The organism is Streptomyces sp. ID05-26A (assembly GCF_033794685.1).
Lineage (GTDB): Bacteria > Actinomycetota > Actinomycetes > Mycobacteriales > Pseudonocardiaceae > Lentzea.
Window position 1 is genome coordinate 736,277 of record NZ_JARAYZ010000003.1, and the last position, 57,671, is coordinate 793,947.

41 protein-coding genes, 2 pseudogenes and 2 riboswitches (2 of these 45 running past the window's edge) are annotated in these 57,671 nt (G+C 69.2%); of the genes and pseudogenes, 19 read left to right on the plus strand and 24 right to left on the minus strand.

Features of this window, described 5'->3' with window-relative positions; genetic code table 11:
• From PV646_RS30640 to PV646_RS30660, 5 genes are all read left to right on the plus strand, one after another.
• A protein-coding gene (locus tag PV646_RS30640) for a TDT family transporter (RefSeq protein WP_500345757.1) crosses the window boundary here: on the plus strand, positions 1 to 535 show its 3' portion. 449 nt of this gene lie to the left of the window's left edge; 535 of the gene's 984 nt are visible here — the last part of the coding sequence; its start codon lies off the left edge, out of view; it ends in the stop codon at positions 533 to 535.
• 10 nt (positions 536 to 545) lie between these two features.
• On the plus strand, positions 546 to 1,688 hold the full coding sequence (locus PV646_RS30645; RefSeq protein ID WP_500345758.1) for a hypothetical protein: 1,143 nt from the start codon (positions 546 to 548) through the stop codon (positions 1,686 to 1,688).
• Positions 1,689 to 1,877: 189 nt separating this feature from the next.
• Positions 1,878 to 2,936 (plus strand): MFS transporter, encoded by a 1,059-nt coding sequence (locus PV646_RS30650; protein ID WP_500345759.1) that lies wholly within the window; start codon positions 1,878 to 1,880, stop codon positions 2,934 to 2,936.
• Complete coding sequence (locus PV646_RS30655; RefSeq protein ID WP_500345760.1) at positions 2,936 to 3,355, plus strand: Dabb family protein; 420 nt, start codon at positions 2,936 to 2,938, stop codon at positions 3,353 to 3,355. The genes PV646_RS30650 and PV646_RS30655 overlap by 1 nt, the downstream gene beginning before the upstream one ends.
• Positions 3,355 to 3,735, plus strand: a complete 381-nt coding sequence (locus tag PV646_RS30660) for an ester cyclase (RefSeq protein ID WP_500345761.1) — start codon at positions 3,355 to 3,357, stop codon at positions 3,733 to 3,735. Before PV646_RS30655 ends, PV646_RS30660 begins: the two co-directional genes overlap by 1 nt.
• On the opposite strand, the gene PV646_RS30665 is transcribed toward PV646_RS30660, so the two are convergent.
• A complete protein-coding gene (locus PV646_RS30665; RefSeq protein ID WP_500345762.1) occupies positions 3,716 to 6,331 on the minus strand; it encodes a helix-turn-helix transcriptional regulator in 2,616 nt (871 codons plus the stop codon). The two genes, PV646_RS30660 and PV646_RS30665, sit on opposite strands and share 20 nt — an antisense overlap.
• Before the next feature lie 247 nt (positions 6,332 to 6,578).
• Here PV646_RS30665 and tnpB point away from each other — a divergent pair, with 247 nt between their 5' ends.
• The 3 genes from tnpB (at position 6,579) to PV646_RS30680 (ending at position 8,648) form a co-directional block, all read left to right on the plus strand.
• Positions 6,579 to 7,934 (plus strand): IS607 family element RNA-guided endonuclease TnpB, encoded by a 1,356-nt coding sequence (gene tnpB / locus PV646_RS30670; RefSeq protein ID WP_500345763.1) that lies wholly within the window; start codon positions 6,579 to 6,581, stop codon positions 7,932 to 7,934.
• Positions 7,927 to 8,280 (plus strand): M14 family zinc carboxypeptidase, encoded by a 354-nt coding sequence (locus PV646_RS30675; RefSeq protein ID WP_500345877.1) that lies wholly within the window; start codon positions 7,927 to 7,929, stop codon positions 8,278 to 8,280. Before tnpB ends, PV646_RS30675 begins: the two co-directional genes overlap by 8 nt.
• Before the next feature lie 92 nt (positions 8,281 to 8,372).
• Positions 8,373 to 8,648: a hypothetical protein gene (locus PV646_RS30680; RefSeq protein ID WP_500345764.1), complete on the plus strand. Its 276-nt coding sequence runs from the start codon at positions 8,373 to 8,375 to the stop codon at positions 8,646 to 8,648.
• Positions 8,649 to 8,651: 3 nt separating this feature from the next.
• Here the strand turns inward: PV646_RS30680 and PV646_RS30685 are convergent, their stop codons facing one another.
• The 3 genes from PV646_RS30685 to PV646_RS30695 are packed head-to-tail and all read right to left on the minus strand — an operon-like array spanning position 8,652 to position 12,535.
• Entirely contained in the window at positions 8,652 to 8,777 is a 126-nt protein-coding gene (locus tag PV646_RS30685) for a hypothetical protein (RefSeq protein WP_500345765.1), read from the minus strand.
• 48 nt (positions 8,778 to 8,825) lie between these two features.
• The gene (locus PV646_RS30690; protein WP_500345766.1) at positions 8,826 to 10,631 is read right to left on the minus strand and encodes a ricin-type beta-trefoil lectin domain protein; all 1,806 of its coding nucleotides are present in this window, start codon (positions 10,629 to 10,631) and stop codon (positions 8,826 to 8,828) included.
• 47 nt (positions 10,632 to 10,678) lie between these two features.
• The gene (locus PV646_RS30695) at positions 10,679 to 12,535 is read right to left on the minus strand and encodes a discoidin domain-containing protein (RefSeq protein WP_500345767.1); all 1,857 of its coding nucleotides are present in this window, start codon (positions 12,533 to 12,535) and stop codon (positions 10,679 to 10,681) included.
• 99 nt (positions 12,536 to 12,634) lie between these two features.
• On the opposite strand from PV646_RS30695, the gene PV646_RS30700 reads away from it, so the two are divergent.
• Entirely contained in the window at positions 12,635 to 13,639 is a 1,005-nt protein-coding gene (locus tag PV646_RS30700; protein WP_500345768.1) for a LacI family DNA-binding transcriptional regulator, read from the plus strand.
• Here PV646_RS30700 and PV646_RS30705 read toward each other — a convergent pair.
• The 5 genes from PV646_RS30705 to PV646_RS30725 all read right to left on the minus strand — a co-directional run bounded on the left by PV646_RS30705 (position 13,636) and on the right by PV646_RS30725 (position 20,848).
• Positions 13,636 to 14,073, minus strand: coding sequence for a hypothetical protein (locus PV646_RS30705; protein ID WP_500345769.1), 438 nt, complete (start codon positions 14,071 to 14,073; stop codon positions 13,636 to 13,638). The two genes, PV646_RS30700 and PV646_RS30705, sit on opposite strands and share 4 nt — an antisense overlap.
• 39 nt (positions 14,074 to 14,112) lie before the next feature.
• A complete protein-coding gene (locus PV646_RS30710) occupies positions 14,113 to 16,416 on the minus strand; it encodes a glycoside hydrolase family 95 protein (RefSeq protein WP_500345770.1) in 2,304 nt (767 codons plus the stop codon).
• 26 nt (positions 16,417 to 16,442) lie between these two features.
• Positions 16,443 to 18,572 carry a DUF8189 domain-containing protein gene (locus PV646_RS30715; protein ID WP_500345771.1) on the minus strand — a complete coding sequence of 710 codons (2,130 nt, stop codon included), beginning with the start codon at positions 18,570 to 18,572 and terminating at the stop codon, positions 16,443 to 16,445.
• Between the two features lie 251 nt (positions 18,573 to 18,823).
• Positions 18,824 to 19,309 (minus strand): universal stress protein, encoded by a 486-nt coding sequence (locus PV646_RS30720; RefSeq protein ID WP_500345772.1) that lies wholly within the window; start codon positions 19,307 to 19,309, stop codon positions 18,824 to 18,826.
• Positions 19,310 to 19,324: 15 nt separating this feature from the next.
• Positions 19,325 to 20,848: an MDR family MFS transporter gene (locus PV646_RS30725; RefSeq protein ID WP_500345878.1), complete on the minus strand. Its 1,524-nt coding sequence runs from the start codon at positions 20,846 to 20,848 to the stop codon at positions 19,325 to 19,327.
• Positions 20,849 to 20,950: 102 nt separating this feature from the next.
• Between PV646_RS30725 and PV646_RS30730 the strand changes: the two genes are divergently transcribed.
• Complete coding sequence (locus tag PV646_RS30730; RefSeq protein ID WP_500345773.1) at positions 20,951 to 21,532, plus strand: TetR/AcrR family transcriptional regulator; 582 nt, start codon at positions 20,951 to 20,953, stop codon at positions 21,530 to 21,532.
• A 37-nt stretch (positions 21,533 to 21,569) separates the two neighbouring features.
• Here PV646_RS30730 and PV646_RS30735 read toward each other — a convergent pair whose 3' ends face one another.
• Positions 21,570 to 22,160, minus strand: coding sequence for a short chain dehydrogenase (locus PV646_RS30735; protein WP_500345774.1), 591 nt, complete (start codon positions 22,158 to 22,160; stop codon positions 21,570 to 21,572).
• A 69-nt stretch (positions 22,161 to 22,229) separates the two neighbouring features.
• On the opposite strand from PV646_RS30735, the gene PV646_RS30740 reads away from it, so the two are divergent.
• Positions 22,230 to 23,090, plus strand: coding sequence for a LysR family transcriptional regulator (locus tag PV646_RS30740; RefSeq protein WP_500345775.1), 861 nt, complete (start codon positions 22,230 to 22,232; stop codon positions 23,088 to 23,090).
• On the opposite strand, the gene PV646_RS30745 is transcribed toward PV646_RS30740, so the two are convergent.
• The 3 genes and pseudogenes from PV646_RS30745 to PV646_RS30755 all read right to left on the minus strand — a co-directional run.
• Positions 23,013 to 25,325, minus strand: a complete 2,313-nt coding sequence (locus PV646_RS30745) for an NACHT domain-containing protein (protein WP_500345776.1) — start codon at positions 25,323 to 25,325, stop codon at positions 23,013 to 23,015. The two genes, PV646_RS30740 and PV646_RS30745, sit on opposite strands and share 78 nt — an antisense overlap.
• A gap of 134 nt (positions 25,326 to 25,459) precedes the next feature.
• Positions 25,460 to 27,067 carry a PucR family transcriptional regulator gene (locus PV646_RS30750; RefSeq protein WP_500345777.1) on the minus strand — a complete coding sequence of 536 codons (1,608 nt, stop codon included), beginning with the start codon at positions 27,065 to 27,067 and terminating at the stop codon, positions 25,460 to 25,462.
• A 152-nt stretch (positions 27,068 to 27,219) separates the two neighbouring features.
• Positions 27,220 to 28,041 (minus strand): annotated as a pseudogene (locus PV646_RS30755) (aldehyde dehydrogenase family protein); the annotation flags it as partial.
• Positions 28,042 to 28,201: 160 nt separating this feature from the next.
• Positions 28,202 to 28,369: riboswitch (cobalamin riboswitch) on the minus strand.
• 127 nt (positions 28,370 to 28,496) lie between these two features.
• Positions 28,497 to 28,708: riboswitch (cobalamin riboswitch) on the plus strand.
• A gap of 146 nt (positions 28,709 to 28,854) precedes the next feature.
• On the opposite strand from PV646_RS30755, the gene PV646_RS30760 reads away from it, so the two are divergent.
• The 6 genes from PV646_RS30760 to pgfA all read left to right on the plus strand — a co-directional run bounded on the left by PV646_RS30760 (position 28,855) and on the right by pgfA (position 36,182).
• Positions 28,855 to 31,173 carry a ribonucleoside-diphosphate reductase subunit alpha gene (locus PV646_RS30760; protein WP_500345879.1) on the plus strand — a complete coding sequence of 773 codons (2,319 nt, stop codon included), beginning with the start codon at positions 28,855 to 28,857 and terminating at the stop codon, positions 31,171 to 31,173.
• A 47-nt stretch (positions 31,174 to 31,220) separates the two neighbouring features.
• Positions 31,221 to 32,198 (plus strand): ribonucleotide-diphosphate reductase subunit beta, encoded by a 978-nt coding sequence (locus PV646_RS30765; protein ID WP_500345880.1) that lies wholly within the window; start codon positions 31,221 to 31,223, stop codon positions 32,196 to 32,198.
• 252 nt (positions 32,199 to 32,450) lie between these two features.
• On the plus strand, positions 32,451 to 32,861 hold the full coding sequence (locus tag PV646_RS30770; RefSeq protein WP_500345778.1) for a hypothetical protein: 411 nt from the start codon (positions 32,451 to 32,453) through the stop codon (positions 32,859 to 32,861).
• Between the two features lie 412 nt (positions 32,862 to 33,273).
• Positions 33,274 to 34,029 carry a glycosyltransferase gene (locus PV646_RS30775; RefSeq protein ID WP_500345779.1) on the plus strand — a complete coding sequence of 252 codons (756 nt, stop codon included), beginning with the start codon at positions 33,274 to 33,276 and terminating at the stop codon, positions 34,027 to 34,029.
• Positions 34,030 to 35,196, plus strand: a complete 1,167-nt coding sequence (locus tag PV646_RS30780) for a glycosyltransferase family 4 protein (protein ID WP_500345780.1) — start codon at positions 34,030 to 34,032, stop codon at positions 35,194 to 35,196. It abuts the gene before it with no gap.
• The gene (gene pgfA, locus PV646_RS30785) at positions 35,181 to 36,182 is read left to right on the plus strand and encodes a cell envelope lipid trafficking protein PgfA (protein WP_500345781.1); all 1,002 of its coding nucleotides are present in this window, start codon (positions 35,181 to 35,183) and stop codon (positions 36,180 to 36,182) included. Before PV646_RS30780 ends, pgfA begins: the two co-directional genes overlap by 16 nt.
• On the opposite strand, the gene PV646_RS30790 is transcribed toward pgfA, so the two are convergent.
• From PV646_RS30790 to PV646_RS30800, 3 genes are read right to left on the minus strand one after another with little or no spacing between them, the layout of a single operon-like run.
• The gene (locus PV646_RS30790) at positions 36,179 to 36,907 is read right to left on the minus strand and encodes a class I SAM-dependent methyltransferase (RefSeq protein ID WP_500345782.1); all 729 of its coding nucleotides are present in this window, start codon (positions 36,905 to 36,907) and stop codon (positions 36,179 to 36,181) included. The genes pgfA and PV646_RS30790 overlap by 4 nt on opposite strands.
• Before the next feature lies 1 nt (position 36,908).
• On the minus strand, positions 36,909 to 37,076 hold the full coding sequence (locus PV646_RS30795) for a hypothetical protein (RefSeq protein WP_500345783.1): 168 nt from the start codon (positions 37,074 to 37,076) through the stop codon (positions 36,909 to 36,911).
• Entirely contained in the window at positions 37,064 to 38,752 is a 1,689-nt protein-coding gene (locus tag PV646_RS30800; protein ID WP_500345784.1) for an MmpA family trehalose lipid delivery protein, read from the minus strand. The genes PV646_RS30795 and PV646_RS30800 overlap by 13 nt, the downstream gene beginning before the upstream one ends.
• A gap of 93 nt (positions 38,753 to 38,845) precedes the next feature.
• Here PV646_RS30800 and PV646_RS30805 point away from each other — a divergent pair, with 93 nt between their 5' ends.
• On the plus strand, positions 38,846 to 40,051 hold the full coding sequence (locus PV646_RS30805) for a lipopolysaccharide biosynthesis protein (RefSeq protein ID WP_500345785.1): 1,206 nt from the start codon (positions 38,846 to 38,848) through the stop codon (positions 40,049 to 40,051).
• A gap of 897 nt (positions 40,052 to 40,948) precedes the next feature.
• Here PV646_RS30805 and PV646_RS30810 read toward each other — a convergent pair.
• From PV646_RS30810 to PV646_RS30845, 8 genes and pseudogenes are all read right to left on the minus strand, one after another.
• Positions 40,949 to 44,023: pseudogene (locus PV646_RS30810) on the minus strand (alpha-(1->3)-arabinofuranosyltransferase); the annotation flags it as partial.
• A gap of 50 nt (positions 44,024 to 44,073) precedes the next feature.
• Positions 44,074 to 44,808, minus strand: coding sequence for a class I SAM-dependent methyltransferase (locus PV646_RS30815; RefSeq protein ID WP_500345786.1), 735 nt, complete (start codon positions 44,806 to 44,808; stop codon positions 44,074 to 44,076).
• Between the two features lie 183 nt (positions 44,809 to 44,991).
• Entirely contained in the window at positions 44,992 to 46,728 is a 1,737-nt protein-coding gene (locus tag PV646_RS30820; protein ID WP_500345787.1) for a hypothetical protein, read from the minus strand.
• Entirely contained in the window at positions 46,725 to 48,272 is a 1,548-nt protein-coding gene (locus PV646_RS30825) for a substrate-binding domain-containing protein (protein WP_500345788.1), read from the minus strand. The genes PV646_RS30820 and PV646_RS30825 overlap by 4 nt, the downstream gene beginning before the upstream one ends.
• 248 nt (positions 48,273 to 48,520) lie before the next feature.
• On the minus strand, positions 48,521 to 52,633 hold the full coding sequence (locus PV646_RS30830; protein WP_500345789.1) for a glycoside hydrolase family 38 N-terminal domain-containing protein: 4,113 nt from the start codon (positions 52,631 to 52,633) through the stop codon (positions 48,521 to 48,523).
• A 4-nt stretch (positions 52,634 to 52,637) separates the two neighbouring features.
• Positions 52,638 to 53,936, minus strand: coding sequence for an ABC transporter substrate-binding protein (locus PV646_RS30835; protein WP_500345790.1), 1,299 nt, complete (start codon positions 53,934 to 53,936; stop codon positions 52,638 to 52,640).
• A gap of 43 nt (positions 53,937 to 53,979) precedes the next feature.
• Positions 53,980 to 54,810, minus strand: coding sequence for a carbohydrate ABC transporter permease (locus tag PV646_RS30840; RefSeq protein WP_500345791.1), 831 nt, complete (start codon positions 54,808 to 54,810; stop codon positions 53,980 to 53,982).
• Positions 54,800 to 55,753, minus strand: a complete 954-nt coding sequence (locus tag PV646_RS30845) for a carbohydrate ABC transporter permease (RefSeq protein WP_500345792.1) — start codon at positions 55,751 to 55,753, stop codon at positions 54,800 to 54,802. Before PV646_RS30845 ends, PV646_RS30840 begins: the two co-directional genes overlap by 11 nt.
• Positions 55,754 to 56,091: 338 nt before the next feature.
• Between PV646_RS30845 and PV646_RS30850 the strand changes: the two genes are divergently transcribed.
• Positions 56,092 to 57,671 carry the 5' portion of a hypothetical protein gene (locus tag PV646_RS30850; protein ID WP_500345793.1) on the plus strand. The gene runs 388 nt beyond the window's last position, so only the first 1,580 of its 1,968 coding nucleotides appear in the window; it begins with the start codon at positions 56,092 to 56,094; its stop codon lies beyond the right edge, outside the window.

Sequence of the window (57,671 nt, forward strand, 5' to 3'; positions counted from 1 at the left end):
CGCCTCCGGGGCGTTGCTGGCGCAGCACCTGCCCGAGGGATCGTCGCGGCAGGCCATGGTGCTCGGCTGCTACGCGTTGTTCGGCGTGAGTCTGTTCGCGACGATGGTGATCGTGCCGCAGATCTGGCAGCGGCTGGTGCAGCACGGCCTGGGCGCGGCCTCGACCGTGCCGACGCTGTGGATCGTGCTCGGCCCGCTCGGCCAGTCGATCACCGCGGCCAACCTGCTCTCCGGCGTGCCCGTGCTGCCGGGCCAGGCCGCGTTCGGCGTGCTGTACGGCACGATCACGTGGGGGTTCGCCCTGCTGTGGGTCGCGCTCGCGGCCGCCGTCACCGTGCGGACCGCCCGGCGCGGACTGCCGTTCGCGTTGACGTGGTGGAGTTTCGTGTTCCCGCTGGGCACCTTGGTGACGGGGACGAGCGCGCTCGCGGTCCGGGTGCCGTCCGCGATGTTCTCCGGCGTGGCCGTGGTGCTGTACGGCGCGCTGGTGGCCGCGTGGGTCACCGTGGCGGTCCGGACGCTCGCGCACCGGTAGACTGCGCCGAGTGGGGGACTACAGCACCGGCCCGGACGCCCGATACGTCGTCGTTCTCGTTGAGGGACAACACCTTCCGCTCGCGGTCGTGCGGGTGACCGGCGCGGCCGAGGAAGCCTTCACGCACGACCTGCGCTGGGAACCGTCGGAGCTGCTGGCCCGCGTTCCGTCCGAACCGGACTGGACGGCCCGCGACACGGACGCCGTGGGGGCCAACGGGTTCCTCGTCGAGATGACCACGACGATCCGCGCGCGCACGCACGAGTCCGAACTGACCGACTACCAGTACTACGCGTCGTTCAAGGACGCTCTCGGCGTGCTCGACCTGGCCGATGTGGACCGGTTGATCCGCCGGCCCGGCGGCGGCGTCGAGCAGGAGTACGCCGGTCACGAGACGTGGGAGCCCAGCGACAAGCTCCACCGCGTCGACTCCGGACTGGACGCGCACGAGGCGTACGTCGCGCTCAGCCTCACCGAGGCGGCGCAGGCGAAGAGGCTGATCGACGCGCAGTGGGACCGGGGGTGCTCCCACCACGTCGTCCTCGTGGACGACCGGCCCGTGGCCGCCGTCACCCAGGTCGTGGACGACCCGGAGTCCGAGCTCGCGTTCACCGGAGAACCGGAGCCGCAGCCGTCGAGACTGCTGGCCCAGGCCGCCCGCGAACCGCGCATGACCGCCGTCCGGACCCCCATGGCGACCGCCGTCGAGACGATGGCGCGCCTCACCCTGCGCCGGCGGGCCGAGGCACGGGCGGGGGAGACCGCCGGGTACGCGGTGTTCCACCGCTTGACCGACGTCCTCGACCTCGACTCGGCGTACGACGTCGTGCCGGAGTCGGAGCACCGGTTCTCCACCCCGCTCAACGCTTCGGAGCACGCGGACCTCACCGCGCGCCTGCGGGTGCGCAACGCCCGCCGCATCGCCGAACCGATCGACGGGCACTTCTACTTCGCCGTCTTCTCCGGTCTGCGCGACGTCGTGGACCTGGGCAAGGCGCACTCGCTCCTCCGCGTCGACGACTCCCAGCGGTGGGAAACGCTCCAGTCCGACGGGCAGTGGGGCCACACGAGCAGGCCGCAGCGCCTGCACACGTTGCCGCTCACGAAGTCCGAGCTCGACGTCCTTGCCGAGACGGAGCAGTTGACCCGCTGAGCTTCTGCGGCCTCACGACCTCGTTCCCGAGGGCCCGCCCACCCCGCCACCTACGTACCCACGCGATCTACGTAACGACCACCGACGCGAACACCCACGCCCGAACCCCAATCTAGGGGCGTGACAACACGAACTGCGCCAACGCGAACGGCCCGGGCGGTGGTCCTGGCCTCCGCCACTCTCACGATCATGGCCGCGGCGATCATCGCCCCGAGCCTGCCCGCGATGGGCGAGGTGTACGGCGAGGGGGTGCTGGTCAGGCTGGCCCTGACCATCACCTCGCTCGCCATCGCGGTGAGCGCGCCGCTGGCGGGCCTCGCGGCCGACCGGACGGGCCGCAAACCGCTGCTCACCGGCGGTCTCGTCCTCTACGCGGTGGCAGGCACGGCGGGCTACTTCGTCACCAGCCTGCCGGTCCTGCTCGCCACCAGAACCCTGCTGGGCCTCGCGGTCGGGGCCGTCATGACCGCCGTCAGCGCCCTGATCACCGACTGGTTCGAAGGCCCGGAACGCGGCAGGTTCCTCGGCTTCCAGCAGGCCGCGGCGAGTCTCGGCGGTGTTGTGTTCCTGCCGCTGGCGGGCGTGATGGCCGCCGTGGACTGGCGCCTGCCGTTCTGGCTCTACAGCGTCGCCGCGCTGATCGCCCTGGCCGCGGCGACAGGTCTGACCACGGAGAAACCCGCCCGGCAAGGCTCGGCGGAACCCAGGGCGTTCCCGAGGAAGGCCGTCGGGATCTACCTGATGGCCCTGATCGCGACCCTCGTGTTCTACATGGCCCCGACCCAGCTCCCGTTCCTGCTGCGTGACCTCGGCGCGAGTCCCACCACGATCGGCTTCGTGATCGCGGGCAGCACCCTGACCAGTGTCGTGGGCGCCCTGGTGTTCCCGAGGCTGACGACCACGAGGATCACCGCCATCAGCGTCGTGCTGCTGGGCGTCGGCTGGCTGGTCATCGCCTCGGCGAACGGGGTGGTGCCGGTGACCGCGGGCCTCCTGATCGGCGGGTTCGGCGTAGGGCTCGTGGTCCCGAACCTCAACACGCAGCTCGCGAACAGCGCCGAACCGGCCCAGCGCGGTCGTGTCCTCAGTGGACTGGTCGCCGGCATCTTCCTCGGCCAGTTCCTGTCACCGCTGGTCGTCGCACCACTCGTCACCACGACGGGCATCGCCGCCGCGTTCGGCTGGACCGGTGCCGTCACCACCCTCGCAGGGGCGGCTCTCGCCCTGGGACACAAGGAGAAGAACTGATGATCTACCACGGCAACCGTCTCACGTTGCGCAAGGACGCCTCGCCCGAGCAGGTCGAGGAAGCGCTGGAGAGCCTGCGCAACCAGGGCCGCGTGATCCCGTCCGTGAAGTCCTTCGTGGTCGGTCGCGACTACGGCGGCGAGTACGAGTGGGGCGCCACGTTCGTCATCGAGGACCTGGAGGGGTACTGGGAGTACCTGATCCACCCGGCCCACCGCAACACCGACCGCGTCGGCCTGCCGCTCGTGGACAAGTTCGTCTCGTTCGACATCACCGACGACGGGGACCCCGAGATGGGCGCGAAGATCGCGGCCCTGCACCAGAAGCGCTACGACAGCGACCCCGAGCTCACGAAGCTCGTGTCCGATCTCGGTGAGTACACGGGCAGCGCTGCCCCCGGCCAGCACGGAGACAAGTGATGAACGACCTTCTGCAGTCCTGGATCGAGTTCTGGAACGGCGACCTCGGCCAGGCGGAGCACATCGTCCACGAGGACTTCGTCTGGCACGTCGCCCCGCTGACCGGTGGCCCGTCGCAGGATCACACCGGACGGGACGCGCTGGTCGAGTGGGTGCGCGGCTCCCACGAGGCCATGCCCGGCCTGAAGTTCACCGTCGAGGTGGGGCCGATCTCGCAGGACCCGTTCCACGTGGTCCGCTGGTTCGCCGAGGCCGGCGAGATCTCCTTCCACGGCACCGACATCCTCCGCGTCGAGAACGGCCGGATCGCCGAGTACTGGCTCAACGCGGACGGGCTCTGGGCGGCTCAGCAGCTCGGGATCATGCCGAAGCCGAACTGAACACGCCGGCCAGCTGACGGCGTGAGTTGATGCCCACCTTGCGGAAGATGTTCCGCAGGTGGGCATCAACCGTGCGGGGGCTCAGGAAGAGCCGCGCGGCGACCTCCTTGGACGTCGCCCCGGTCGCCACCAGCCGCGCGATGTGCGTCTCCTGCATGGTCAGCTCGTCGGTGACCTGCGCGGAACGGCTGCGCGCGACCTCGCCGGTGGCCTGCAGTTCCACCGCCGCACGAGCCGCGAAGGCCTCCATTCCCATGGCGGACAACAGATCGTGGGCGGTCCTCAGCTGCGTGCGAGCGTCGACCCGGCGGCCCGCGCGGCGCAACCACTCGCCGTAGAGCAGGTGGGTACGAGCGAGATGGGGCCGGGCCGCGCTCGACTCCAGCTGCCGCAGGGCGAACAGGAACGAGTCCTCCGAGCCCGTGACGAGAGCCTCCGAACAGGCAGCCACACCGGAAGCCCACGAGGTCCCGCACGGCGAAGTGCGGGAAACCAGATCCTTCAACGCCTCCGTGGCGGCGTCCATCTCGCCACAACGCACCGCCGCCTCGATCAGTTCGGGCAACGCCGTCCCGGCGAGGTAGAGATCACCCGGCGCGACGGCCTCCCGGGCAGCGGCCAGTGCCTCCGGGTAGTCGCCGAGACCGTTGTGCAGCACCGCGGACGCCCAGTGCGTGTTCGCGACGAGCAGCCCTTCCCGCCGCGAGGCCTCCCGCAGGGAGTGCTCGATCTCCGCCAGCACGGCCTGCTTCTGCCCGCGGAACGCCGCCAGGTGCAGCCGCTGGTAGCGCAACGGCGGCATGCCCACGGCGTCGGCGACGGCCTCTTCCTCGGCGATCGCGGACACCGCCTTGCCGAGGTCACCGGTGATCACCGCCCCGACGGCCCGTTGCGCGAGCCCGAGCCGCAGCACGAACGGCGACCCCGTCCGTTGCCCGGTCTTCACCAGCCATCCGGTCACCAGCGCGTGCACCTCGGTGTCCCACAGCTCACCCGCGAGAATCGTGGCCAGCGCGGGATGCCGGGTCCACGCGTCGCCGGAGAACACCCGGCGCAGCAGCGGAACGGCGGTCTGATGGCCCTCGTCCGCGAGAAGTACCAACGCCTCCAACGCATCCGAGCCACGATCAAGCCCGCGAGCCTCGCGCACCACGGCGTCCATCACGCCGCTGGGCCGCCCGAAGGCGAGTGCGATCTCGAAGGCGTCCAGCACGCAGTCGCGAGCGGCGGCGCCGGTCATCCGCCGAGCCGCGCTCAGCACGAACGACGGCCCGTCGTTGGACTTGTCGCGCACGAAGGCGATCCGCCCCCGCAGCAGATCCGCCCGCGGGTCGTCGGCGGAGAACGTCGTCAGCAGCTCGGCCGCCACGTCCACCGCGCCCGCGTCCAGCTTGGCCTGCGCGGCGGCCAGGGTGCGCCCGGCTCGAAGCGCGGGAGAGACCGACAACGCCGCCGCCCGCTCCAGGAACGCCGCCGCGGCAGCCACTCCACCCCGCGAACGCGCGCGCTCGGCGGAAAGCTCCAGCTCGGCCGCCAGCGAGTCGTCCGGCCCGGTCCCCGCCTGCGCGCGGTGCCACACCCGCCGATCCGGATCGGTCCACGGATCGGTCACGGCGGCCAGCGCGAGGTGGACGGCCTGTCGCTGAGCGGGAGAAGCCGCGAGATAGACGGCCGACCGAGCGAGCGGATGGCAGAACCGCACCCGTGTCGAGATGCCGACCAGCCCGGACGCCTCGGCCTCCACCCCGGCGGACGCCACGTCGATGCCGAGCTCGGCCGCCGCGGCCCACAGCAGCTGCGGTTCCCCGGTCGGATCGGCCCCGGCGACCGTCAGCAGCAGCTGGGCGTCAGCGGGCAGCCGACCGGCCCGGTCCTGGAAGCTGCGCTCGATCCGGCTCGGCACCGACGCCACGTCCGGCAGCGCGAACCCACCCGCCTTGGGCAGTTCCAGCAACGCCAACGGGTTTCCGCGCGCCTCGGCGAGCAGCCGTTCCCGCACCTTGTCGTCCACCACCGCGGACGTCAGCAACGCGCGGGCCTCGGCGTCGGCCAGCCCCCGCAGTTCCAGCCCGGGCAGCTCGTCCAGCCGCGAGCGCGCCCACGGCCGGCGCGCGGCGAACACGAGCACCACCGGTTCGGAGGCGAGCCGCCGCCCGAGGAACGCGAAGACCTGCGCGGACGCCTCGTCGAGCCACTGGGCGTCGTCCAGCAGGCACAGCACCGGATCCCCGCCACCGAGCAGTTCCAGCGTGGCCATGCCGATGCGCAGCACGTCCGGCTTCCCGCTCGCCAGTCCGAACGCGACCTCGAGCGCCTCCCGGTGCTGCCCGGTCAGCGAGTCCATCAGCGGAGCGCACAGCTGGTGCAGCGCCGCGAACGGCAGCTCCGTCTCGAACTCCGACCCGGACGCCTCCAGCACGCGGAACCCGGCGGCTGACTCCCGCACGTGGGCGAGCAGCGCGCTCTTGCCCATACCCGCCTCACCACGCAGGACCAGCGCACCACCACGCCCGTCCACAGCGGCGGTGAGCATCCCGGCGAGACAACGGATCTCGTCGTCACGTCCGAGCAGCGACGGTGATGTGAGCGCGTCCATGACATGCACGTTATGCGAGGCGCACGAACCGCCGTCACCCGTTCGGCCCACAACCTGAGGTGTATGCGTAGTCGCCTTCAGTCGGATGCGTCCGCGATGACCGGTTCCCTACCGTGACGAGCACATGATCACGAGGGGGAACCGAACTGTTTGGGGGTTCGTGATCAGGCGTGATCGAACGTGTTCGTCTGTGAGCCGGGACGACCCCTTCGCGGTGACGGGAACGTGTGTTCGATAGGGTGATCGGGTGTCGTCCGTGCTCCAGGCGTACCAATTCGCCCTGGACCCCAGTCCCGGTCAGGAGCGGGCGTTGCGGTCGCACTGTGGTGGCCAGCGGCGGGCGTTCAACTGGGGTCTGGCGCGGATCAGGGCGAACCTGGGCCAGCGAGCCGCCGAGAAGACCTATGACCTGGCTGAGGATGAGCTGACACCGTCGTTGTCGTGGTCGGCCTACAGTCTGCGCAAGAGCTGGAACCAGGCCAAGGACGAGGTCGCGCCGTGGTGGGCGGAGAACTCGAAGGAAGCCTATTCATCGGGTCTGGCCAACCTCGCGGCCGCGCTGGGCAACTGGGCGGATTCCCAGCGCGGCAAGCGCAAGGGCCGCGGGTGCGGGTTTCCCCGGTTCAAGGGCAAGCGGTCCGGGTTGTCGTGCCGGTTCACCACCGGCGCGTTCGGCCTCACCGACGACCGCCGGCACGTGAGGCTGCCCCGCATCGGGACGATCCGCACCCACGAGTCCACGCGCAAACTCGCTAGGCACGTCGGGCGCGGCACCGCCCGTATCCGCTCGGCGACTGTGTCTTTGCGGGCTGGGCGGTGGTTCGTGTCGTTGTCCGTGGAGATCACCCGCGCCGACCCCGCGCCCACACGACCCGAGAGTGTGGTGGGTGTCGACCTGGGCGTGAGGTCGCTGGCGGTGCTGTCGACCGGTGAGACCGTGCCGAACCCGCGGCGGCTGGAGACCGTGCTGCGGGAACTGCGTCGTCTGCAACGCCAGGCCGCGCGCCGTGTCGGCCCGGACCGGCGCACCCGTCGTGTTCCGTCGAACCGGTGGCGCACAACCCAGGGCCGCATCGCTCGCCTGCACGCGGCCGTCGCTAACGCCCGCCGGGATGGGCTGCACAAGCTCACCACTCGGCTCGTGCGCACTCACGGCACGGTGGTGATCGAGGATCTGAACGTGGCCGGCATGATCCGTAACCGGCGGCTTGCCCGGCATGTCGCCGGTGCCGGTATGGCCGAGCTGCGCCGCCAGATCGAGTACAAAGCCCACTGGACCGGTGTGCGCGTGCACACCGCTGACCGGTGGTATCCCAGTTCCAAGACGTGTTCGGCCTGTGGTGTGGTGAAAGCCAAACTGCGCCTGTCCGACCGCGCCTACCGCTGCGAGGCGTGCGGCCTGGTCTTGGATCGGGACCTCAACGCCGCGCGTAACCTCGCCGCGCTCGCGCACCGCGAGACGTCCTCCCCGAGTTGCGGGGCGACGGTAAACGAGCCCGCTGGAAACCCACGTAAGACCCGCACCACGCGGGCAACGGGTACCGCCACGGGAAGACCCGCCCCAGCGGGCCAACGCCGACGCCGCAAGGCGCCGGCTGCCTGAACACCGTGAACTCACGTTCACTCACGCTTCAGGTAACGGCTACACCACCACGCTGTCGCCGAACGACGGGCCGCTGCGGGCGATGGCCAAGGACATGGCCGGGCTCGCGGGCGCCGACTGGCAGTACGGCCAGCCTGGTGAGCTGCTCTACACCGCGGGCGGCTCGATCGACGACTGGGTCTACGGCGAGCTCGGCGTGCCCCACTACACGTGGGAGATCGGCAACTGGCAGGGCGACTGCGCGGGCTTCCTGCCCGCCTACTCCTGCCAGGACGGGCACTGGGCGAAGGTCAGGCCGATGCTGACCTGCGCGACGAAGAAGGCCGCGAGCCCCTACCTCGGCTGATCGGGGTTTGCCGTCCGGGGGACGGGGTAGCCGGTGCCGCGTCAAGCAGCCGGCGTACCCCGTACCCCCGACTGTCCCGAGGCGGCGACCACATGCGTTTCATGCCCTTGCACCACGCCATCCGCGACGCTCTCGCTCTCCTGCGCGTCACGACGGGGGCGGACCTCGCCGGACGGGCCGAGCAGGCACGCAAGCGCCTGGCGGAGGCCGTGACGGCCGCACCCGACGCGCCCGCGAAGGCGTTGACGCACATCGCGGCGGCGGACGAGCACCTGGAGTACGGCGAGCTGGTGGAGGCACGCAGGTTGCTGACGGCGGCCCGCGTTCTCCTGCCCGGCCACCTGAGGCTGGTGCGGGCCAGGGCGTGAGGCTCAGTCCGGTGGCTCGCTGGGGTCGTCGGTGGACTCCTCCGGCACGTGGGGCTCTTCGACGTCGAGGTCGTCCAGGCTGGGCGTGCCGGGGGAGTGGGGTGCCTCGGGGTTGATCGGATCGGTCATGCCGCCCGGTTACCCGAGCGGCACGACCTCATGCGTCCCTTCGCCCACCTATGCGGGCACGGTCCACCGCTGGTTCGCCCCGCCCGTGCACGACCAGATCTGCAACTTCGCTCCATCGGCCGTGTTGTTGCCTATGACGTCGAGGCACTTGTTGCTGCCGGCGTTGACCAACGTGCCGCCGGACGCCGTCCAGCGCTGGTTCGGACCGCCGAAGCAGTCCCAGAGCTGGACCGTGGAACCGTCCGCCGTGCCGTTGCCGGTCACGTCGAGGCACTTGCCCAGGCCGCGCACCGTGCCGTCGGTGCCGAGCGTCCACGTCTGGTTCGGGCCGCCGAAGCACGACCACAGCTGCGGCAGGTTCCCGTTCGTGGTCGAGCCGTTCGTGACGTCGAGGCACTTGCCGCCCAGACCCGTGACGGCGCCGGTGCGTCCGGGCTGACCGGGGTCGAGCGTGCCGGGCCAGGTGAACGTCGCCATGGCCCCGGCGGGGAGATTGTAGCCGAACGTCTGGCCGTTGTAGGAGACGCGGAAGTTCTGCTGGCCGCCCGTGTTCAGCGCGACGAGCACGATCCGGCCGTCCGGGTTGCGGAAGGCGACGTTCTGGACGCCGCCGTCGCCGAAGCCGGTCGAGTCGATGCGGACGGCGCCGGGCTGCACGAACTTCGACAGGTGCCCGAGGACGTAGTACTCGGCGTTGTACGTGACGTCGTTGCCGTTGGTCCTGACCACACCCGTGCAGTTGGTGCAGCTGCCGATGACCGGGCCGTTGTTCTGGTCCAGGGCCATGTTCCAGATCGCCACCGACCGCGCGTGGTTGCGCGTGGCGCCGATCGCGAGGTTCATGCCCTGCCAGCGCAACGTGTCGCGGAACGTCGACGCGTCGTCGCTCGACCTCGTGCCGGAGCACTCCGTGAAGAACACGTCCTTGCCGGGCTGGTTGTTCTTCACGATGGACTGACGGCTCGGGTCACCGCCGTAGCAGTGCCACGCGGACCCGATCACGTTGGCGCCCGTGCCGTTGTTGACGGTCTGCGCGTAGTCGACGTTGTCCCAGTTGTGGTCGTACCCCAGCAGACGCGCCTGCTCGCCGGCCGCGCGCAGTTTCGGCACCAGGGTGTTGATGACGTTGACCTGCTGCTGCGGTGACATGTACATGCCGGGGTAGCCCGGCGGTTCGAAGAGCGGCTCGTTCTGCACGCTCATGTAGTCGATCGGGATGCCTGCCGCCCGGTACGCCTGGGCGAACTTGACCAGGTAGTCGGCGTAGACCCCGATGCGGCTGTCGTTGAGTGAGCCCCGGATGAGGTTGTTGTTGTTCTTCATCCACGCCGGGGCGCTCCACGGCGTCGCCATCACGGCGAGCTGCGGGTTGAGCTGCTTGGCCTGCTGCAGCAACGGCAGGATGTAGGCGTTGTCGTGCGCGACCGAGAACCGCGACAGCGACGGGTCCGCGGCGCCGTCGTTGTAGGTGTAGAAGCTCCGCGAGAAGTCCGTCGCGCCGATCGGCTGCCGGATGAAGCTCATGCCGATGCCGGTGCTCTTGTTGAACAGGTTGTTCATGATCTCGTTGCGGCGCGGGGAGTTGAAGATGTTCCACGCCGCCGCGTCGGTGAACGACGCGCCGAAGCCGACCATGGACTGGTGGGTGGCGTTGGGGTTGACCGTGATCGTCGACCCGGTGCCACCCGAGCCGAACGTCACGTCTCCCTGCTGGCGCAGGAGGTTGGAGCGGTCGGCGGTGGTCAGCCAGACGGCCGCGTTGGTCGCTGCGGTGGCGACCGGAGACACGAGCGTGCTTCCGGCCGTCACCACGGCCGCCGCGATGGCGATGCCACGCAGGCGTTTTGTCATCATTGACATAAGCGCTCCTTGCAGGGGTTCGGGCGCCCGACAACAGATGTTCAGTTGTAGAGACGGAAATCGGCGATGCTCCACCAGTTGCTCGCGGTACCGGTGGACGTGATGCGGACGTAGCGCGCACTCGTGCGGCGGACGTCGATGTTCGTCAGCTGCCCGACGCCTTCACCGGACGCGATCGCGCGCCAGGTAGTGCCGTCGTTGCTGACTGAGAGCTCCCAGTTGCGGGCGTAGTCGCCCAGGTGGCCGCCCGAGTCGATCGCCATGCGGCGGAAGTCCTTGCGGAGCCCCAGATCGACCTGCAGGAACTGGCCGGGGGCCTGGGCGCCGTTGTTGGACCAGCGGGTCGACGCGTCGTCGTCGATCGCGAGTGCGCCGTCCGGAGAGGCGGTGGCACCGGAGAGCGGTACGGCGTCGAGCTTGCTGCGGAGCTGACTCGTCCAGGTGAACGTCGCGAGCGCGCCGCCGGGCAGGGTGTACTCGAAGGTGCGGTCGCCGACGTTGACCGCGAACGAACGCGGGTCGTCGTGCTGGTTGTGCACCACCAGAGCCGTGGAGCCGTCCGGGTTGCGGAACGCGGTGTCCATGATCTGGCCGTTCCAGCCGGTGGTGCCGAACGAGGTGCTGGCGATGCGGCGCGCGCCGGGCTTCACGAACTTCGAGAGGTGGCCGATCGTGTAGTACTCGGCGTCGGTGACGACCGACCCGTCCGGCTGCACGGTGACGAGGCCGGTGCACGTGCCGCAGCCGCCGTTGTGCGGGCCGCCGGCGCTGTCGAGCGCGATGTTCCAGTTCACCGCGCTGCGAGCCCAGTTGCGGGTGGTGCCGAGCACGACGTTGCGGGCGTGCCAGCGCAGGGTGTCGCTGAAGACCTTGGCGGGCGGGTCGGTGGCGCCCTTGGACCCCGAGCACTCGGTGAACCAGATCCCCTTGTCCGGGAACGTGTCGCGGAGCTTGGTCTGCGCGCTCGGGTCGCCGTAGTAGCAGTGGTACGCGGTGCCGGCGAGCCACTTCGCGGCCTTGCTGTTCAGGAGCTGGTACGGGTAGTCGGCTTCGGCCGAACCGTCGTTGGGGTGCGTGGCCCAGTTGTGGTCGTAGCCCAGGATCCTGGTGCGCGGGCTGGCGAGCTTCAGCTTCGGGCCGAGCGCCTCGATCACCTTGATCTGCGCCGCGACGGGCATGTCCGTGCCGGGGTAGGCGTCGGGCGTGCGGTTCTGCGGCTCGTTCTGCACGGACAGGAAGTCGATCGGCACACCGGCCCTCGCGTACGCCTGCACGAACTTCACGAGGTAGCGCGCGTAGGCGTCGTAGACCTTCGGGTCGTCCTTGAGCTTGCCGCCGACGAGCGAGTCGTTGTCCTTCATCCACGCCGGTGGGCTCCACGGCGTGCCCATGACCTTCAGTCGCGGGTTGAGGCGCTTCGCCTCACGCAGCAACGGAAGGATCTTCGCCTCGTCGTGCCTGATGCTGAAGTGCCTGAGCGGGAAGTCGGTCTGCCCGGCCGGCACGTCGTCATAGGTGTAGTGCTCCTTCGCCGCCGTGAAGTCGGACGAACCGACGGGCTGGCGCAGGAAGCTGACCCCGATGCCCTCGACGGGGTCGAACAGCTTGCGCATGGTCTCGGCGCGGACGGCCGGGGCGAGACCCGCGAGCAGTTCGGCCGACGAGTCCGTGATCGACGCGCCGAAGCCGTCGACCTCCTGGTAGCGCCGGTCGGGGTCGACCACGATCGTCGGGTGCGTCGACTCGCCCGTGCCGAACGTGACGCGCGGGCGTTCGTGCATCAGCTCCGCGCGGTCCGGCGTGGTGACCCACACCCTCACCTGTGGTGCGCTGGAGGCCTCGGCGGCGGGCACGGCGGTCAGCCCGAGCACCAGCGCCACGATCGCGGTTCGTCTCATGTAACACCCGTTCATCACTGTGAAACAGCAGCTTTCAGGATGAAACACCCGGTCGTGTCGAGGGTCAATGGTCTGGAGGATTTCCGGTACATTGACCTGGTGGAACGCAAGATCGAACACGTGAAACAGCGCGCGAGCGTCCGCGACATCGCGGCGGAGACCGGAGTGTCGATCGCGACGGTGTCCCGCGTGCTGAACGATCACGCCAGTGTGGCGCCGCGAACCCGTGACCTGGTGCTCCAGGCCGTCGAACGGCGCCGCCAGGAGACACCGGCGAAGGTCAGAACCGTGTACGTCCGGTGCCCGTACGTCCTCACCGACTACTTCGGCCTGATCGTCTCCTCGATCGCGGAGACGCTGAAGCTGCACGGCCTGCGCATGCTGCTGGACGCGGGCGAGTCGGGTCAGCACAGCGACGCCCTGCGCGGCCTGACGGACCAGGCCGGCGTCGACGGAGCGATCCTCATCCTGCCTCCGGAGGAGGGCGGCGAACTGGTGGCGTTGTCCCGCGCGGGTTACCCGTTCGTCGTGGTCGACCCGCGCGTCCTGCCGCTGCCGGACATCGCGTCCGTGTCCGCCGCGCACTTCGCGGGAGCGCGTGCCGTGGCGGACCACCTGATCGACCTCGGGCACCGCGACATCGCGGTGATCGCCGGCCCGGAGGAGTGGCTCGCGGGAGACGCCCGCCTGGCCGGCCACCGCGCGTCCCTAGCTCAGGCAGGAGTGCTGCTCACACCGGATCGCCTGCGCCACGTCGAACCCACCGTCGCACACGGTGCGCGCGCGGCGGCGGAGTTGCTGTCGCTGGAACCCCGGCCTTCCGCGATCGTCTGTTTCAACGACAAGGTCGCCGTGGGCACCTTGCAGGCGGCGCGGGAACGGGGCCTGCGCGTGCCGGAGGACCTGTCGGTGGCCGGGTTCGACGACATCGACCTGGCGGAGGCGACGAACCCGCGGCTGACGACCGTGCGGCAACCGTTGCAGGAGATGGGGAGCATCGCCGTCACGCAGCTGATGCGGGTGCTGGACGGGCATCGGCCGGAGGCGCTGCACATCGAGCTGGCGACGACGCTGGTGGTCAGGGACTCGACCGCCGCGTTCTAGTGCACAACGGCCCAGGTGCGCACGACGGGATCGACGACGACCTCGAAGTGCTGCTCGCCCTCGTACCGGTCACAACGGTGGTGCACCTGGAATCCGCCACCTGCCGGGATCCACAGCGTCAGCACGTGGCTGACGGACTCACCGTCGTCGTGCGCGGTGCTGTCGAGCACCTCGGCGACCACCGCGGTTCCCCTGGCGCGCAACGACGCGGTCTCCTTGGCGGACTCACCCGCCGTCGCCCAGAGCGCCATCATGAGGATGACGACGACGAGCATGCCCAGTTCCCACAGCAGGATCGACCACCACGGCTCGTCCGAGAAGGCGAGCACGGCCATGGCGCCGGCCAGGGCGGTGATCGTGAGTCCCGCGAGCACGCGCTGCACGGAGGCCGAACGCGGGCTCGTCAGGCTGACTTCGGAGGGGTTCGGGGCCACCAGCCGATCATAGAACGCCGGTGACCCCGAACCCGGCCGTTACGGGCGAAGCGTCACCGACTGCCCCTTGCGGAGGTGGACCTTCTTCTTCCACCGGCCGAAGCGCACCTCGGTCTCCGTGCCGCCGACGCTGCGGACGGTCGCGCTGGTGACCTTGCCGTCCTTCCACGCGAGGTCGACGGTGAAGCCGCCGCGGGCGCCGATCCCGGTGACCGAACCGGTCTTCCACGCCGAGGGCAGTGCGGGCAGCAACTCGATCACGCCGGGACGGGCGTACAGCAGCATCTCCAGCATCGCGGCCGGAGCACCGAGGTTCGCGTCGATCTGGAAGATCGCCCGGTCGCCGAAGCTGTACATGTCGAAGAAGTTCGGCGCCGTGCCGTTCGCGTGGTCGATCGACGGCCGGATGACCTTCTGGATCAGCTCGTAGGACCGGTCGGCGTCCTTCAGGCGTGCCCAGCAGGCCGCGCGCCACGCGAGACCCCAGCCGAAGCTCTCCATGCCGCGGGTGATCAGGTGCTGCTTGACGCCCTCGACCACCGCGGCGGGGGAGTCGTCGCGGTTGACGCGGTCACCGGGGAAGAAGCCGACGAGCGGCGAGAGGTGGCGGTGCGTGGTCTCGCCGAGGTCGTCGGGCGACATCCACTCCTGCAACATGCCGGTCTTCGGGCTGACGACCGGCAGGTACAGCTTCTCCCGCAGCGCCGACATCCTGCGGCCGTAGGACTGGTCGCGGCGCAGCACGTCGGTCGCGATCCGGTACTTGCCGAAGAGGTAGTGCACCAGTTCCTGGTTGTAGGTGTTGCCGCGGGTGTCCTGCGGACCGTGCTCCGGCGACCAGTCGTGGTCGTCGACCAGACCCTGCGGGGTCTCGACGAGGCGGGCCTCCCAGAACTCGCAGGCCCCCTTGAGCAACGGGTAGATCTTGGCCAGGTAGTCGCGGTCGAGCGTGTACTCGTAGTGCTCGAACAACGACATGCACAGCCACGCGTTGCCACCGGGGTGCCACCACCAGCCGCTGCCGCCGTAGATGTTGGTGGAGAAGGCGACCGCCCACCCGGCCACGCGGTTGTTGGTGTTGCGGAACCGGTTGCGCTCGTCCTGGTACACCGACTGCGTCGTGTTCGTCCAGGCCGGCAGCTGTGCCACGCAGTAGTTCGCGAGCGCCTCGAACGTGTCCGACAGCCCGGCCCGGTCCGCGAGCCAGTAGTTCATCTGGATGTTGATGTCGGTGTGGTAGTCGCTGTACCAGTCGGGGTTGTTGTCCGACAGCCACAGGCCCTGCAGGTTGATCGGCAGGTTGTCGCGCGAACCGGTGATGGCGAGGTAGCGGCCGAACTGGAGGTAACTCGCCTCCAGTTCCGGGTCGGGAGTGGGGGTCGCGGCCCTGGCCTTGAGGCGGGTCCACGTGTCCATCGCGCGCTGGGCGTCGGTGGAACGGCCCAGGTCGACCCTCTGCCGGTCGTACTTCTTGCGGTAGTCCGCGACGTGCGTGCGCAGCAGCGCGTCGGCCTTGGCGCGCACGTTCGCCTTCTGCAGCGCGAGTTTCGCGGGTTCGAGGAGCGGGTCCATGAACCCGGCCGAGGCGTCCGGGACGTAGTTCGTGCCTCCGGAGAACACGATCACGAGGTCCGAGCAGCCGGTGAACCTCAGGTTCGCACCGTCCACTTCGACCGTTCCATCAGGACTGAACGCCGTGACGACACCGCTGTACGCCAGCTTGTTCGGCAGCGAGCCGGTGAAGACGGCCGCGGTGTGCGGTGCGTCGCCGACGGTCGGCTCGCCGTGCGCGCCGGTGAGCGTGACCGTGCCGGACTGGTCCGGGCCGACGAGCCGGACGATCACCACGTCGTCGGGGTGGCTGGAGAAGATCTCGCGCCGGTACTGCTTGCCGCCGTGGGTGTACTTCGTGGTGACGAGACCGTTGCTCAGGTCGAGCGCGCGCCGGTAGTCCGTGGCACCCGCGTGGCCCGGAACGTCGACGTAGAGCTTGGCCAGCATCGAGAACGTGCCGAAGTGCGTCGGGTCGTACGGCAACTGGCCGTCGCCTTCGAGCGCGTCGTTGAGCTCACCGGTCCACAGCGTGACGTCGGTCAGGTACAGGAAGTCCTTCTCGACGCCACCGCCGACGAGCGCGCCGAGGCGGCCGTTGCCGATGGGCAGACCCTGCTCGATGATCTTCGCCTCGTCGGCGGGAGCGGGGTACCAGAGGGTGGTGGGGTTGGTCGCCAGGGGGTTGCCGGCCGGCCGCTCGGGAGCGGCCTGGGCGGAGAACGTGGGGAGGACCATGGCTCCCAGTCCTAACGCTCCGGTGGCCTTGAGGAAAGAGCGACGTGAGGTCATCGTGGTGCTCCTGGGAAGTCGGTGGGTCAGCGGGCCGTCAGGCTGGACACGTGCACGGCGTTGTCCGGCCCGCGAACAGCGACCCAGGTCGAGCCGTCCGCCCCGGCCGCACCGCCGACCGCGCCGGTGAGCGCGTTGCTGACGAACTGGTCGCGCTTGGTCCACCAGGTGCCCGCGCCGTCGACGAGGTCCTGCTGCCACAACGTGTAGTCGCTGCCGCGCACGAAGACGTTGACCCGGTCACCGTTGGCCACGGCCGTCGGGCTGCCGCTGATCACGCCACCGAGCGAGGTCCACGCGGACCAGCCGTTCGCGGTGCGCTTGCGGTACCAGGCGGAGTCGTCCTGCAGGCGGACGGTGACGAACGTGCCGGACGCCACCGTCGCGGCGGAGGGCCTGCCGTAGATCTGCTGGTTGCCGGGCGAACCGACCGACGTCCAGGTGCTGTTGGCCTTGTCGCGCGTCCACACGCGGCCGTCGGCGCCACGCCCGAAGAGGCTCCAGCTGTCCGGTCCGGTGAACGCCACCGACACGGAGTCGGTCAGCGATCCACCGAGCGAGGTCCAACCGCCCCACTTGCCGTTCGCGAAAGTCCGTTGGTAGGCAACGTTGTCCGTGCCGCGGACGAAGAGGTCGATGCGGCCGTTCGGGCTCGCGAACGCGGACGGCTGGCCGAGCACCTGGCCGCCCCGGGGCCCGCCGAGCACGACCCAGTTGCGCCACTCGCCGTCGACCATCGAGCGCTGCGTGAGGCGGCCGCTCTCCTCGCGGGCGAAGGTGGCCAGGTTCCTGTCGTCCCAGCGGATCAGCGCCGGGCTGGCCGAGGTCTCGCCGCCGAGGTCGGTGCCGGGGACGGCGGTCTCACCGCGCAGCCTGAGGAACGCGGTGCCGTGCGCGGGAACCGTGACGGTGTAGGTGCCGGTCGCGGTGCCGCGGTCGGCGCGGGCACGCAGGTCGCGGACGGAGACGGTGCCCTTCAGGCCGGTGTCGGCGATGCCGACCGCGTACTCGGCGGGCTGGTCGTTGCGGTTGAGCACCGCGACGGCCCGCTCACCCTTGCCGGACAACACCTTGCTGTAGACGTCGACGTTGTTCGAGCCGGCGACCCGCACGCCCTGGATGGCCAGCGGGTCCTGGTCGACCGCGATGATCTCGGGGTTCTTCAGCGTCTCGATCATCGACGGCGGCAGCGTGCGCGGGTCCGACCCGATGATCAGCGGTGAGGCCATCACCGACCACATGACGAGCTGCGAGGTCGACTCCTCCTCGTTGAGCTCGTACGTGCCCTGCTCGGTCTTGCGCATCGGGATCAGGTAGTCCGGGTCGTTGTAGTGACCGGGACCCTGCGCGCCGGGCCGGTAGAGGTTGCGGTCCATGTTGCGCAGCACGTCACGCCAGATGCCCTCGTACGGCGTGCCGAACGCGACGTCGGTCGAAGTGCGCCACGAGTCGCCGACCCGCGGTCCGTACGTGTAGGCCACATAGGCGGTCTGGTCCCAGCGGTGCGGCACGCCCCACTCGTCGGTGACCGGGTTGCAGAGGTTGAGGATCATCTTGCGCCCGGCCTTCCGCACCGCCGCGGAGAACTGCGTGAAGGCGACGGCCGGGTCCATGTTCTGCGCGATGCCGCACAGGAAGTCGATCTTGATGGCGTCGAACTTCCACCCGGCGAACTGCTTCGCGTCCGCCTCGTAGTACCCGCCACCACTGCCGGCGGCGCAGTTCTTGCCGTCCCACGCACCCGCGTCGGTGTAGATGCCCGCCTTCAACCCCTTGGCGTGCAACGTGTCCACCAGCTTGGTGAACCCGGACGGGAACCGTGCCGGGTCGGGCACGAGCGACCCCTTGCCGTCCCGCGGCGGGCTCGCGTTCCACCCGCCGTCGATCCACACGATGTTGTAACCGGCCTTCGCGAGGCCGCTGCTCACGAGGTGGTCGGCGACCCCGAGCACCTTCTCCTCCGACGCCGCGCCCACGGCGAAGTAGGAGTTCCACCCCATGTACGGAGTGCGGGCGAGGCCCGAGTCGTAGTAGGTGGGCGCGCCTTGGTCGACGCCCGCGTGTTCTACGGGTGCGGACGGTGCGGCGGTGGCGACCGCCGTAGGTGCTAACAGCGCCAAGGCGATGGTGGCCACGGACAGCAGGGTTCTCGGCATCTACCCGTACCTCTCGTCGTCGAGTGGCTGAAGCATGCTTCGGTCACCCGATCGCGTCAAGAATAAATACTAAATTAAGTTTAGAAATCCCTGCGCCCGGCAGTACCGTAGCAGTGATCCGACCTATGACGGCAAGACAAGTTGAACGCACGAACGCACGCATCTGTCCGCAGGCGTGAAACTGCTGGTGAACGCAGTGATGCCCGCACTCGACGATCGAGTGCGGGCATCATGTGGTCCGAGGTGTGAGGTCAGGGCACGACGAGTACCGGCCACCGACCCGTCCGGATCAGCCGCGTCGCCACCGACCCGGCGAACCGGTGCCCCGCCTGCTGCGACGCCCCGACGACCACCATGTCGGCCTGGCACCGGTCCGCCGAGTCGCGCAGCACCGTGACCGGGTCGCCGAACGCCTTCAGGAACGTCACCGGCACGTCGAGCTCCTCGGCGAACGACCGCACCTGGTCGGCGAGTTCGGCGTGCAGGCGGGCCGTCGCCTCGTGCTCGAACGCCGAGGCGACCGCCGGGCTCAGCGCCGCCAGGGAGGAGTGGCACGCCACGAAAGTGACGACCAGCCGTGCTCCCTGGCGGCGGGCCAGGCCGAAGGCGGAGGCCGCCGCGCGCATCGCGGTGTCGGTGCCGTCGATGCCCACCATGATGGTTCTCGACGACGGCAGGGGAGCGGGGCCGTAGGAGTCCACTGTGGATTCGAAGGCGTTGTTGAGGCCGGCGCTCATGGTTCCCCCTCGGAGTCAGCGAACGACTGCTGAGTCTGCGTCCTTCTTCTCGAGATCGATCGTCGTGCGCAACGTGATCGGCTTGAGCAGCAGTGCCGCCACGATGCCGATGACGCCGACGGCGGCGGAGATCAGGAAGATGTGCGCCGTCGCGTCGCCGTAGACGGTGTGCACGATCGTCTGGACCTCGGGCGGGAGTGCGGCGAGGTTCAACGCGCTGGTGCTGCCGGTCGACTGGCCCGCCGGCACGTGCAGCGCGGTGGACAGGTCGGCGGTGACGCGGTTGGCGAGGACGGCGCCGAGCACCGAGACGCCGATCGTGCCGCCCAGCGAGCGGAAGAACGTCACGGACGCCGAAGCGGCGCCGAGTTCGCTCAACGGCACGCTGTTCTGCACGGCCAGCACCAGGTTCTGCATCGTCATGCCGACGCCGATGCCCACGACGGCCATCGCGACGCCGACGATCCACAGCGCGGTGGCGTGGTCGACGAAACCCAGGCCGAGGAAGCCGAGCACCAGGATGATCGTGCCGGAGACGATGTACGGCTTGATCCGGCCGGTCTTGCTGATCATGCGGCCGGAGATCGTGGACGACAGCAGCACGCCCGCCATCAGCGGAATGGTCAGCAGACCGGCCTCGGTCGGGCTGTAACCGCGGCCGATCTGGAAGTACTGGCCGAGGAACACCGCGCCGCCGAACATCGCCATGCCCACCGAGAGGCTCGCGATGATCGCCAGGGCGGGGGTGCGCTGGACGACGATGTGCAGCGGCACGACGGGTTGCTCGACGCGCAGTTCGACGGCGATCGCCGCGCCCAGCAGCACGACGCCGGCGCCGGCCATGGCCGCGCTCTGCCACGAGATCCAGTCGAACGAGTTGCCCACGAACGAGACCCAGATGAGCAGCACGCTCACGCCTGCGGCGATCAGCGTCGCGCCGAGGTAGTCGATCTTCACGTTCTCCCGGCGCACGGTCTCGAGCTTCAGCGTCGCCTGCAGCACCACGAACGCCAGCGCGGCGATCGGCACGGCGACCCAGAAGCACCAGCGCCAGCCGAGCCACGACACGTCCACGATGAGTCCGCCGAGCAGCGGGCCGCCGACCGTCGCGACGGCCATGACCGCCCCGAGGTAGCCGTTGTAGCGGCCTCGTTCGCGCGGCGGGATGATCGCGGCGATCACGACCTGGACCAGCGCCTGCAGGCCGCCGACGCCGATGCCCTGGAACGCGCGCGCGGTGATGAGCTGGCCGGTGTCCTGGGCGAACCCGCTGAGCAGCGAGCCGATCACGAAGATCACGATCGCGGCCTGGACCAGCGTCTTCTTGTTGAACAGGTCGGCGAGCCTGCCCCAGATCGGGGTCGTGGCCGTCGCCGTGAGCAGGGTGGCCGTGACCACCCACGTGTACTGGGTCTGCGTGCCGTTCAGCGAGCCGATGATCCGCGGCAGCGCGGTGGACACCACCGTGGAGCTGACCATGGCCACGAACAGCGCGAGCAGCAGTCCGGACAGCGACTCCAGCACCTGCCGGTGCCCCATCGCCCGAGTCTCGATCAACACAACCGCCCCTTCGTCGCCTTAATTCTTGCGCGTTGTGCAAATTTGCGCAATGAGCAACTTACTCGGGTTAGGCTTGAGCGCATGGAGACGCTCACCACGCTGCGCGAGCACAAGAAGGCGGCGACCCGGCGGTCGCTCGCCGGAGCGGCGTTGCGGCTGGCGGTGGAACACGGCCTGGACGGGGTGACGGTCGAGGACATCGCGGACGCGGCCGGGGTGTCCCGCCGGACGTTCTCCAACTACTTCACCAGCAAGGAGGACGCCGTCCTCGACGCCGACCGCGAGCGGCTCAGGGCGCTGGTCTCGCTGGTCGAGGCGCGACCCGAGACCGAGGACGCCTGGCAGGCCCTGCGCGCGTCCACGGCCGAGCTGTACCGCGTCCGGCCCCTCCCGGACGTCGAGTGGATGGCCCAGCTGCGGCTGTTGCGCCGTCATCCGTCACTGCTCGCACGACAGGCAGGCGACCAGGTCGCGCTCGAACGCGACCTGACCGCCGTGCTGGTCCGGCGCGAACCCGACGAGGAGACCGCCCGGCTGATGGCGGCGACGTTCCTCACCACGATCCGCGTCGGCATCGCGTTGTGGCTGGAAGGGGCGGGCGAGCAGGAACTGCCCGGCCTGGTGGACCGCCTGCTCGGGCGGCTGCGGGTTCAGGGCTCGTAGACGTCAGGGCTGGTAGACGTTCAGGGCTCGTAGAGGTTCAGGGCACGTAGACCTGGCCGGTCTGCCGTCCCTCGATCGACCGGACGTACGCCTGCGCCACGTCGGCCAGCGGCACCGGCTTCATGCCGGGGAAGTAGTCGCCGTACACGTCGAGCGCCTCGGTGAACACGGTCGGGCTCACGGCGTTGATCCGCTGCGGGGTGATCTCGATCGCGGCGGCGCGCACGAACGCCTCCACCGCGCCGTTCGCCAGTGCCGCGGCCGCGCCGGTGACGATCGGTTCACGCGCCAGCACGCCCGTGATCAGCGTGAACGACTCGGTGACGTGCGCGAGACCCGCACGCACGAGCGCCACCTGGGACAGCACCTTCCCGGTCACCCCGGCCTGGTAGTCCGCGATCGTCAGCTCACCGAACGGCTTGAACGGCACATACCCGGCGGCCGACGCGACGGCGTCCACCTGGCCCACGGTCCGGTAGAGCTCGGCCACCTGCGCCGGGTCGGTCACGTCGAACTGGAGGTCGCCTCCGGTGCGCGAGACGGTCACGACGTCGTGCTTGCGTTCGGTGAGCACCTCGTGCACCGCGGTGCCCAGCAATCCGGTCGCTCCAACGAGCAGAATCCTCATGCCATCGACGCTAGAAGTGCCGCGGCGAAGAGTGAAATGCCGTTCGTGCAGCACTTATGATCGGCAGTCATGAATGTCGAGCTGCGTCACCTGCGGGCACTCGCCGCGATCGGCGACCACCGGTCGATCACCGCGGCCGCCCAGTCGCTGCACGTCACGCAGCCCGCGCTCTCCCGCACGCTCGACCAGCTCGAACGACGTCTCGGCGTGCGGCTGGTCGAACGCACGACCCGGCACGTCGCCCTGACCGACCCCGGCCACCGCCTGTGGGAGCACAGCCACCGCATCCTCACCTCGCTCGACACGGCGCTGGCGGAGGCAGCCCGGCCGCAACCGATCCGGCTCACCTTCGCCTGGGCAGCGCTCGGCCGGTTCACGATCCCGTTCCTGCGCGAATGGCGAGCCGAGCACCCGGACGTCCTGGTCCGCATCCGGCAGGCCGACGACCCCGAGGCGGCGTTGCGGCGCGGCGAGGCGGACGTGGCGGTCCTGCGCACGCCACCGGCCGGAGGCGACCTCGGCCACGCCGCGCTCATCGAGGAACCCCGGATCGCGGCCGTCGCGGACGACCACCCGCTCGCGTCCCGTGCCGCCCTCACACTCGACGACCTCGTGGGCGAGTGCGTCGCCGTGTGCGAGACGGCGGCGACGACGAGCGCCGACCTCTGGCCCTCCGGAGCCCGCCCGCGCACGGTGGACGTGCCCGGCGTGGTCGAGTGGCTGACGTCGATCGCGACCGGCACGACGGTCGGGGTCACGGCGGCCGGCACCAGTCACCACCACCCCCACCCCGGCGTGACCTACCTGCCGATCACCGACGCCGAACCGATCACCGTGCACCTGGCGTGGCCGTCACTGGCGATCCATCCGGCGACGTGGGAGTTCGTCGCCCTGGCACAGAACCGCCTGAGTCAGGGAAGGGTCTCGTAGGTCGCCGCCGCTCTGCTGCTTGCGCTCGATCTCAGCACTCAACCGCACAGGATCGCAGGCGGCTAGATGATCGCGGAGGAGTCTATGCGCGAACAGGTAGTCGTTCTCGGGCTTGATCAGGAGGATCCGGTCGTGAGCGAAGCGCAACAGCGCGCCCTTCCGAATTGGGAGTTCGTCGAATGTCATCGTGCGCGCCACGAGTTCAGAGATGTGATGTGTCACTGCGTCGACGACACCGAATGCTGCGCCGGTCGCGACCAGCGGTAACCAGATCAGCCCCAGCGTCACGCCGATCAGCGGCGCGAGCGAGAAGCCTGCCGGAGCGCCTGCCAGCCCGGCGAACGCGACTCCCATCAGCACACCTGCGATTGATGCGGGAACCCCGAGGAGACACGTCCAGTTCGACCACACCGAGCTGGTTCGCCGTACGCCGTCGAGCCCGCTGATCAGCGCGCCCGCCATGGCGCCCAGTCCTGCACCTGCGCCCAAACCGACAAGCAAGCCCTCTACCGCGCCGGTCCAGAACAGCACCACGATCACTACGCTGGTGCCGATCAAGGTGACAAACGGTACATACAGAACGCTTTCTGCGAGCATCATCAACACCAGCGCTAGCGCGATCGTGACGGAATACGCCACAAACTTCGGCCAGCTCGCGGCCGATCCGAATAGCATCCCTAGTCCATACGCGGCTGCGCCGGCGATCGATCCCGTCAAGAAACCGGCCCCGGCCCACATCCAGCCTCCTGACCGGTCGTCGGCGGAGCAGTCGGGCACATCACGGAGCAAGCCGGTCATCACGACAGTTGCGGCGGCCGCGAGGGTGGTCGCGAGCAAGGCGAGAACAATGCCGAACTTCATTCCGAACGCGAGTCCGAACGCTGTCAGCAACCCGGCGAGCGCGGCGGGCTCCGCGCGTCGGAAGAGTCGCCACATCGAGGAATTCGTGACGAGATCCGTCCATGCCTGCCTGGCCGGCAATCGGGACTGCGCAACGTCGTCGTTCCAGAGCGGACTGCTGGCCAGCCTCGCCAAGAACCTCAACGCCCTGATCACGCGTTCGGGAGTCCATCGGGACGGAAGACCTTTCCGTACGAACATCTCCACGATGTAGTCGTCGAACAGCCTGCTGACTGACACGTGGCCGCTGACCGGGGTCCCGCGATAGGTCAGCGCCATGATGCTGAACATCAGCGGTGTGGTCAGCATGTCCCACAGGGAAGGGTTCGTCGCGAGTGCAGTGCGGACGCCGCTCAACTCGTCTGCAAGGTCGTCCAAGCATTCGCTTACCTTGTCCCGTTGCAAAGGCTTGATCTCAGCGGCTCCGTAAAGCTCCAGCTTTCTTCTGAGATCGTCGTAGTCTTTGCTGCGGCAACATACGGCGATGTGCACGCCGCATTCGTCACGCAGTTTGTTGATCTCCTCGACACACCTCCAGCGATCCTCGGCGCTGACCTCGTCGAGCCCGTCCATCAACACAACGAGGCTTCCCTTGGCCGTGAGCATGCCTCGTGTCTGCGGCGGCGGGATATTGTAGTGCTTCTTCAGTTCTGCGGTGAGCCACTCACGAAAGTCTTGAGGCGCTGAGAGCCTGCCGCTGCTAAGTCGGCGTCTGCCCGTGATCGACCAGGCTGCCAGATCCACCAGCACTGGCAGTGGACGCTCTTCGTCCTTTTTGGCCTCGGCGACAAGTTCCTGACACAGCCGCAGCAGCAACGTCGACTTGCCGCCACCTGGAGCCCCGAGGATCAGCAGTTCGCGGCGCTCCGCTTCAAACCTGGCGGTGATCTCGCCGCTGGAGAACAGAGTCTCCAACCGCAACATCGGGTCGTCCGGTCGGTAGTCGTCTGGCCGTTGCACCATCGCAGGCTGACTTGCTAGGGAGAGGCCTAGCTCAACGCTCATCCGGGCGAAGAGCGAACTGGCGCGGCGCCTCTCCACATATGACTGAACCGCAGCGAGGTTCGATGTCCGTTCGTGCTGGTTACGCCAGCGATCGGACACCTTCGGAGGCCTGGCGTCTCCGATCCGATCCCATACTCCGAGCGCCACTGCGACCAAGAACATGAGCCCGACCAACGGCCACAGCCAGCCGGTCAGCGGCTGTAACAGGGGAGGGGCGGTGCCGCCCGTGCCGACGTTGATGGCGATCGGGAGCAACACGAGCGTTGTAGCGGAACCGAGAACCGCAGATACGGTGATGCGCACACCACGCCCCACCTGGTCTCTGTTCACGATCAAGACGGTAATAGCGGACAGCGTGGCCAGGTTGCTCCTATTGGCCACAGCTCATGGCCCTTTCAGTCGCATTTCGACCACCACATGCCGCGAATGGTGACAATAACTGGACAAGCAGCAACCGGAATCGCTCAGCCCTCTCCTGAGCGAAGATCTGGGCGCCACAACCTGAGCTGCAGCATCGCCGCGAACCGCGCGTCCGGATCGCCGAGGTCGATCTCCCCGACCTCCGACAACCTCCGCAGCCGGTACCGGAACGTGTTGGGGTGCACGAAAACGGCGGCCGACGCGGCGGGGACGTCCCCGAAGGCGTCGAGCCACGCGCTGAGCGTCTCGACCAGACACGCGCTGTGCTTGCGGTCGTAGGCGACCAACCGCGCGACGGGCCCGGTCAGCGTGTCCCCGCGCTCGGCGATCAGGTCCGACAGCTCCAGGAGCAACCCCTCGCCGTGCACGTCGGACACCCGCGCCACCGGCCGCGACGCGCGTCCCGCCCGCAGCACCCGCAGCACCAGGTCGGCACCGGCCCGCGTCCGGGAGAGCGTCAGGCCGTCGGACACCTCGCCGACACCCACGAGCACGGCGTTGCCGATGCGGTTGCGGAAGTCCGTGGCGATCCGCAACGCCCGGTCGTCCGACTCCGCGGGCAGGATCGCGTAGGCGACGTCGCCGATCAACGCGGCCGCGGCACGAGGATGCACGGCCGTCAGGTGCATGGCGAGCGCGTCGGCGATCTGCTGGCGTTCGGCCAGCAGCCGGGCGTGCGCGGCCGGATCGTCGCCGTGCGAGTGGGCCAGCGCCATCGCCAGCACCACGCACGGCTGGTCGGCCAGCCCCAGCCGCCGCACCGCCTCCGCCGCGCCCGCACCTCCCTCGATCGCGGTCGAGACGAGGTCCGCGCGCAGCCGCCGTTCGACGTCGGCACCCGCCCGCTGGCGCATCATGTGCAACGCCACGAGCTTGGCCGCGTCGCCGAACGCGGTGGAACTGTCCGGGGACAACGGCCCGCGCACGGCGGCCCAGATAGAGCCGAGGAACTCGTCACCCGCCCGCACCGCCACGGCGACGCGGGGCAGGCACAGCGAGCCGTCGTCGGCGGGCAGCCCCTCGATGTAAACCGGCTGGTCGCTGCGGTAGAGCTGCTGGAACACCCCGCGCGCCTCCAGCAGCTGCGAGTACCGCGCCGGAACCTGCCGACCCAGGATCGTCTCGACCCGCGACGAGTCGGCCTCGTCCTGCCGCCCAGAGAACGCGAGCACCCGCGAGCTGCGGTCCTCGATCGTCACCGGAGCGCTGATCAGCGACGCCACCGCGTTGGCCAGCGCGAACAGATCCCCGGCCGGTACACCGCCGAGCGTCTCGGACGGGTCGACCTCACCCTCCGCGAGCAACGACCGCAACATCGCGGCGAGCTGGGTCCACGACGCCCCCGGCGCCAGACCGAGCAGGGCCACCCCGGAGCCGTCGACGGCCTCGGAGATCTCCTCGGTGAGGACGATCGGGCCGCGCACGACCAACGCGGCCGCCCCTTCCTCGCCCAGCAGGCGCAGCAACGGAGCGGGCTCGCGCACACCGACGCCCAGCACCAGCGCGGCCGGCGGCAACGCCTGGTCGTCGTCCGGGTCGTGGATCACGACACCACCGACGTCCGCGGCACGGCCCGGATCACCACGCACGAGGTCGATCAGCGTGGTGCCCAGGTCGTCCAGCACGCGGGTGAGGCCTGTTCGCGGACTCATGCCACCACCTTGCCAACCGTCTACAGAGGAATTCAAGAAGTGTTCGGTGATGGGAGTCTACTGGCGCACCAGTGTGTTCAGGCTGGTCAACGGCCCTCCAGTGGCTCCAGGCGTCCGAGCGTTCACGCAGATTGGGAGCAGATGGACGTGCTCGCAGAGCCGTAACCGGCGCCCACCAAGGCGTCCGCGACCTGGTCGAGGTCGGCGTCCGGCATGACGATCATGTGGTTCTTGGCGCCGCCGAAGCACTGCGCGCGCTTCCCGTGCGCGGCGGCGGTCGTGTAGACGTACTCGGCGATCGCGGAGGAGCCGACGAAGCCGACCGCCTCGATCCGCGGGTCGGTGAGCAGTGCGTCCACGGCTTCCTTGTCCCCGTTGACGACGGAGAACACACCGGGCGGCAGACCGGCTTCCAGGAACAGCTCCGCGAGGCGCAGCGGCACCGAGGGGTCGCGTTCGGAAGGCTTGAGCACGAACGAGTTCCCGCACGTGATCGAAGGAGCGGCCTTCCACAGCGGGATCATCGCGGGGAGTTTGAACGGCGTGATGCCGGCGACCACACCGAGCGGCTGGCGCATCGAGCAGACGTCGATGCCGGTGCCGGCGCTGTCGGAGTACTCGCCCTTGAGCAGGTGCGGGATGCCGATGGCGAACTCGACGACTTCCAGTCCTCGCTGGATGTCACCTCGTGCGTCGGCGACGGTCTTGCCGTGCTCGGACGACAACAACCGGGCCAGGCTGTCCTCCTCCGCGCGTACGAGGTCGACGAACCTCATGAGCACGCGGGCCCGGCGCTGCGGGTTCCAGGTCGCCCATTCCCGTTGTGCCGCAGCGGAGTCCGCGATCGCGTCCGAGACCTCGGCGGCCGATGCCAGCGGCACGCGGGCCTGGACCGACCCCGTGCTCGGGTCGAAGACGTCGGCGAAGCGCCCGGACGTGCCGGACACGGGCTTGCCGCCGATGAAGTGGTGCAGATCCTTGCTCCCAGAAGGTCCTTCCGTTTGAGCGCAGGAGGGAGCCGCCCGTGTCGCGTGTGGACGACCGGGCACGACGAAGACACGGCTTATGGCTGCGGGATTGCGTTTCTCGCGCAGGTAGGAAGAATCCGCATGCGTTCAGCTCCATCCTCGTGGACGAACACGGAAGTCCCCGGCCGGTATCCTGGCTCCCGGATCGACGTGCCGCCCCGGCCTTCCCGGCTCGCGCCAGTGGCCTGCTGATGGGACACCGCTCCCCGGTCACAGTGGCGGGACCGCGCCGGACTCGCACCGGCTTCCCTGCACCGTGGACCTTCGGTCAACCTAAAGTAGGACTTCCTACCATGTCGAGAGTGGCCGCGATCACCGGCGCGCGCACGTGATCGTTCGGGGCTGCTCCGACTGGGCGACACGCCCACTAGATGTAGTTGTCGATCGCTCGACGACACCCATGTATGGTGCTCCGAGCTGGTTCGGCCGATCATCCAGATCGGTCGTCGCAAGAGGGAACCCGGTGTGAGTCCGGGACTGCCCCGCAGCGGTGAGTGGGAACGAAAGCCGTCAGAAAGCACTGGACATCGACGTCTGGGAAGCGACGGCCGGTAGGCGCCTGGAGACAGGCTCGCCCACGAGTCCGAAGACCTGCCAGCGCCCCGCACGTGCCCACGCGTGCGGGTGTCCGAGGCCCCGAGGGAGGGCGGGAGGACGTGGCGGTCGCGCGCGCCCGTTCACCCTCTCCCGATCTCGTGGCCACCCCGAGCTCGCGAGGAGAGAGCTGTGACGGCGGTCGACACGCTCACCACCACCACAATGCGCGTCAAGAAGCGCAACGGTTCACTCGAACCGGTTGACCTGAACAAGATCGTGCGCGCGGTGGAACGCTGCACGGTCGGTCTGCACGACGTCGACCCGCTGCGGGTCGCCACGAAGACGATCAGCGGTCTCTACGACGGCGCCACCACCGAGGAGCTGGACCGGCTCTCGATCCAGACCGCCGCGGCGCTGGTCGCCGAGGAGCCCGAGTACTCCAAGCTCGCCGCCGGCCTGCTCGCCGCGTACATCGAGAAGGAGGTGCGCCGTCAGGGCGTGCAGTCCTTCAGCCAGAGCGTCGCGCTCGGCCACGCCGAGGGCCTGATCGGCGACGCGACCGCGAAGTTCGTCGCCGCCAACGCCCGCAAGCTCGACGACGCGATCGACCTCGACGGCGACCGGCGGTTCGAGTACTTCGGCCTGCGCACTGTCTACGACCGCTACCTGCTGCGCCACCCCGCGAAGCGTTCGGTCATCGAGCAGCCGCAGTACTGGCTGCTGCGCGTCGCGTGCGGTCTCTCGCACACCGCCGCCGAGGCCATCGACTTCTACCGGCTGATGTCGTCGCTCGCGTACCTGCCGAGCTCGCCGACGTTGTTCAACTCCGGCACCCAGCACACCCAGATGTCCTCGTGCTACCTGCTCGACTCGCCGAAGGACGAGCTGGAGTCGATCTACGACCGGTACAAGCAGATCGCCCGGCTGTCGAAGTTCGCCGGCGGCATCGGTGTCCAGTGGTCGCGGGTGCGCTCGAGGGGTGCGCTGATCCGCGGCACGAACGGCCACTCCAACGGCATCGTGCCGTGGTTGCGCACGCTCGACGCGTCGGTCTCGGCCGTCAATCAGGGCGGCCGTCGCAAGGGCGCTGCCTGCGTGTACCTGGAGACGTGGCACCCGGACGTCGAGGAGTTCCTGGAGCTGCGCGACAACACCGGTGAGGACGCGCGTCGCACGCACAACCTCAACCTGGCCAACTGGATCCCCGACGAGTTCATGCGCCGCGTCGAGGCCGACGCGGACTGGTCGCTGTTCGACCCGGACGAGGTTCCCGAGCTGGTCGACCTGTGGGGCGACGAGTTCGACCGCGCCTACCGCGGCGCCGAGGAAGCGGGTCGCGCGGTCCGCACGATCAAGGCCCGCGACCTGTACGGACGGATGATCCGCACGCTCGCCCAGACCGGCAACGGCTGGATGACGTTCAAGGACACCGCGAACCGCACGTGCAACCAGACGGCGTCGCCGTCGAACGTCGTGCACCTGTCCAACCTGTGCACGGAGATCCTCGAGGTCACCAGCGACGAGGAGACCGCGGTCTGCAACCTCGGCTCGGTCAACCTCGGCGCGCACGTGGCTGACGGCGGGATCGACTGGGACCGCTTGCGTTCCACGGTCCGCACCGCCGTCGTGTTCCTCGACCGCGTGATCGACATCAACTACTACCCGACCGAGCAGGCGGCTCGGTCCAACCCGCGCTGGCGCCCGGTGGGTCTCGGTGTCATGGGCCTGCAGGACGTGTTCTTCAAGCTGCGCCTGCCGTTCGACTCGCCCGAGGCCCGCGAGCTGTCCACGCGGATCGCCGAGGAGATCTACCTGACGGCGCTGGAGTCCTCCGCCGAGCTGGCCTCGTCGGCGGGCGCGCACCCGGCGTTCGCGGAGACCCGCGCCGCCAAGGGCGACCTGCAGCCCGACCTGTGGGGCGTCACGCCCACGCAGACCGAGCGCTGGGGCGCGCTGCGCGAGCGGGTCAGCGAGCACGGACTGCGCAACTCGCTGCTGATCGCCATCGCGCCCACCGCGACGATCGCCTCGATCGCCGGCTGCTTCGAGTGCATCGAGCCGCAGGTGTCGAACACGTTCAAGCGCGAGACGCTGTCCGGCGAGTTCCTGCAGATCAACTCCTACCTGGTGCGCGAGCTCAAGTCGCGCGGCCTGTGGACGGAGTCCGTGCGCAACAGGCTCAAGCAGGACGACGGCTCCGCGCAAGGAATCGCCGAACTGCCCGAGGACGTGCGCTCGTTGTTCCGCACGGCCTGGGAGCTGCCGCAGAAGGCGCTGATCGAACTGGCCGCCGCGCGCGGCCCGTACATCGACCAGAGCCAGTCGCTGAACCTGTTCGTCGCCTCGCCGACGATCGGCAAGCTCTCCTCGATGTACCTCTACGCCTGGAAAGCCGGGCTCAAGACCACTTACTACCTGCGCTCCCGCCCGGCGACGCGCATCCAGCAGGCGACGACCACCACGGCGGTGCCCGTCGTGACGTCGGACGAAGCCATCGCCTGCTCCCTCGAAAACCCCGAGTCCTGTGAGGCCTGCCAGTGACCACTCTCGCCAACACCGCCCGTCAGAACGCCCTGCTCGACCCCGGCATGGACCTCACCCTGCGGCCCATGCGCTACCCGCTGTTCTACGAGCGCTTCCGCGACGCGATCAAGAACACCTGGACCGTCGAGGAGGTCGACCTGCACTCCGACCTCGCGGACCTGAACAAGCTGTCCGAGGCGGAGCGGCACCTGGTCAACCGGCTCGTCGCGTTCTTCGCCACCGGCGACACCATCGTCGCGAACAACCTGGTGTTGAACCTGTACGAGCACGTCAACGCCCCGGAGGCGCGGCTCTACCTGTCGCGGCAGCTGTTCGAGGAGGCCGTGCACGTCCAGTTCTACCTGACGCTGCTCGACACCTACCTGCCCGACGAGAACGACCGCATCGAGGCGTTCGCCGCCGTCGAGACGATCCCGTCGATCCGCGCCAAGGCCGAGTTCTGCTACAAGTGGATCGACTCGATCTCGTCCTTGACGGAGCTTCGGACGCGTGAGGACCGCAGGTCGTTCCTTCTCAACCTGATCTGCTTCGCCGCGTGCATCGAGGGCCTGTTCTTCTACGGCGCCTTCGCCTACGTGTACTTCCTGCGCTCGCGCGGGTTGCTGAACGGGCTGGCTTCCGGCACCAACTGGGTGTTCCGCGACGAGTCGATGCACATGGCGTTCGCGTTCGACGTCGTGGACACGGTCCGCCGCGAGGAGCCTGACCTGTTCGACGAGTCGCTGTACGAGGAGGTCCGGCAGATGCTGCGCGAGGCGGTCGACGCCGAGGTGCAGTTCGCCGAGGACCTGCTCGGCGGTGGCGTCGCGGGGATGTCGGTGGCGGACATGCGGTCCTATTTGGAGCACGTCGCGGACCGGCGGTTGCAGGTGCTCGGGATCGAGCCGATCTACGGTTCGAAGAACCCGTTCGCGTTCATGGAGTTGCAGGACGTGCAGGAGCTGTCGAACTTCTTCGAGCGCCGGGTGTCGGCGTACCAGGTCGGGGTGACCGGCACGGTGTCGTTCGACGAGGACTTCTAGTCACCGAGTCGGGGCCGCGTGCCGCGCGGCCCCGACGCCCTCCTCGTGCGATGCCGGCGTGCCTGCCGGTGTCGTACGAGGGGAGAAGTTGAGCACGGCCGACTACAACGCTTGTGGTGGGCCAATTCCACGCCGCGGTCCCAGGTCAGCGTGCCGTGGAACTCGGGATTCCTGCGGGCGTGGGCCTCGACCTGGCTGTTGTTCGATCCGATCACCAGATCGCCTTCCAGGTGCCCGAATTCGCTGTGTTCATTGTGGACCGAACGGCAGATCGTCTCGTGGCTGATCTTCATCGCCGTGGTTCAGGCGCAGGCGACCAACGATCTGCTCCGGCCCGCGGGCGAGCAGACACGGCTTCGGCCGCCGGGCACGGTTGAACGCCCATTCCTGTGCCGCGGTCGCCCGGTAGGCGTCGCGTCCACCGTTCTTGTAGGAATCACCGGCGCAGAGCCGGCGCGGCCCTTGTGGAGCTCGGGAGCGATCCCGTCCCCGGCCTTCCACCGCCGCCACAGATCGGCCTTCCTCTCGTCCGATATCCCCGGCCGACCCAATCTCGCCACGCACGCCCACCCTCGACCAGCACTGTTGCTTCGAGCGGTTGAATCCAAGGCGGATTTATTCGCGTTTATGGTCGAGATCTTGTTTGAACCGATATGCAACTGACGCCTGGGATGGCGACGTCAAGTGCGTGGACTCGTGGTATCAGGAGCGCCTGACCTGCCACTTCGACATGTCGGTAAATCCATTCAGATGATTTGACCTGCTTTCTTCGTTCGGCGGCGATGCTCCCGCCTGGCCCGTGGCGGTTCTTCGCGGGGTCTTTGTTCGGTGAAGGATGTCCGTCCGGTCATCGGTCATCTGATTAGTCCGTCCAGCTCAATTTTCGGCGCTGAACGGTACAAAGTTCGAAGGTCACTGTCACTACGGCAGATCATGTGACACACATCACACTTGCCTTCTATTTCCGGGGAACTACCGTTGGGTAACTTTCGCCGTCCTGAGACCTGCATCACGTCATGGGAGGACTCTTGCGACACCATGCTGGGTTCTGCGCGCCCGGAATAGCGGCGAAGACATGACACTGCTTTCCATTGTCGTGCCTGTGCGCAACGAGGAGTCGCGGCTGTCGGCCACGTTGTCCGCGCTCACGGTGGCGCTCGCGGCCACCCGTGAGTCGTGCGAGATCGTCGTGGTCGACAACACCAGCACCGACCGCAGTGGCGAGGTCGCCCGCGAGCACCGGTTCGGATCGGTCCCGGTGCGGCTGATCCGCTGTGCCCAGCCTGGGAAGGGCGCAGCGGTGCGGACCGGAGTGCTGCGGACCGACAGCCGCTACGTCGGCTTCTGCGATGCCGATCTGGCGACCGACATGGCGGCGCTGGCGCCGACGCTCAGGTTCCTGCGCACCGGTGTGAACGTGGTCGTCGGATCGCGGGCGCACCCGAGCTCGATCGTGCGTGCGAGGCACAACCAGGTCCGGCAGGCAGGCGCGTGGGCCTTTCGGTACGCGGCCAACACGATCGTGCCTGGCGTCGGCGACACCCAGTGCGGCTACAAGTTCTTCGACCGGCACACCGCCGATGCGATCTTCCGGCCGCTGCGCACACCGGGATGGGCGTTCGACGTCGAACTGCTCGCCAGGGCGCAACGGATCGGCGCGATGATCGTCGAACTGCCGGTGAGCTGGAGGGACGTGCCGGGGTCCACGTTCCGCCCGATGCGGGACGGCTACCGCAGTTTCGCCGCGCTCGCGAGGATCCGGGCGATCCTCGGCGCGGAGAAGACGCCCGCCGTCACCCCGGCCATGACATCCGTGGCGGAGGTGGCCTGAGTGAGACCACCGCTCAACGGTGCGCGGGTGGTAGTGGTGAACTGGCGCGACCGCGGGCATCCGCACGCCGGTGGCGCCGAGGAATACGCCGCCCGCGTGGCGGACGCGATGACCGCCGCCGGGGCGCAGGTCACCTTCCTCACGGCCAAGGGGGACGGGCAGAGCGGCGGCGACGAGTCGACCGTGCGTCGCGGCGGCCGGTGGACGGTGTACTTCTGGGCGCTGTTGTGGTTGCTGCGCAACCGAAGTCGTATCGACCTGGTGATCGACTGCCAGAACGGGATCCCCTTCTTCAGTCCCCTGGTGGTCGCCAGGTGGACGAAGGTCGTGCTGGTGGTGCACCACGTGCACGACGCCCAGTTCGCCGTGCACTTCCCGCCGTGGCTGGCCCGGATCGGCCGCTGGCTCGAAGGTCCTGCCGCGCGCAAGGTCTACCGCCACGCGGTGACGGTGGCCGTGTCGCGGTCCACCGTGCGCGCGATGCGCGAGCGCCTCGCCTGGCGTGGCCGGATCTTCGTGGTGCCCAACGGCACTGACCACCCGCCGTCCGCGGACGGCACACGTTCTCCGCACCCCTCGCTGGTGTGCCTGGGCAGGCTCGTCACGCACAAGCGGGTCGACCGGCTGATCGAGATCGTCGGCACGCTGCGCGGCCACTGGCCCGGTCTGCGCCTGCACGTGATCGGTCGCGGTCCGGACGAAGCCGCGGTGCGCAAGGCCGCGGCGCCGTTCGGGGATTCCGTCGTGGTGCACGGTTTCGTCGACGACTCCGCGAAGAGCGCTCTGCTGCGGGAATCCTGGCTCAACGTCACCCTGTCGGACGGCGAAGGCTGGGGACTGGCCGTGATCGAGGCGGCCGCGCACGGCGTCCCGACCGTCTGCCGCGAGGTCGACGGGTTGCGCGACTCCGTGCGGCACAAGGAGACCGGCTGGCTGGTACGGGACGACGAGGACGTCGGCGGCGCGATCCACGACGCTCTCACACTGCTGGCCCGCCCCGACGACGCCTCGGCCGTGGCCGACGCGTGCCGGGCCTGGGCCGCCGGTTTCGACTGGGCCACCAGCGGACGGATGTTCGTCGCCGTGGCGTCCACCCTGCTCGACAGTTCAACCACGGGCCGCGTCGGCGGCCCAGCTCCTGAGGAGGACCTTTGCGACGCGGTGTGACCTTCGTCCTGCTCGGACTCGGCGTGTTCGGGATCGCGACCGGGCTGTTGCTGCGGTTCTACGCCTATCCGGCCCTCGCCAAGATCCCGCACGACCCCAAGACGACCGCGGTGGCCCAGGGCAGCGGCGTCACCGCACTCGTCTACGTGCCGCAGGAGGCAGGCCCGGCAAAGCCCGAGATCCGCCGCGACCTCAGCCTGACGTCGACCACGTACGTCTCCGGTGACCTGCGGGCGCCCGAGGTTCAGGCCGACAGCGGCGTGACCGTGTGGAACGAGGCCACCCAGATCACGGAGGACGAGGACAAGCTGACGCTCAGCGCGAGCGTGCGTGAGCTGTGCCTGGACCGGTTCACCGCGGAGGCCGTCGCGCCCTGCACCACGCAGTACCTCCAGAAGGAGAAGTCGGAGAACGGCAAGGACACGAAGATCCCCGGCACGCGCGGCCAGGCTCAGTTCCCCGGCCTGAACTTCAAGTTCCCCTTCCAGACCGAGAAGCGGAGCTACCCCTGGTACGACAGCGGGGTGGGCAAGCCGGTGGACGCCAAGTTCGACGGTGAGGAGACACTGCAAGGCCTGCCGGTGTACCGGTTCAAGCAGTCCGTGCCGGCCACCAACGTCGACAGCCGGGACGTGCCCGGCTCGCTGATCGACAGGCCCGAACCGACCGTGTCGGTCAGTTTGTACTACCAGGCGGAAAAGACGCTGTGGGTCGAGCCGGTCACCGGCGCGCTCATCAAGGTGCGTCAGTCGGTGAAGCAGGAGCTGCGCACCTCGGGCCAGAGCGCGGGTAACGGCACCGCGGTGTTCGACGGAACGTTGGAGCTCAACAAGAAGACGGTCGACAACAACGTGCGGGTGGCCGAGGAAAACACGTCCAAGCTATGGCTGCTCACCGGCCTTCCGGTGATCCTGTGGATCGCGGGTGGCGTCCTGCTGGCCGTCGGCATCGTCCTGCTGCTCGCCGGCCGCCGCCGTACCGACTAAGGCTTTTTCCGCAGGACCAGCACGAGGTTCCAGGACACGACCTCGCGAAGCACCGGAACGCGCACGACCCAGGTCGCCCACCACGGGTGATACCTGGGAAGTGCGCGTTCCAGGCGGGCCTCCGGGTGGTTCCGCGCCCAGCGCAGCGCCGAGCCGACGGACACCGCGAAAAGGCTTTCCCCGTAACGGTTCTTGGGCTCCTGGCCGTGGTTGTCCCGGAATCGGCGACGGGCGTAGTGGCCGCCGATGAAGTGCCACGGCGAGGTTTCGTGGCCGCCCCAGGGGGAGTACCACGGCGTGAACGACAGGAACACCGTCCCGCCGGGCTTCGTCACGCGCACCATCTCGTCGAGCATCGTGCGCGGCTCGTCCACGTGCTCCAGCACGTTCGACGAATAGCAGATGTCCACTGAGGCCGTTCGGATGGGCAATCGCGTGCCACTGGCCCGAATCATCCCTTCGGCGTACTCGCCGCGGGCCGACAGTTCGCCGACATCGGGATCCAGGCCGACGTAGTAGGCGCCGGCCGCGCGGAACGCGTCGGCGAAGTACCCGGGGCCGCCACCGACGTCGAGAAGACTCCGGCCGGCGAGGGAGGTGAACTCGGCGACCTGCCGTGCGGAGTCCTCGGCCAGCAACCGGTAGAAGGTGTCCCGGTCGGTCTGCTCGTTGCGGAATGCCTTGAACAGGCGGATCGACCGGTCCAGCGTCGCCTGGCTCGGCACCTTACGGCGTGCCGTAGTTGACGGTGTCGTTGGAGTTGTTGGGCGCCGGGGCGTTCTCGAGCTGGACGGCCTTGTCCGGCGCGAGAGAATTGACCAGGACGTACGTTCCGCCACCGGCGAACGCGAGCCCGGCGACGACCGCGATGACGGCACCGATCAATGTGCGCACGCTTGCTCCTCGGCTGTCCGCGAGTGACTGGATCGCCTGAATCTACCGGCTGGTAATAGCAGCCACAATAGGCTGGACGCGACAACCGCCAACGCGCCGAGATCTCCTGCGACAACAGGCAATCGCGGCGCTCCGGCCGGTGGGGGCGCGATCACCCCCGGCACCCGGTAGAGGGTCAGCCACGGCCCGGACCACACCTCCCGCAGGCCCCTGAGCACGCCGGGGTCGACCGAGCCGGGCGTCCCGTGCTCCACCAGCACCCAGCCGATCCCGAACGCGCCGAGACCGTCGTCGCGGGCCATCGCCCGGCGAATCGTCGCGACCCTGCGGTCTTCCCCGGCCACCGGTCTGCCACCGACGTGCACGACGTCGTCGATGACGACGGTCCTCGGCAGGAACCGGGGCGCCGGATCGAGTTGCGTCCGGTCGCCGTTCCAGGAGAACCGCCGGAACGCGGACATCGGCAGGGCCAGCACGTCGCCCGCTCCGTCGTCCGCCGCCAGCACGGTGCGCACGGCACTCCAGTCGGCCGGGTAGTTCGCCACCTCCAGGCGCCCCGACCCCGCCCAGGCGAAGTCGGGCATCGTGATGAGTGGGAGCAGCGCCGCCAGCGCCACGAGCGAGGTCCTGCTGGTCAGGTACTTCCCCGCCGCCTCCACGCCGAGGGCGAACCCGAGCGAGAGCGGGAGCGCCCACCACGCGGCCCACTTCTGCGAGTCCCGCAGCAGACCCGCGCCGGGCACGTGGGACACCGCCCACGCCAGCACGTCACCACCGCCCGGCAGCGTGCCGAACACCGCGATCGCGACGCCGATCGCGCCGAGGACGACGAACGAACGCGCGGGCGCCAGGCCCCATCGCGGCGCGAGCGAACGCAGCCCCACCAGGGCTACGGCGACCGACAGCAGGGTGATCACCGGCAGCAGTGGCATCTCCCGGCTGCCCGGCACGACCTCGGCGTTCCAGATCCCACCGAGGCCGAGCACGCTGGTGACCGGAGAACCCCAGTTCTCGGCCCTGGCGGCGAACGCCCCGGCACCGTCCGGACTGGACAGTGAGCCGCCGGGGTGCAGCACGGAAGGCAGCAACCACGGCATGTTCAGCAGGACCGTGACCGGCACGGTGACCGCGAGCTTGCGGCGGCCCGAGCACACGACCGCGAGCACCGCGGCGATGATTCCACCGGTCGGCGTGAGGACTGCGGGAGCACAGGCCAGAATCAGCTTCGGGAGCGCTTTGGGTTCCCCTCGACGGACCGCGAGCCCGGCCGCCACGATCCACGGCAGACAGGCGTACGTGACCACGTACGGCCAATGGCCCATGAAAAGCCGCTCGGCCACGTACGCGCTCCACCCGTACCAGACCGCGGCGACGACCCGGATCGCCACCGAGTTCGTGGGCACGAGCCTGCCCGCGCCGAGCGGACCGGCGAACAGGGCCGCCAGGAGCACGATCTTCTGCACGACGTCGCCCGGCAGCAGAGCGGTCGCGAACGACATCACCGCGTCCGCCGGGACCGACCTGGGCAGTGCCGAGCCGAGACCGAGGCCGTCGGGCAGGAGCGACTGGTCCGGCGCGAACACCATGTCGTAGTTCAGGACGAAGCCGCGGCCGAGCAACGGGGTGAGCACGAGCAGGGCCAGCACGGCGGACACCGCGGGCAGAACCAGCCGCATCGCACCTGCTCTTCTCGTCGGCAGCCCGGAACCTGGACTGCGGGACTATAGTTCCCCAACCATTACCCTTCGGTAACTTAGGGGACGAAGCCAGTGGCGGAGACACTTCCGGCCAGGACCCGCGTCGACGCGATCGCGATCGCGGTGGCGTTCGGCGGCAGCAACGTCGCCAGCTACCTGCTCACGGTGATCGCCGCGCGGCTGCTCGCGCCGCCGGTCTTCGGGGAAATGGGCTCGCTGCTGGCGCTCCTGGCGATCGGCGCGGTGCCGGCGATGGGCTTGCAGACCGTGATCGCCCTGCGGGTGGCGCGGGCGCCCGAACAGGATCGCGGGCCGCTGGTGACGCTCGGCCTGATGACCAGTGCCACCGTCCTGGTCACCGCGCTGGCCGTCTCGCCCGTGCTGATGGCGTTGCTGCACCTGCCGGGGCCGTGGGCGGTGCTGCTGCTCGCCTGCTCGCTCGCGCCGATCACGCTCGTCGGCCTGTGCCACGGAATCCTGCAGGGTACGCAGCGGTTCCAGTCGATGGTCCGCCTGATCGCGACCGAGGGGGTCGGGCGGGTCGGCGGCACGCTGCTCGGCCTGCTCGTGTTCCGCACGCCCGCCGGGGCGTTCGCCGGGACGGTCGCGGGGTCGGTCGTCGTCGCCTTCGTGGGCTGGCTGATCTGCGGCAGACCGGTGCCGGGCCCCCGCACCGCGGGGCACGTGCGCGACGTGCTGCACACCGTGCAGGCGTTGCTGGCGCTGGTGCTCCTGGTGAACCTGGACCTGGTGCTGGCCCGGCACAGCCTTCCCGCCCGTGAGGCGGGGGAGTACGCGGTGGGCTCGGTGATCACCAAGATCGCGTACTGGCTGCCGTACGCGATCGCCGTCGTCGTCCTGCCCAAGCTGGCCGACGAGAAGGCCCGCCGCCGGATCGTGCCGATCGCGCTGGGCGTCTGCGCCGCCGTGGACGCCGTGGTGGTGCTGGGTTGCGCGGTGTTCGGTCGCACGGTGGTGTCGCTAGTCGGCGGTTCGGCCTACGCGGCGAGCAGCCTTCCGGTGTGGCCGTTCGCCCTGGTCGGATCGCTGCTGTCGCTCGTGCAGATCCTGTTGTACTCCAGGATCGCGGGCGCCGACCGCTGGTCCACGTCACTGACCTGGCTGGCGGTCGGGTTCGAGGTCGTGCTCGTTCTCGGCTGGTGGCACGGTTCGCCGACCCAGGTCGTCGCCGGGGCCGTCACCGCCACCGCTCTGCTCACCTGCTTCGGAGCCCTGATCGAGTTCCGGTCCCGGGTCGAACCAGTCAAGGCACGGTGACACCGCCGCGGCCAGGGCGACGAGGATGGCGGCCTGCGTGGCGGTTCCGTACGCCCAGCCCTGCCCGTGTCCCTGCAGGCGTCCGACGACCGCGATCGCGGTGGCGGTCGCCATCCCGGCGACGACGATCAAGGCCGTGACGTTGAACCGCGCGGTGAACCGCTGGGCCACGGCACGGACGAGCAGGCTCGCGATCAGCAGGACGACCGGCAGGATCCCGCCGACGGCCGCGAGCAGCACCACCAGCGCCGCCGGCACCCACCGCCTGCCCGCGGGGGACGTGGTGATCCGGACCCGTCTGCGCACCGGCACAAGCGTGACCAGCACCAGGAGCGCCGCGGCGACGGCGCCGGCCAGAAGCCGTTGCCGGTAGGTGGTGTCGGGCTCGAAGTCCAGCACCACGGTCGTCACGCCACCGGCCGGCAGCACCCAGGCCTGCTGCCACCCGTCGACCCTGGTGCGGGCGAGCGGCTTGCCGTCCACCTTGGCCACCCAGCCGTCGTTGGCGTTCTCCGGGATGCTGAGGACCGCGGCCTGCCCGGCGGCCACCCGCAGTTCTCGGTGCGCGGCATCCCATCGCTCGAAGTCGATCGCGCGGTGACCCGGCGGCGCGGTGGCCGCCGCGGTGCTGGGCCGAAGGGTGAGGTCCTGCACCACGAAGGAGGCCGATCGAGCTGTGCTCACCTCGTGCTCCCGGCCTCCGAGGTCGACGCCTTCGACCAGGTCCCGACAGGTGCCCAGCGGTAGCGGACGGTGCTGAAACACGTCCCGCAGCGTGCCGGAAACCGTGGTGGCGTAGGCGGTTCCGTCGATGGTGACGGCCGGGCCGGAGCCGCACGGCACGGTGAACGGGGTGTCCAGCGGGATCGGCCGCACCAGATCGGGCGCACCGACGATCTCGACGTCGCTGATGCCCACCGGTCCCGGAACGCGGTCGGGAACCCCTTCGCTCTTCTTGATCGTGATGTCCAGCCGGTCGGTGGTCGCGACGAAGTCGACCGAGCCGTCGGAGAACACCGGCACGGTCCGGCTCAGCTCCGGGGTGGTGATCTGCACCTCGGTCGGGCGGGACGCGCCGGACAGCGCCGACGTGGTCAGCCGCAAGCCGGTCACGTCGCGGGCGGCGGGCCAGGCCAGGCGCAGCGTGGGTTCCTCGTCGGTGTAGTCGGCGATCCACGTCGTGGTGGGGTTCACGTCGACCGCGGCCAGAGGCGCGGCGCCCGGGTCACCGGCCAACTGGGTCGTGCTGGAGACGGTCAACCCCGGTGCGGTGACGGGGAGGGTGCCGCCGACGGTGGGCAGGACCGTCCCTTCGAGACGGTAGTTGGCGTCGTCGCGGGTGCGGAAGAGCCGGTGGATCCCGTCGGGTTCCTCGCCGCTCCTGGCCAGTCCCACGTCGCACCGCTGGTCGCCGTCGGTGCCGGTGCAGGAGTAGCGCGGCTGAGGGCCGCGGCTGAAGGCGAAGGTCGTCTGCTGTCCGGGGCCGGGCAGGACGTCGGTGGGCACCCGCAACGCCCGTTGGGCGGTCACTCCGGGCACCGACAGTTCGGCGATGCCGACGGCGCCGCTGGTCAACTGCGCCGCCACCGACAGCACGGTGATCCGGACCCTGCTCGTGAGCCCGGGCGACACCGCGAACGCCTGCTCCGCGGCGCCCCTGGCGACCTCGTGGTCGCGGAAACCCGAGTCGGTGGTGATCCTGATCCGGGTGACCGGCCAGCCGACCCGGATGTCGTCGACCATCCGCAGCGCCACCTGGTCGACGACCCGCGGCGTGTCCAGGCCGACTTCGAGCCACTGCCCGGCCGGTCCGGCGAAGGTGGAGGACTGCCAGGCGCTGTACGGATCTCCGTCGATCGCGGCGAAGGGCATGGACGACGGGTCGGAGGCGCGGACGGAGTCCGCGAACCCGGCCGAACTCGAGGCGGTGACGCCGCGGATCCCGCGGTAGGCCGCGACCGTCAGGTGCTCCGGACCGGAGAACGGCAGGATGTCGGACGCCGGTCGGTCCTGCCTCGGCCGCTCGTCGGCGGTGAGCGTCTGGCTCAGGTTGTCGCGCACCCGCCCGACGTTGCGCTCCCGGTGCCGCAGCCCGTCGGTGACGAGCCAATCCCGGCTCTCGGGCGCGCCGCCGTCACCGGCCAGCACGGCAGGACGATCTCCCCGCAGCACTCCCGAGTCGAGCAGCGGCAACAGGGATTCCGGCCCACCGCTCACCGTCGCGACGTCCTCGGCGTTCACCGCGACCGCGCGTGGCACCGACCGCTTCACCTCGTAGATCTCCAACGCGGGCGCGGCCGCGGCGTCGAGGTCGATCGAGTTGACGACCGGCTGGTCACCCGGCTTGACCACCGGGCCGAACGTCATCACGCGTTCGATCCCGGCGGAGCGGGCCAGCGCGTCCCGCATCATCGTGACCGGTGGCGCATTGGTGGCGACCCGGTCGATGTCGTTGCGCACCAACAGGAACCTGTGCCCGGACCGAGCGAGGAAGTCGGCCAGTCCGGGTGCGCCGCGCCCGTCGGCGAGCGCGTCCTCGACCGCGTCCATGAGCCGGGTGTTGCCCTCGGAGCCGAGCGGGATCTGGCTGCGCAGTGCCCAGGGTGACCGGGCCAGCGCTTGGGCGGGCTCGTCGACCGTCTTGCCCCAGGTGTACTCGCCGAACCCGGTGCCGGGCAGCAGGAGGGTGCGGGCGTCCGGGTCGTTGTCGGCCAGCCACGTCATCGCGGAACGCCAGTAGTTCGGGATCTCCTGCCACCCCGGCCCCGGCCGCAACGTGAGCGTCCACGCGGGCACGGCCATCACGGCCACCAGCAGGACACCGACGGCGAGCCGGACCTTGCCCGCGACCGCGGTGGTCGCGGCGGCCGGGATTCGGACGCGTGACACCGCGTGCATGAACGCGAGCATCAACGGCAGCCGCAGGCCGGGCTCGAACTTGTGCACGTTGCGCAGGGGGGCCAGCGGACCGTCCAGCAGGGCGCGAACGGTGTGGGACAGCGGGCTGTCGAGCGCCCCGACGTAGCCGATGGTCATCACGGCGACGCCCGCGATGACGCCGATCGTCAGGAAGAGCCGCTCCGGCAGTCCGCGGCGAACCAGCCCGGCGAGGCCGGCCGCCGCGAGGAGCCCGGTGGCCAGCATCAGGACCGGGTTGTCGACCAGCATGAAACCGGAGGGCCACCACGGGCTGCCCTGCACGACGTAGGCCACCCACTGGTTGGTGCCGCGCAGGACCTGGAACAGCGACGTCGGAGCCGTGGTGTTGGCGGCCGACTCGACGTAGTCGACGAACGGCAGGCTGTACTCGCCGAGCAGCATCAGCGGCAGCAACCACCACAGCACGGCCGCCACCACGGACGCGAACCACCAGAGCACGAGCCGGACGTGCCGCGCTGTCCACTGCCGGGTCAGCAGCCACAGACCGGGCAGCAGCAGAACCGTGATCACCAGCGCGCCGTTCATCCCGCCGACGCCGAGGGTCGCCAGCCCGGACAGGCCGGCCGCCCGTCGTGGCGAGGAGATCCGGTCGGCCTTGATCAAGGGCAGCAGGATCCACGGCAGCATCACGGCGGCGATCATCTCCGCCGACAGCGGGCCGATCTCGGTGAGCATCCGCGGCGCCAGCGCGTACGCGACGGCCCCCAGGTACTGCGCCGGGGCGGTGCCGATCCGCAGCGCCCGCGCGACCGCGAGGACACCGCCGAACGCGCCGCACAGCAGCAGGGCGCACCACAGGCGTTGGGAGATCCACGGCGGCAGCCCGAGCACCTGGCACACCGCGAAGTACGGCCCCATCGGGAACAGGTAGCCGTACGCCTGGTTCTGCAGTTCGCCACCGCTGGCCGCGGGGTTCCACAGGTGCAGCGCGCGGCCGAGGAACGCCAGCGGGTCGACCACGAGGTCGAGCTTGGTGTCGAAGGTCGTGCGGCCGGGGCGTTGCAGGAACGACAGCAGCGTGAGACCCAGCATGACCCACGCCGTGGGGTTGCGGTGCAAGCCCACGGCCAACCTGAGGCGCGTCACCTCTTGCGGACGACGTATCTCGTGGACCGCCAGTGGCTGACCGGGATGTCCTCGGACACGCTGTCCACCACCTCACCGCCGTGCCCGGCCACCACGGCGCGGAGCCGGTCCGGCGCCAGCGCGGTCATCCGCATCGGCGCCGGGTAGCGCAGCACGACGCGTTGGCCCCAGGCCACCAGGCGGTAGGGCGCGAACCGCCAGAGCAGGCCCCTGAGCGTCCACAACGGACTCGTCGTGCACTGCAACACCGCCACGCCACCGGGACGCAGCACGCGCATGAACTCCGCCAGGTAGCCCTCGATCGCCGTGCGCGGCAGGTGTTGCAACACCAGTTCGGTGTAGACCAGGTCGAAATCGCCGTCGGGGAACCGGTGCAGATCCGGCGTGTCGTTGTGGACGAACCGGCACTTCCCGCCGCTGCGGTCCAGGTTCTCGGCGGTGGAGAGCATCGGCGGCGAGACGTCCACGCCGACGACCTCGTCGGCGTGCTCGGCCAGCGCCTGCGACAGCCGCCCGGCCCCGCACCCGAAGTCCAGCACCCGCCGCCAGGTCACCGGCAGGCCGAGCCGGGCGAGCCACTCACGGGCGACCGCCACGTCCTGCCGCCCCAGTTCGAGGAACTCGTCGACCTCCCACCGGCCGCCGCGCTTGTCCGGCGCCACGTGCACCGCCCACAGCGGATCCGCTTCGCCGAGCCGGGTCCAGTCGCGGCGCACCTGGTCGAAGGTCATTCGCGGGAGTGTAATGGCGCGACCCGGAAAGTTGGCGAGGTAATTCACGCTCAGCAGGGAGCCTCGCGGCACCGCCCCCGCACCCCCGTACATCCAGTACGAAGGCGCGGGGGCGGCACCACGATGCACCCGTCTGAACGCGAATTCCCCCGGCAACCTTCCGGGCCGCACCACTAGGTCGGGTCACGTCGTAGGGGAACCGATCCGGACGTCCACAACGCACATCGGGTCCACAGCGGTGCCGCGGTTGACCTCCAGCCGGTCTGAATTGCCGTTCACGACGACGTACAGCACGTGCAGGCCCTCGGCGAAGTTCACCTCCTGGGCGACCGTTCCCAGCGCGAGCCGCACCGGGCCCGCGCTGGAGGTGTAGTACTCCATCCGCAGCAGCCGACGGCCCTCCACCCGGCTGCTCAACGGAATCGTCACGACCTGGCCACCGACCGGGTAGCCGCAGTCGGCCACCGGCCCCTTCCTGCCGACGACCGGATCCTTGACGCCGGTGATCCTGCGCGGCGATCCGTTGTCGTCCAGCAGGAACATCTCCTCCGCCGGCTGGTCGAACTTCGGCCGCTGCGGGAGTTGACCGACCACCCTGGACGCTTTGCCGTCCTCGACGAGCCACACCGACATGATCGCGTCCGGGACGTTCGTGTCGTACAGCGCGATCGACGGGTTCGCCGCCAGCGCGGCACGCGCGGTGCTGACGTACTGCTCCGACTCGGCGAACCGCAGGCCGGGTGCGAGCCACAGGAAGCTGAACGTGGCGTTGATCCCGAGCAGCACCACCAGACCGAGCGCGACGGGCCTCCTCAGCCCGCCGGAGTGCTCACCGGGGCGGAGGTACGCGAACGTCGCGCAGAGCGCGGCGATCGGGACCGCGTCGGCGATGTAGCGGGGGTCGTTGCCGATCAGCGGCCCGATCTCGGGCAGCCGGGTCACGATCACCAGAAGCAGGTCGACCGCGAGATAACCGGCGAGCATCAGCCAGGCGGCCCCCGCGCGCCGGGGTGCCTTGAGCAGAGCGCCGGCGAGCACCAGCACCGCCAGCGCGGCCACGGCCAGGCGCAGCCACAGCGGCGACGTCGAGATGGTCGCACCGGGCGCGGGACCGGTCCACGGGCCGCCGAACAAGCCCGGCAGGAAGGTGTTCAGCACCGCGTTGCCGACGAACTGCGCGATGAAGTCCGCGGACGGCAGGTCTTCCTTGACCCGGCTGGTGGTCAGGGCGACGAACAGGACGGCGAACCCGGCGACGACGGCGCCGTGCGCGAGCCACACCCGCCAGGGCGCCTTTTCGCCCAGCAGCACCGTGATCCCGAACAGCACGGCGACGAACAGCGCCGCCTTCTCGTAGAAGGCCAGCCCGGCGACGGTCCACAGCACCGTGAAGACGACGTGCTTCGCCTCGCGGGTGCGCAGGTAGGTCAGGTGCGCGTTGATCGCGCCGAACATGGTCAGCAGCAACGGGAAGAGCTGCACGCCGTAGGCCCACCACAGCGTGGGGTACAGGATCAGGGGGGAGAACGCGTACACCGCGAACGGCAACAGCAGTGTCCAGCGCGACCCGAAGCACCGCGTCAGCACCCGCCAGAACAGCACGGACGCCACCGCGAGCATCACGAGCAGGGGGAGCACGGCGAACACGTGGCTCAGTGGCGCGACGGCCGTGATGAACCACGCCAGCAGGAACGTGCCGGGCGCCAGGTGGCCGCTGTAGTCCTGGAAGAGGTAGTCGAGGTCGAACGGTCCGTGGGTCGCCGCCCGGTGCAGGATCACGAAGTCGTCGTGCCCGAAGTAGCCGTTGAACGCCATCCAGGCGTGGATCGCGAACGGGATGACGCCGATCGCGACCGCGGCCAGGGTGATCGGCCGGGGCCAGGCCAGGACGATCTGCCGCGGTTCGGTGGTGGTGGTCACGTCTCCAGCAACCTGCCCATCGCTGCGTAGAACACGTCGACGATCTTGGTCGGGTCCTCGGTGGTGTAGGCGTCGCCGCCGGTCGCCCGCGAGATCGCCCGCAGCTCGACCGGGTCGATGTCCGGCCCGATGCCGATGCCGATGATCTGCAGCGGCCGTTTCGGGTCCTGCAACTCGGCCAGTTGGGCGAGCAGCTGTTCCTGGGTGATCCCCCGGGGGTCCTCGTTCTTGCCGTCGGTGAGCACCACCACCAGGTTGATCCGGCCCGGCTCCCAGTTCTGCCGGGCCGAGGTGTAGGCGGCCAGCACCGAGTCGTACAGGCCGGTGGCGCCGTTGGGGATCGCCTTGACCTTGCGGAGTTCGTCCAGCGAGCCGTCGGCCAGGAGTTCACCCATCGGCCGCACCGGCAGGAGTTCCTTGTAGTCCTTGTCGCCGTCGAGGTTCGTGGAGAACCGCCACAGGCCGATCTTCGTGGTCGGCTTGAACAGCCTGATGCCCAACTCGGCGGCCTTGATGGTGAGCGTCATCCGGTCGGCGGCGGCCCCAGGGACGAACTGGGCCATCGACCCGGACACGTCCAGCAGCACCTGCATCCGGGCGCTGCGGTTGACCGCCGCCCACTGGTTGAGCAGTTGGTCGGGATCGGCGGGAGGCGCGACCGGCCGGACCACCGCGGCGCTCGACCCCCCGAGGGCACGCCCGTCGGGCCCGCGAAGGCCCGCCTCGGCGAACTGCCCGGCGGAGGCCTGGTCGAGCAAGCGGCTCAGGAACTGTTGCGCCACATCACGTTTGCCCTGATCGGAACCGGGCAGGACGACGTACGGGTAGTCCAGCGAAGGCACGGCGGGATCGGCGTACACCCCGACCAGACCGTGTTTTCCCAAATCCGACTCCGGTGTCACCACGCCGTCCAGAGGCCGGGCGGGATCGAACAGCTCGGAGGGCTTCTGGACGGTGTGCTTGGTGAGCTTGCGCAGCGTCAGGGCATAGGAACCGGCCGGGTCCGGAGCGGATCCGGTCAGCTCACCTGTGGCGATCAACGCCGACAGGCCCGCCGGGTCGACGGCCGGGTCGACGAGTCCGATCGCCGGCTCGCCGCTGAACACCTGGGCCCAGGTGGGCGTGCGCTCTGGCCAGCCGAACTTCCGCGCGGCGGTCTCGGTCAGCCCCAGCACGATGGGCGAGGACGCGATCGACGGGCCCGTGACGGGGAGGTCCCACGCACCCCGCCGCTGGGCGCGCAGCAGCCACTGGGACGACTCCGGGATCCACACATCCGGTTTGGCCTGCGCGAGGGTCTGGACGGCCTCAGTGGAATCCCGCGCCACCACCTCGACTCGGTAGCACGCGGCACTGTCCTGTTCCGACACGCGGGCCACGGCCGAGGCGATGCCCGGCGCGGCCACGACGCTGAGCGTGGCGACCGTGTCACAACTCGAGGAGGAGAGCCGTTCGTGCAGGTAGTCGAAGCCGAGCCACCCGACGAGTGAAAGCACGAGCAGGATGCTCAGGATCACCACCGGTGAGTCCGAACGCCGAGCCACAGGCCCCAACCCCTCGTCGCCGCTGACTGGTCGAGGCAGCCTAGCCCGAGTTTCCCGGAAAAATTGATCTCGGAGGTTATCCGCGCAAGTCAGGAGCCGATAGATGTCGTTGGCCCGACCTGGGGTGAGGATCACCATGGGACGCGGGAGGCGGGCTGCGGAAGTGCGCCTTGCAAACCCGGCGAGTCGTTCCTTCGGCTCGGGTGAGCCGGCACCGACAGGCCGGTGCCGACTCGACCCCGCTCGGCCTATCGAATCGTGAGGGGCACCGCACGGGTGTAGTACAGCCTGCCGTGAGCGGACACCCGCACGAGCGTCCACCAGTGCGAGCCTGGACGGGCGGCACCTGTCGCCGCGGCTGTGACGTGCACCGTGATCTTGCCCTGGGGCGGGATCACGAACGGCTGAGTCCGGGGGCCGATGCGCACCGGATCGCTCCAGGTGCCGAACGGGCTGATCACGGTGACTTCGCCGCGGACCTCGCTCTGTGCGCGGCTCTCCAGGGTCACCGGGAGCAGCGAACACTCGTGGGGACCGAGGTTCAGGGCGCTGGCCCTGAGCGACACCTCGAGCAGTTCGCGAGAGGTGTCGGACCCGGACACCACTTCGACGGTGTCCTCCAGCACTTGGCCGAAGTGATCGCGCACGCGCGCAGTGTGCAGGTGCCGTCCGGGCCGCGCGGTGACCTGACCGGTGAACTCGGCGAACTCGGCGCTCGCGAGGTCGTAGTCCCATACCTGGTCGTCGCCGAACTCGACGCGACCTCTGGCTGGGCTGCCGCTGCAGGCGACCGTGATCTGGACCTGGCGAGTGGCACCGGGGCTCAGCCGGACGTGGCTCGGGTTGACGTGCACGGTCACCGGCAGGTTGCCGATGGGCGCGGGCCCGGTGTTGTGACGCCAGTAGCGCGTGTAGATCGGATCGATGGCGGTGTGCGGGGCCGCACCGGAGTTCTGCCCGAACTGCGGGCGGATGGCCGGCACCAGGCGGATGGTCGCGACGTCCGCCGCTCCGAGCTCTACCGCCGCCTGTCCTGAGTGGACGGTCAGTCGCTCCAGGTCGTGTTCCTCCAGCAGGTCTGTGCGGTAGGCCGCTTCCAGGCCGCCGTACAGCGACACCGCGGCGGTGACCGGCGTCCCGGCCGGCTCGTACAGCCGGACCGCGATGTCCGTGCCGGGGTCGTTGCCCAGACAGGATGCGAGCGGATTGCCCAGGACCTTGGCGGAGGTGAGCAGCGCGTCCGGTGGGGTCACGGTCAGCAGGGCCAGTTCACGGGGCAGGTCGCCGGGGGTGGACGGGACTTGGCGGGCGTGCACGGGGTGGTTGACGTCCTGGCCCGCCTTGGCGAACCCGGCCCGGCGCCAGTCCCTGGCACCCGAGATCAGGCTGAGGTCGAACGTGTGGGACCAGTGCTGCCAGGCGAAACTGGACCCGTCCGGCACCGTGCGCCGGTCGCCGTCGATCCACACGCCGGCGGGCCAGCCGCTGCACGACCGCATGAGCGACACGTGCAGCGTGCCATCCGGTGCCACGACGAATCCCGGAGTGCCGCGGTTGACGACGGCGACCGAGTGATCGGTCGCCGGATCGGTCGTGCCACCTGGGCCGGCGACCTCGACGCACGCGTCGCCCAGATCGTCGATCAGGGCGAGCACGTCCGTCACGATCAGCACTGGCAGGTCTCGCGGCCCGCGCAGGTCCGCGGAGGGCTTCCAGTGCTGCGCCCGGCACTGTGACGACGGCACGAACACCATGCCGGACTCAGCGAGTGAAGCACGGTACTCCGCGGGTGCGCTGTCGAGCACCTGCGCGGTGAACTCGTTGTGGCCCAGGACGATTCGGACATCGGGCAGGTTGGAGTCCACGTCCAGGGCGCCGTAGCGGGGGCCGGCAGGACGGGTGCAGGTCGCGGTGACACCCTTGGCCACCAACGCCGCCATCACACCACGCGCGTCCGAATCCGCGATCACCTCGGCGACGCCGATGGCGTGCACGACTCCGTCCGGCAACCGCAGCCGCACGGTCGCGGAGAGTCCGGCCCAGGTGTGCGCGGGGCTGTCGAGCGTCCACAGATCCGCCGCGGCGTCGGTGTCCGGAAAACCGAACGAACGCCCGACCGCGGCGAAACCGACCTCGGCGACGGGAAGTGTTCCCGGCAGGTCGAAGGCGAACCGGCTGCGCAGCAACCGGTCCTGGCCGATCGAACCGTCCACGAAGGACCGGATGTCCACGCGAGGCAGTCCGTTCCACAGCGTCACCTGCTGGGTGATCCGCAGATCCCCGAGCGAGGCGACGCTGACGACGCGTTCGCCGACCATGCTCGACTCGACGTGAACCTCGGCCTTCCCAGCGCTGACACCGGGTCCCTTGGGCAGCAGGTGCCACGGCCCCTCGCCCCACACCGGATGACCGGAATGCTCCTCCTGGACCAGCAGTTCCGCCGCGAGACCGCCGGGCCGCACCAGTTCGCGTCCTGCCACGCGGTCGTACACGCTCGACAACGCGCCGCCGCGCGCGGGATCCGCCTCGACGACGAACGATTCGGAAGCAGCCGCAGTCCCAGGCCGCGGCGTCCACGGCGGAGGTGTCGTGGCGGCGTTGACCACGCGGTACACCCGATAGCCGGTCGCGGGCACCTCGCGGGCCAGGAACGTCAGCGTCAGTTCCAATGAGCCGTCTCGGTGCCGGACCACGCTCTCGGTCACCGCCGCTACGGAGTTGCCCTCGGTGTCCTCGACGCGGGCGCCCTGGAAGCCCGGTAGACGAACGGTCGCGGTGGCCATGGCGTCGCGGGCGAAGGCAAGCGCGTTCACGACGACGACGGCTTCGCCGGGACCGGTGGTGTCGGCACAGGCCGCCAGGTGGTCGATCGCCTCGGTGAGCACCGTGCGGCCCAGTTCGTCCGCCTCGCGCCATCCGGTCAGCAGGTCCAGGTAGACCTGGTCGGACTCGGTGCCGGTGATGGCGTCGTGGTGCGCGCCGTAGATCAGTTGACGCCACGCCTTGTCCAGCGCGAGAGCCGGATACCGTGCGCCGAGCAACGTGGTGATCGCGGCGAGCCGTTCGCCGTCGAGCACCGCCACCTCGGCCGCTCGCTGGGCCTGCTTGGTGTCGATGTAGGAGACGTCCTTGCCGGTGTAGACCGGGTTCATGTCCCTGGTCTGGGGGCTGAACGTGACCGAGCGGGCCTCGGCGTCCGCGCGCACCGCGGCGAAGAACTCACGAGGCAGTCCCACCACGAATCGCGGCCAGACGTAGCGCGCGTTCCACTCGCGGTGGATCTCGGTGCAGAACCGCGACGGCACGTTGTGGTCGTGCCCCACCGGCAGCAACACGTTCCTGGTGGCCGCGACCTTGCGCAAGGTGGTGAACTGGCGGTAGGCCTCCGCCATGGCCTCGTCCAGAGTGGACTTGCGTTCGATCTCCCACCCGGCCACGTAGTGATCGGCCAGGTACGAGGTGAGCACGCCGCGGCCGCTGGGCGAGATCCACTCGAACTCCGACGGGAACTGCATCCTGGTGATGTCATCGGTGTGCCGCTTGGCCCCGACGTGGTGCCACGGTCCGCGGGCCCACACGCTGGAATCGAGTCCCGCGTCGGCCATCAACCCCGGATAGGACGGATCGTGCCCGAACACGTCGAGCATCCACGCCGTGCGCGGATCGGCGCCCAGCACGTCACGCTGGTAGCCGACGCCGTAGACGGCGTTGCGGATCGTCGACTCCGGATGGGTGAGGTTGGTGTTGGCCTCGTTGTAGTTGCCGCCGACGATCTCGATCCGGCCCTCGCGCAGGAACCGGCGCAGGTCCTGCCGGTCACCCGGCACGCTGTCCCAGTGCGGTTTGAGGTAGTCGACCTCGGCGAGCACGAACCGGTAGTCCTCGTCCTGCCGGGCGGCGTCGAGGTGGGCGCGCACGAGGTCGAAAGCGGAGAGCTGGAAGGGCATCCGCCTCGCCTGCGCGCCCGGCAGGTCGAGCCACGTCTCGGTGAACCCGGCCTGGGTGTTCCACCACACCGGGTCGTAGTGGAAGTGCGAGACCATCCACATCGTCCACCCGGTCTCCGCGGCGATGATCGTGACGTCCCACGTCGACGGCGGCGTACCACTGACCGGTGCGACGACGACGGCGGCCGGGTAGGTCGTGCCCGCGGTGGCGGGTGCCGAGAAGACGACGCCCACCTCGGCCACGGCCTCGCCGGAGCCTGCCGCGACCCGAACCGGCTCCGGTGTGCGGACGAGAGGGCCGGTGATCCGCACCCACACCGGTTCGGGTCGAGGCTTCGACAGCGTGACCCGAACCAGTTGGCGTGGAGCGGAAGCAGATCCGGTGAACAGATCCGTGCTTTCGACGAACACCACGGTGTTACTTGGCCCCGTTCAGAGCGGCTTCGGCGTCGCGGAAGTACAGCGCGACCGCGTCGGGGATGGACATCTTGCCGAACGCGACCTGCTTGGCCGACGCGTCCAGGGCGGACTTCGCGTCGCTGTACCCAGGGGGTGCGGTCGGCGCGGCGGGCAGCGCGTCCTTCGCGACCTCGCCGGCCACGTACTGCGCGTAGGTGACGTCTCGCTTGTCGGACGCGGTCAGCGTCGGCGTCAGGGTTTCCAGTGCTTTGTCCGACGGTGGGATGCCACGGGTCATGGCCATCGCTTTGATCGCGTCGACGTCGCTCACGAAGAAGTCGATCAGTTTGGCCGCGCCCTCCGCGTTCTTGCTCTTGACCGGAATGCTGAGAAGGACGCCGCCGCTGAGAGCCTGCCCGGTCTTGCCGTTGCCGCCGCGGGGAACCACCACGACGTCGAGGGTGTGCTGGGTCAGCGGCTGCATCTGCGCGAGTCCCCAGCCCGTGGTCATCGCGATCTGACCCGAGATCAACGGGTGGTTGCCCGTCGCGGAGTCGGTGCTGGACAGCATCTCGGGCGGGCAGATGGCGCCGGACTTGCGCAGGCCCTCCCAGAAGGTGAACCACTCGGTCAGGTCGTCCTTGGTGAACGCGAGCTTGCCCTCGGCGTTGTAGAGGTCCTTCCCGCGCTGCCGCAGCCACGGCTGGAAGGCTCCGGAGTCGTCCTTGGACGCGTCCAGCGCGCCGTACTTGCCCTGTCCCATGGCCTTCGACAGTTCACCGGCGATGCGCCCGAAGTCGTCCCACGTCCAGTCGTCGGCCGGTGCCGGGATCTTGGTCTGCTCGAAGACGGTCTTGTCGTAGAGGATCGGGGCGAAACCGGAACCGGACGGCACACCGTAGGTCTTGCCGCTCACCGCACCGGCGGAGAGCACCGCGGGATACAGCGTGTCCAGGTGGATCGTGCCGGGGATGAACGAGGACAGGTCGGTCAGCACGTCCTTGGCCGCGTACGTGCTGACCAGCGCCGTGTCCATCTGGAAGAGGTCCGGCGGGTTGCCGCCCGCGAACTCGGTGTTGAGCTTGTTGAAGTACCCGTCGTAGCCGGAGTACTGGGCGTCGACCTTGATACCGGTCTTCTCGGTGAAGATCTTCAGCGCGGCCTGGTAGGCCTTGTTGCGCGCTTCACCGCCCCACCACCGGAACGTCAGCGAGTTGTTCGACGGACCGCTGCTGCTGGGCGGCGCGAAACCGCAACCGGACAGTGAGGACGCGGCGAGACCACCGGCCGCGAGGCCGAGGAAACCTCTTCTGGACATGGGAGTGGGCATGGGTGTTCCCCTTCTTGGCGGTGAAAAGGTCCTACTTGATGCCGGTGTTCGCGACGCCGTCGACGAGGCGGCGCTGCGAGGCGAGGAAGACCGCGACGGTGGGCACGAGGGTGACCACGGACATGGCGAGCATCCCGCCGTAGCTCGATCCGCTCGCGCGGTCGACGAACGCGTTGAGCCCCAAGGGCGCGGTGTAGCGGGAGTGATCCGACAGGTACACCAGTTGACGCAGGAAGTCGTTGAACGTCCAGATGAACGTCAGGATCGTGGTGGTGATCAAGGCCGGCTTCAGCAGCGGGAGGATGATGCTGAAGAACACCCGCACGTGACCCGCGCCGTCCAGCGCGGCCGCCTCGTCCAGCTCCCGCGGGATGCCCCTGATGAACTGGACCATCAGGAAGATGAAGAAGGCGTCGTAGGCGAGCAGGTACGGCACCACCAGCGGGAGGAACGTGTTGATCCAGTTCAGTTGGTAGAAGATCGCGTACTGGGGGATGAGGGTCGCCTGGAAGGGCAGCATCATCGTTCCCAGCATCAGGGCGAACCAGAACTTCCGGAAGGCGAAGTCGAGGCGGGCGAACGCGTACGCCGCCACCGAGCAGGACGCCACGTTGGCGATCACGGTGCAGATCGAGACCGTCAGCGAGTTGCTCAGGTAGGTGGTGAACGACGTGCCGGTCGCCGTCCAGCCGCTCACGTAGTTGGCGAAGGTGACGGCCAGCGGCAGCGGGTTCATCGTGGTGAAGATCTGGTTCTCCGGCTTGAACGACGCGCCGACCAGCCACACCATCGGATAGATCATCGCTACCAGCACGAGCAGCAGCAGGGCGTGCGCGCGCCAATGGTTCTTCCTAGTCCGCATAGTTCACCCACTTGCGGGCCGACCAGAAGTACACCGCGGTGAAGAGTCCGATCACGGCGAAGAGCACCCACGCCATCGCGGAGGCGTAACCCATCTGCATGCTGCCGAATCCCTTGAGGTACAGGTAGAGCGTGTAGAGCAGGGTCGAGTCGATCGGACCGCCCTGTCCGCCGGAGACCACGTAGGCGGGTGTGAACGTCTGGAAGGCGTTGATCGTCTCCAGCACCAGGTTGAAGAACACCATGGGGGACAGCAGCGGCAGCGTGATCCGGAAGAACGTCGTGGCGCGGCCGGCGCCGTCGATCGCCGCGGCTTCGTAGAGGTCCTGGGGCAGCTGCTTGAGCCCGGCCAGGAAGATCAGCATCGGCGTGCCGAACTGCCAGGCGGACAGCGCCACCAACGTCCAGATCGCGTAGCGCGGATCACCGATCCAGTCGGCGCCCTGGATGCCGAAGATCCCGAGGAGCTGGTTGAGCAGCCCTTCACGCGAGAAGATCTGCCGCCACATGACCGAGACCGCGACGCTCGCGCCCAGCAGTGACGGGAGGTAGAACGTCGCCCGGTAGAAGCCGAGCGCTTTCAGGCCGCGGTTGAGTGCGAGGGCGACGAGCAACGCCGCGGCGAGCTTGAGCGGTACAGAGGTCACCACGTACAGCAGGGTCACCTTGACCGACTGGACGAAGCGCTCGTCGGAGAACAACCGGACGTAGTTCTCGAGACCGGTCCACTGTGGAGCCGTGAGCAGGTTGAACTTCGTGAACGACAGGTACAGCGAGTACGCCATCGGGATCAGCGTGAACGCGAACAGGCCTGTCAGCCACGGCGCCAGGAACGCGTAACCCGCGACGTTGTGCTTGTGCCGCTTGCGTTTGTGTCGCAACGGCGGTGGTGCCTGATCGGCAGCCGGCGGGTCGAGAACGGCAACGCCGCTGTTCTCCGGCATGTGTCACTCCTGGGACGTCATCGTCGGACCTCGGGGTCTTCTGGATCGATGCCACGCACGGCGCGGTTCCGGTGGTCCGTCCCAGGGATCTGGAAAGCGCTTTCCGGACTGTAGGAACCGAGTGTTCGTCTGTCAAGAAGATCAATGGGAAACCTTGTTGTCCAAGGAGGTCCGCGCAAGTTGTGTCTTGACGCCGACCGGGTGAACAAGTTTATTTTTGAACCAACAAGGCGGGTCCCAGCCGCGACGTCCACGGAAATGAAGGGGAGGACAACGCTCCGGCCACGCACGCCCACCCGCATCGATGATCTTGGGCGAGCGCCCCGCAAGGAGTACCCATGACCGCCGCCGCGGTGTACCTGCCGAGCCAGCACGCCAGCGTGCACGATCTGCCCGACAGCGAGGAGCAGTTGAGGAAGGTGCTCCTCGACGCGGTGTCCGCCGCTGTCGGCCGGCAACGGCCGGACGGCAATCTCGAGGATCCGGCCGCGTTCGACGACATCGGTGACATGGCACTGGGTGTGGTTTCTCTGCTGTGCCTGGCCTGGCATCGTGGTGATCGTCGCGATCGTGAGCTGCGGGACGCCGCCCGAAGGGGTCTCGACTTCGTGCTGCACGAACGGGTCTTCCGTTCCGACAATCCGGGCGAACCGTTCCTGCTCGTCCGTGACAGCGGCGTGCCCTACGCCCGCTACGTGATCGAGGCGGGTGACCATCCCTTCGGGGACTGGCCGAGCACCGTGTGGGCGTTGTTGCACGCGGTCAACGTGCTCGAGTTCGGCCGCGAGGTGATCACCGAGGCCCAGTGGGCGTCGCTCGCGGACGTGGCGGCGGGCTACTGGCGATGGTTGACCGACATCAGCATGTTCAATCCCCAGCAGACGGCGAACCAGGCGATCGGTGCCGTCGTGGCCGGTCTCACGCTGGGGCGTCTGCTGTCCGAGAAGTCCGTCGTGGACGAAGCGATGTTCCTCTACCACAGCGAGATCAGGTCGAAGCGCGTTGTCGACCGCGGTCTGCGGTTGCCGGTGGAGCACGGCGCCGGGCACGACCAGAACTACCTGCCGATCTCGCTGACGTTCCTGGCCAGGGCGTACCAGGTGAGCGGCGAGCAGTGCTTCCTGGACGACGGCGACGAGATCGCCCGGCACCTGGAGTCGCGGCTGTCGGCCAGGGGCTTCGACTACGGCGGACCTCGTTACAGCGAACAGCACTGCGGGTGTGAGGGCATGCTCGGGCTGCGGTTCTTCAGCGGCCGCGTCCAGGCCGAGCTCGGCCGCTATCTCGGTGATCGTCGGGTGGCTCACTTCTGCGCGGCCACGCCCGGTGTGCCGAGCGGACATTTCGCCTTCGCCACCGTGTGGTTCTTCCTCGACGACCACACGTGGTACCGGCGGCAGGCCAAATCGCCCGTCCACACCCGCTACTCGCTGCGGCACGGGAAGGTGTCGGTGTCCTTGACCGGCGCCCTGACCCCGTACCTGATCGATGCGGGTGACACCGCGGTGATCGAGTCCGTGGTGGACCACCAGCACGGCATCGGACCACTGGTGCGCCAGACCGACGGCAGGAGGACCCTGCTCACCCGGCCACTCGGTCCCGTCCGCGTCCGCGACCTGGCAGAAGGGGGACTGGGCGCGAAGCTGGTGACCAAGGCGGTGGTGACCTGGGACCAGGTCATGCTCCCCGTGCAGCAGTTGTACGTCACCGACGGCGAGAGGCTGCATCTGATCGCCGTGCTCGACCGCTCCGCACTGCCGACCGGCGCCGAGCTGAGCTTTCTCGCTGGACTTCCCTACGCGACTGGAGAAGAGGACCGGCAACGCAGGATCCGGACCGTCAGCGAGCCGGGCGGAGACCCGTTCGATCTGGCTGAGGCGTGGAGGACCTTCGTCGCCGGTGGGGCGTTGCTCGCAGG

Excerpts from the sequence above, each read along its gene's own strand:
- PV646_RS30650 (WP_500345759.1), top strand. The coding sequence starts at position 1,878 with ATGGCCGCGGCGATCATCGCCCCGAGCCTGCCCGCGATGGGCGAGGTG.
- PV646_RS30655 (WP_500345760.1), top strand. The coding sequence starts at position 2,936 with ATGATCTACCACGGCAACCGTCTCACGTTGCGCAAGGACGCCTCGCCC.
- PV646_RS30660 (WP_500345761.1), top strand. The coding sequence starts at position 3,355 with ATGAACGACCTTCTGCAGTCCTGGATCGAGTTCTGGAACGGCGACCTC.
- PV646_RS30665 (WP_500345762.1), bottom strand. The coding sequence starts at position 6,331 with ATGGACGCGCTCACATCACCGTCGCTGCTCGGACGTGACGACGAGATC.
- PV646_RS30680 (WP_500345764.1), top strand. The coding sequence starts at position 8,373 with ATGCGTTTCATGCCCTTGCACCACGCCATCCGCGACGCTCTCGCTCTC.
- PV646_RS30685 (WP_500345765.1), bottom strand. The coding sequence starts at position 8,777 with ATGACCGATCCGATCAACCCCGAGGCACCCCACTCCCCCGGCACGCCC.
- PV646_RS30690 (WP_500345766.1), bottom strand. The coding sequence starts at position 10,631 with ATGATGACAAAACGCCTGCGTGGCATCGCCATCGCGGCGGCCGTGGTG.
- PV646_RS30695 (WP_500345767.1), bottom strand. The coding sequence starts at position 12,535 with ATGAGACGAACCGCGATCGTGGCGCTGGTGCTCGGGCTGACCGCCGTG.
- PV646_RS30710 (WP_500345770.1), bottom strand. The coding sequence starts at position 16,416 with ATGACCTCACGTCGCTCTTTCCTCAAGGCCACCGGAGCGTTAGGACTG.
- PV646_RS30715 (WP_500345771.1), bottom strand. The coding sequence starts at position 18,572 with ATGCCGAGAACCCTGCTGTCCGTGGCCACCATCGCCTTGGCGCTGTTA.
- PV646_RS30720 (WP_500345772.1), bottom strand. The coding sequence starts at position 19,309 with ATGAGCGCCGGCCTCAACAACGCCTTCGAATCCACAGTGGACTCCTAC.
- PV646_RS30725 (WP_500345878.1), bottom strand. The coding sequence starts at position 20,848 with ATGGGGCACCGGCAGGTGCTGGAGTCGCTGTCCGGACTGCTGCTCGCG.
- PV646_RS30730 (WP_500345773.1), top strand. The coding sequence starts at position 20,951 with ATGGAGACGCTCACCACGCTGCGCGAGCACAAGAAGGCGGCGACCCGG.
- PV646_RS30735 (WP_500345774.1), bottom strand. The coding sequence starts at position 22,160 with ATGAGGATTCTGCTCGTTGGAGCGACCGGATTGCTGGGCACCGCGGTG.
- PV646_RS30740 (WP_500345775.1), top strand. The coding sequence starts at position 22,230 with ATGAATGTCGAGCTGCGTCACCTGCGGGCACTCGCCGCGATCGGCGAC.
- PV646_RS30750 (WP_500345777.1), bottom strand. The coding sequence starts at position 27,067 with ATGAGTCCGCGAACAGGCCTCACCCGCGTGCTGGACGACCTGGGCACC.
- PV646_RS30760 (WP_500345879.1), top strand. The coding sequence starts at position 28,855 with ATGCGCGTCAAGAAGCGCAACGGTTCACTCGAACCGGTTGACCTGAAC.
- PV646_RS30765 (WP_500345880.1), top strand. The coding sequence starts at position 31,221 with ATGGACCTCACCCTGCGGCCCATGCGCTACCCGCTGTTCTACGAGCGC.
- PV646_RS30775 (WP_500345779.1), top strand. The coding sequence starts at position 33,274 with ATGACACTGCTTTCCATTGTCGTGCCTGTGCGCAACGAGGAGTCGCGG.
- PV646_RS30800 (WP_500345784.1), bottom strand. The coding sequence starts at position 38,752 with ATGCGGCTGGTTCTGCCCGCGGTGTCCGCCGTGCTGGCCCTGCTCGTG.
- PV646_RS30815 (WP_500345786.1), bottom strand. The coding sequence starts at position 44,808 with ATGACCTTCGACCAGGTGCGCCGCGACTGGACCCGGCTCGGCGAAGCG.
- PV646_RS30835 (WP_500345790.1), bottom strand. The coding sequence starts at position 53,936 with ATGTCCAGAAGAGGTTTCCTCGGCCTCGCGGCCGGTGGTCTCGCCGCG.
- PV646_RS30840 (WP_500345791.1), bottom strand. The coding sequence starts at position 54,810 with ATGCGGACTAGGAAGAACCATTGGCGCGCGCACGCCCTGCTGCTGCTC.
- PV646_RS30845 (WP_500345792.1), bottom strand. The coding sequence starts at position 55,753 with ATGCCGGAGAACAGCGGCGTTGCCGTTCTCGACCCGCCGGCTGCCGAT.